The 56,680-nt window shown below is 68.9% G+C and carries 50 protein-coding genes, 1 tRNA gene and 1 pseudogene (1 of these 52 cut by a window edge); 31 read left to right on the forward strand and 21 right to left on the reverse strand.

Annotated features, from left to right (window positions below):
* Positions 1-101 precede the first annotated feature (101 nt).
* Together IEY21_RS11540 and IEY21_RS11545 are read left to right on the forward strand one after the other, a co-directional pair.
* Positions 102-1,103 (forward strand): transposase family protein, encoded by a 1,002-nt coding sequence (locus tag IEY21_RS11540; RefSeq protein ID WP_188904498.1) that lies wholly within the window; start codon positions 102-104, stop codon positions 1,101-1,103.
* 220 nt (positions 1,104-1,323) lie between these two features.
* Entirely contained in the window at positions 1,324-3,357 is a 2,034-nt protein-coding gene (locus tag IEY21_RS11545; RefSeq protein WP_188904499.1) for an AfsR/SARP family transcriptional regulator, read from the forward strand.
* A 250-nt stretch (positions 3,358-3,607) separates the two neighbouring features.
* On the opposite strand, the gene IEY21_RS11550 is transcribed toward IEY21_RS11545, so the two are convergent.
* Positions 3,608-5,296: an outer membrane protein assembly factor BamB family protein gene (locus IEY21_RS11550; protein ID WP_308424837.1), complete on the reverse strand. Its 1,689-nt coding sequence runs from the start codon at positions 5,294-5,296 to the stop codon at positions 3,608-3,610.
* A 160-nt stretch (positions 5,297-5,456) separates the two neighbouring features.
* Between IEY21_RS11550 and IEY21_RS11555 the strand changes: the two genes are divergently transcribed.
* From IEY21_RS11555 to IEY21_RS11570, 4 genes are all read left to right on the forward strand, one after another.
* On the forward strand, positions 5,457-5,951 hold the full coding sequence (locus IEY21_RS11555) for a hypothetical protein (RefSeq protein ID WP_229753056.1): 495 nt from the start codon (positions 5,457-5,459) through the stop codon (positions 5,949-5,951).
* A 151-nt stretch (positions 5,952-6,102) separates the two neighbouring features.
* On the forward strand, positions 6,103-7,017 hold the full coding sequence (locus IEY21_RS11560) for a PEGA domain-containing protein (protein WP_229753057.1): 915 nt from the start codon (positions 6,103-6,105) through the stop codon (positions 7,015-7,017).
* 67 nt (positions 7,018-7,084) lie between these two features.
* On the forward strand, positions 7,085-8,080 hold the full coding sequence (locus IEY21_RS11565; protein WP_188904502.1) for an MBL fold metallo-hydrolase: 996 nt from the start codon (positions 7,085-7,087) through the stop codon (positions 8,078-8,080).
* Between the two features lie 127 nt (positions 8,081-8,207).
* Positions 8,208-8,666 (forward strand): hypothetical protein, encoded by a 459-nt coding sequence (locus IEY21_RS11570; RefSeq protein WP_188904503.1) that lies wholly within the window; start codon positions 8,208-8,210, stop codon positions 8,664-8,666.
* Positions 8,667-8,753: 87 nt separating this feature from the next.
* Here IEY21_RS11570 and IEY21_RS11575 read toward each other — a convergent pair whose 3' ends face one another.
* Both IEY21_RS11575 and IEY21_RS11580 read right to left on the reverse strand, forming a co-directional pair.
* Entirely contained in the window at positions 8,754-9,398 is a 645-nt protein-coding gene (locus IEY21_RS11575) for an SRPBCC family protein (protein WP_188904504.1), read from the reverse strand.
* 145 nt (positions 9,399-9,543) lie between these two features.
* Positions 9,544-9,768 carry a hypothetical protein gene (locus IEY21_RS11580; protein WP_188904505.1) on the reverse strand — a complete coding sequence of 75 codons (225 nt, stop codon included), beginning with the start codon at positions 9,766-9,768 and terminating at the stop codon, positions 9,544-9,546.
* 204 nt (positions 9,769-9,972) lie between these two features.
* Between IEY21_RS11580 and IEY21_RS11585 the strand changes: the two genes are divergently transcribed.
* From IEY21_RS11585 to IEY21_RS11605, 5 genes are all read left to right on the forward strand, one after another.
* Positions 9,973-10,908 (forward strand): DMT family transporter, encoded by a 936-nt coding sequence (locus IEY21_RS11585; RefSeq protein WP_188904506.1) that lies wholly within the window; start codon positions 9,973-9,975, stop codon positions 10,906-10,908.
* Positions 10,905-12,407 (forward strand): ABC transporter permease subunit, encoded by a 1,503-nt coding sequence (locus tag IEY21_RS11590; protein ID WP_188904507.1) that lies wholly within the window; start codon positions 10,905-10,907, stop codon positions 12,405-12,407. The genes IEY21_RS11585 and IEY21_RS11590 overlap by 4 nt, the downstream gene beginning before the upstream one ends.
* A gap of 121 nt (positions 12,408-12,528) precedes the next feature.
* The gene (locus IEY21_RS11595) at positions 12,529-12,933 is read left to right on the forward strand and encodes an NUDIX domain-containing protein (RefSeq protein ID WP_188904508.1); all 405 of its coding nucleotides are present in this window, start codon (positions 12,529-12,531) and stop codon (positions 12,931-12,933) included.
* On the forward strand, positions 12,930-13,646 hold the full coding sequence (gene tmpR / locus IEY21_RS11600) for a bifunctional dihydropteridine reductase/dihydrofolate reductase TmpR (protein ID WP_188904509.1): 717 nt from the start codon (positions 12,930-12,932) through the stop codon (positions 13,644-13,646). The genes IEY21_RS11595 and tmpR overlap by 4 nt, the downstream gene beginning before the upstream one ends.
* Before the next feature lie 275 nt (positions 13,647-13,921).
* Positions 13,922-15,496 (forward strand): S8 family peptidase, encoded by a 1,575-nt coding sequence (locus tag IEY21_RS11605; RefSeq protein ID WP_188904510.1) that lies wholly within the window; start codon positions 13,922-13,924, stop codon positions 15,494-15,496.
* An 83-nt stretch (positions 15,497-15,579) separates the two neighbouring features.
* Here the strand turns inward: IEY21_RS11605 and IEY21_RS11610 are convergent, their stop codons facing one another.
* Genes IEY21_RS11610 through IEY21_RS11620 form a run of 3 tightly spaced genes read right to left on the reverse strand, consistent with a single transcriptional unit; the run spans position 15,580 to position 17,531 of the window.
* On the reverse strand, positions 15,580-16,095 hold the full coding sequence (locus IEY21_RS11610) for a GNAT family N-acetyltransferase (protein WP_229753058.1): 516 nt from the start codon (positions 16,093-16,095) through the stop codon (positions 15,580-15,582).
* Complete coding sequence (locus IEY21_RS11615; RefSeq protein ID WP_188904511.1) at positions 16,088-17,008, reverse strand: carbon-nitrogen hydrolase family protein; 921 nt, start codon at positions 17,006-17,008, stop codon at positions 16,088-16,090. The genes IEY21_RS11610 and IEY21_RS11615 overlap by 8 nt, the downstream gene beginning before the upstream one ends.
* Positions 17,009-17,051: 43 nt before the next feature.
* Positions 17,052-17,531, reverse strand: coding sequence for a hypothetical protein (locus IEY21_RS11620; protein WP_188904512.1), 480 nt, complete (start codon positions 17,529-17,531; stop codon positions 17,052-17,054).
* Between the two features lie 145 nt (positions 17,532-17,676).
* On the opposite strand from IEY21_RS11620, the gene IEY21_RS11625 reads away from it, so the two are divergent.
* From IEY21_RS11625 to IEY21_RS11650, 6 genes are all read left to right on the forward strand, one after another.
* The gene (locus tag IEY21_RS11625; protein WP_188904513.1) at positions 17,677-18,294 is read left to right on the forward strand and encodes a maleylpyruvate isomerase N-terminal domain-containing protein; all 618 of its coding nucleotides are present in this window, start codon (positions 17,677-17,679) and stop codon (positions 18,292-18,294) included.
* 93 nt (positions 18,295-18,387) lie between these two features.
* Complete coding sequence (locus tag IEY21_RS11630) at positions 18,388-19,467, forward strand: PilT/PilU family type 4a pilus ATPase (RefSeq protein WP_188904514.1); 1,080 nt, start codon at positions 18,388-18,390, stop codon at positions 19,465-19,467.
* Positions 19,468-19,518: 51 nt separating this feature from the next.
* Positions 19,519-20,268 carry an acetylglutamate kinase gene (gene argB / locus IEY21_RS11635; protein ID WP_188904515.1) on the forward strand — a complete coding sequence of 250 codons (750 nt, stop codon included), beginning with the start codon at positions 19,519-19,521 and terminating at the stop codon, positions 20,266-20,268.
* A gap of 206 nt (positions 20,269-20,474) precedes the next feature.
* Entirely contained in the window at positions 20,475-23,591 is a 3,117-nt protein-coding gene (locus IEY21_RS11640) for an ATP-binding protein (protein ID WP_188904516.1), read from the forward strand.
* A gap of 198 nt (positions 23,592-23,789) precedes the next feature.
* On the forward strand, positions 23,790-24,254 hold the full coding sequence (locus IEY21_RS11645; protein ID WP_188904517.1) for a cupin domain-containing protein: 465 nt from the start codon (positions 23,790-23,792) through the stop codon (positions 24,252-24,254).
* A 64-nt stretch (positions 24,255-24,318) separates the two neighbouring features.
* Positions 24,319-25,731, forward strand: coding sequence for an FAD-binding oxidoreductase (locus IEY21_RS11650; RefSeq protein ID WP_229753059.1), 1,413 nt, complete (start codon positions 24,319-24,321; stop codon positions 25,729-25,731).
* A 53-nt stretch (positions 25,732-25,784) separates the two neighbouring features.
* Here the strand turns inward: IEY21_RS11650 and IEY21_RS11655 are convergent.
* The 4 genes and pseudogenes from IEY21_RS11655 to purE all read right to left on the reverse strand — a co-directional run bounded on the left by IEY21_RS11655 (position 25,785) and on the right by purE (position 29,291).
* Positions 25,785-26,341 (reverse strand): annotated as a pseudogene (locus IEY21_RS11655) (GNAT family N-acetyltransferase).
* Between the two features lie 51 nt (positions 26,342-26,392).
* On the reverse strand, positions 26,393-27,568 hold the full coding sequence (locus IEY21_RS11660; RefSeq protein ID WP_188904518.1) for a VanW family protein: 1,176 nt from the start codon (positions 27,566-27,568) through the stop codon (positions 26,393-26,395).
* Between the two features lie 119 nt (positions 27,569-27,687).
* A complete protein-coding gene (gene purK / locus IEY21_RS11665; RefSeq protein ID WP_188904519.1) occupies positions 27,688-28,797 on the reverse strand; it encodes a 5-(carboxyamino)imidazole ribonucleotide synthase in 1,110 nt (369 codons plus the stop codon).
* Positions 28,794-29,291, reverse strand: coding sequence for a 5-(carboxyamino)imidazole ribonucleotide mutase (gene purE / locus IEY21_RS11670; RefSeq protein WP_268237797.1), 498 nt, complete (start codon positions 29,289-29,291; stop codon positions 28,794-28,796). The genes purK and purE overlap by 4 nt, the downstream gene beginning before the upstream one ends.
* A gap of 107 nt (positions 29,292-29,398) precedes the next feature.
* Here purE and IEY21_RS11675 point away from each other — a divergent pair, with 107 nt between their 5' ends.
* Together IEY21_RS11675 and IEY21_RS11680 are read left to right on the forward strand one after the other, a co-directional pair.
* On the forward strand, positions 29,399-30,583 hold the full coding sequence (locus IEY21_RS11675; RefSeq protein ID WP_188904520.1) for a glutamate ligase domain-containing protein: 1,185 nt from the start codon (positions 29,399-29,401) through the stop codon (positions 30,581-30,583).
* Positions 30,584-30,598: 15 nt separating this feature from the next.
* Positions 30,599-30,674 (forward strand) — tRNA-Lys (locus IEY21_RS11680).
* Positions 30,675-30,768: 94 nt separating this feature from the next.
* Here the strand turns inward: IEY21_RS11680 and IEY21_RS11685 are convergent.
* From IEY21_RS11685 to IEY21_RS11705, 5 genes are all read right to left on the reverse strand, one after another.
* The gene (locus IEY21_RS11685) at positions 30,769-31,878 is read right to left on the reverse strand and encodes a ScyD/ScyE family protein (protein WP_188904521.1); all 1,110 of its coding nucleotides are present in this window, start codon (positions 31,876-31,878) and stop codon (positions 30,769-30,771) included.
* A 386-nt stretch (positions 31,879-32,264) separates the two neighbouring features.
* Positions 32,265-33,833: a lysine--tRNA ligase gene (gene lysS / locus IEY21_RS11690; protein ID WP_188904522.1), complete on the reverse strand. Its 1,569-nt coding sequence runs from the start codon at positions 33,831-33,833 to the stop codon at positions 32,265-32,267.
* A 301-nt stretch (positions 33,834-34,134) separates the two neighbouring features.
* Positions 34,135-34,623 (reverse strand): GreA/GreB family elongation factor, encoded by a 489-nt coding sequence (locus tag IEY21_RS11695; RefSeq protein WP_188904523.1) that lies wholly within the window; start codon positions 34,621-34,623, stop codon positions 34,135-34,137.
* Between the two features lie 144 nt (positions 34,624-34,767).
* The gene (locus IEY21_RS11700) at positions 34,768-35,922 is read right to left on the reverse strand and encodes an MFS transporter (protein WP_229753061.1); all 1,155 of its coding nucleotides are present in this window, start codon (positions 35,920-35,922) and stop codon (positions 34,768-34,770) included.
* A gap of 153 nt (positions 35,923-36,075) precedes the next feature.
* On the reverse strand, positions 36,076-37,248 hold the full coding sequence (locus IEY21_RS11705) for a tetratricopeptide repeat protein (RefSeq protein WP_188904524.1): 1,173 nt from the start codon (positions 37,246-37,248) through the stop codon (positions 36,076-36,078).
* Between the two features lie 364 nt (positions 37,249-37,612).
* On the opposite strand from IEY21_RS11705, the gene coaE reads away from it, so the two are divergent.
* On the forward strand, positions 37,613-38,245 hold the full coding sequence (gene coaE, locus IEY21_RS11710; RefSeq protein WP_188904525.1) for a dephospho-CoA kinase: 633 nt from the start codon (positions 37,613-37,615) through the stop codon (positions 38,243-38,245).
* A gap of 35 nt (positions 38,246-38,280) precedes the next feature.
* Here coaE and pyrG read toward each other — a convergent pair whose 3' ends face one another.
* On the reverse strand, positions 38,281-39,936 hold the full coding sequence (gene pyrG, locus IEY21_RS11715; RefSeq protein WP_188904526.1) for a CTP synthase: 1,656 nt from the start codon (positions 39,934-39,936) through the stop codon (positions 38,281-38,283).
* A gap of 206 nt (positions 39,937-40,142) precedes the next feature.
* Between pyrG and IEY21_RS11720 the strand changes: the two genes are divergently transcribed.
* Positions 40,143-40,676, forward strand: a complete 534-nt coding sequence (locus tag IEY21_RS11720; protein ID WP_188904527.1) for a hypothetical protein — start codon at positions 40,143-40,145, stop codon at positions 40,674-40,676.
* Positions 40,677-40,685: 9 nt separating this feature from the next.
* Here the strand turns inward: IEY21_RS11720 and recD2 are convergent, their stop codons facing one another.
* A complete protein-coding gene (gene recD2, locus IEY21_RS11725; RefSeq protein ID WP_188904528.1) occupies positions 40,686-42,827 on the reverse strand; it encodes an SF1B family DNA helicase RecD2 in 2,142 nt (713 codons plus the stop codon).
* A gap of 75 nt (positions 42,828-42,902) precedes the next feature.
* Here recD2 and IEY21_RS11730 point away from each other — a divergent pair, with 75 nt between their 5' ends.
* The 4 genes from IEY21_RS11730 (at position 42,903) to IEY21_RS11745 (ending at position 47,712) form a co-directional block, all read left to right on the forward strand.
* Positions 42,903-43,382, forward strand: a complete 480-nt coding sequence (locus IEY21_RS11730) for a hypothetical protein (protein ID WP_188904529.1) — start codon at positions 42,903-42,905, stop codon at positions 43,380-43,382.
* Between the two features lie 64 nt (positions 43,383-43,446).
* Entirely contained in the window at positions 43,447-44,625 is a 1,179-nt protein-coding gene (locus IEY21_RS11735; RefSeq protein WP_188904530.1) for a metallophosphoesterase family protein, read from the forward strand.
* The gene (locus IEY21_RS11740) at positions 44,622-47,357 is read left to right on the forward strand and encodes an AAA family ATPase (RefSeq protein ID WP_188904531.1); all 2,736 of its coding nucleotides are present in this window, start codon (positions 44,622-44,624) and stop codon (positions 47,355-47,357) included. Before IEY21_RS11735 ends, IEY21_RS11740 begins: the two co-directional genes overlap by 4 nt.
* Before the next feature lie 193 nt (positions 47,358-47,550).
* A complete protein-coding gene (locus IEY21_RS11745) occupies positions 47,551-47,712 on the forward strand; it encodes a hypothetical protein (RefSeq protein WP_188904532.1) in 162 nt (53 codons plus the stop codon).
* Between the two features lie 16 nt (positions 47,713-47,728).
* Here the strand turns inward: IEY21_RS11745 and IEY21_RS11750 are convergent, their stop codons facing one another.
* Positions 47,729-48,766, reverse strand: a complete 1,038-nt coding sequence (locus IEY21_RS11750; protein ID WP_188904533.1) for a PIN/TRAM domain-containing protein — start codon at positions 48,764-48,766, stop codon at positions 47,729-47,731.
* A 178-nt stretch (positions 48,767-48,944) separates the two neighbouring features.
* Between IEY21_RS11750 and IEY21_RS11755 the strand changes: the two genes are divergently transcribed.
* Positions 48,945-49,370 (forward strand): GNAT family N-acetyltransferase, encoded by a 426-nt coding sequence (locus IEY21_RS11755; RefSeq protein WP_188904534.1) that lies wholly within the window; start codon positions 48,945-48,947, stop codon positions 49,368-49,370.
* 13 nt (positions 49,371-49,383) lie between these two features.
* Here IEY21_RS11755 and rnhA read toward each other — a convergent pair whose 3' ends face one another.
* Positions 49,384-49,938 carry a ribonuclease HI gene (gene rnhA, locus IEY21_RS11760; RefSeq protein ID WP_188904535.1) on the reverse strand — a complete coding sequence of 185 codons (555 nt, stop codon included), beginning with the start codon at positions 49,936-49,938 and terminating at the stop codon, positions 49,384-49,386.
* A gap of 38 nt (positions 49,939-49,976) precedes the next feature.
* Here rnhA and IEY21_RS11765 point away from each other — a divergent pair, with 38 nt between their 5' ends.
* From IEY21_RS11765 to IEY21_RS11775, 3 genes are all read left to right on the forward strand, one after another.
* Complete coding sequence (locus IEY21_RS11765; RefSeq protein WP_188904536.1) at positions 49,977-50,453, forward strand: DUF4870 domain-containing protein; 477 nt, start codon at positions 49,977-49,979, stop codon at positions 50,451-50,453.
* 61 nt (positions 50,454-50,514) lie between these two features.
* Positions 50,515-51,261, forward strand: coding sequence for a PIG-L deacetylase family protein (locus IEY21_RS11770; protein ID WP_188904537.1), 747 nt, complete (start codon positions 50,515-50,517; stop codon positions 51,259-51,261).
* A 73-nt stretch (positions 51,262-51,334) separates the two neighbouring features.
* The gene (locus tag IEY21_RS11775; protein WP_188904538.1) at positions 51,335-51,889 is read left to right on the forward strand and encodes an SRPBCC family protein; all 555 of its coding nucleotides are present in this window, start codon (positions 51,335-51,337) and stop codon (positions 51,887-51,889) included.
* Positions 51,890-51,974: 85 nt separating this feature from the next.
* On the opposite strand, the gene IEY21_RS11780 is transcribed toward IEY21_RS11775, so the two are convergent.
* Complete coding sequence (locus tag IEY21_RS11780) at positions 51,975-52,283, reverse strand: hypothetical protein (protein WP_188904539.1); 309 nt, start codon at positions 52,281-52,283, stop codon at positions 51,975-51,977.
* A gap of 89 nt (positions 52,284-52,372) precedes the next feature.
* Between IEY21_RS11780 and IEY21_RS11785 the strand changes: the two genes are divergently transcribed.
* Positions 52,373-53,191, forward strand: a complete 819-nt coding sequence (locus IEY21_RS11785; RefSeq protein WP_188904540.1) for a serine/threonine-protein kinase — start codon at positions 52,373-52,375, stop codon at positions 53,189-53,191.
* A gap of 7 nt (positions 53,192-53,198) precedes the next feature.
* On the opposite strand, the gene topA is transcribed toward IEY21_RS11785, so the two are convergent.
* Positions 53,199-56,084: a type I DNA topoisomerase gene (topA, locus tag IEY21_RS11790; protein ID WP_188904541.1), complete on the reverse strand. Its 2,886-nt coding sequence runs from the start codon at positions 56,082-56,084 to the stop codon at positions 53,199-53,201.
* A 181-nt stretch (positions 56,085-56,265) separates the two neighbouring features.
* On the opposite strand from topA, the gene IEY21_RS11795 reads away from it, so the two are divergent.
* A protein-coding gene (locus IEY21_RS11795; RefSeq protein ID WP_188904542.1) for a YdcF family protein crosses the window boundary here: on the forward strand, positions 56,266-56,680 show its 5' portion. 158 nt of this gene lie beyond the right edge of the window; only the first 415 of its 573 coding nucleotides appear in the window; the start codon lies at positions 56,266-56,268; its stop codon lies off the right edge, out of view.

Genomic DNA, 56,680 nt, shown 5'->3' on the forward strand with positions numbered 1-56,680 from the left:
GCCCCTCCTCAAACCACCCTTGAGGTCGGCTGGCAACTCGTTTTCCGTCCAATCTCATAAAATCTGTCAGGCCGCCAGGGTGAATGGGTCAGAGTGGGGGCATGCTTCAGGTCGTTCGCCTCATGCAGCGTCCCCGATCCTTCGAGTCGCTCTGCGGCCTGAACCCCGCCGAATTCACGCTCCTCGCTGAACAACTCGAGCCCCTGTGGACCCGGGCGCACCGCACGTCCCTCCTGCGGGAGGGACGGCAACGCCGCATCGGGGCGGGCCGACAGTTCAAACTCGACGTTCCTCACCGCCTGCTTCTGACGCTGATCTATCTGCGGCATGACCTCCCGATGCATCTGTTGGGCGTGCTGTTCGAGATGGACGCCGCGAATGTCTGCCGGAACATCCATGCCTTGCTGCCCCTCCTGGAGCAGGCGCTGCCTGCTCCCCTCCGGGCCCGGACGCTGGACAGCCGCAAGGTCACGCCCGACGACGCGGGACCGCGTCGTCGGCTCCGCACCTTGAAAGACGTGCTCGAAGCATTCCCGGAGATTGCCGACATCATCGTCGATGGGACTGAGCAGCCCCGAGGGCAACCCAAGAAGAAGAAGGGCAGTGGTCCCGGGAAGAAAGCCGTGGGGCGGCCCAAGGACCAGAAGAAGTTTTTCAGCGTCAAGAAGGGCACTCACACTCTGCAAACGCAAGTGGCGGTGACCCCGGATGGCCTGGCGGTGCACCTCAGTGCGCCCGCGGGCGGGCGCACTCATGACATGAAGGTCCTGGGGCAGTCGAGGTTGCTCGGTCGCCTGCCTCGAGGGAGCCGTATCTGGGGAGACCGAGGCGATACGGGCCTGGATAAACTCTGCCCGGCGCATGAAGTGATCGTTCCCCGGATGCGCCCCAAAGGCGGGGTGTTGAACCCGGAGGACCGGGAGCTCAACCATCAAATTTCTAAGGTGCGGATCACGGTGGAGAACGTGGTCTGCAAGCTCAAGAAATTTCGCGTCTGCCGCGAGTTTTACCGGAACGACCCAGGGCGGCACGGCCTGTTCTGGGGTTGCGTGGCTGGCCTGGTCAACCTCCGCACCGTGAACCGCTCACCACAGTTCGCCTGATGGCCGGGAACACCAATCGGGGGAGGCGCTGCCTCCCCCGATCAACTCGCATCCCAACTGCGCAATCAGTCTTGAAGCAGGAAGGGACTTCAGGACAGCCGGCAGTTGGGAATCCAGTCATGGCACGCCGTGTCTTTCAACCTGGAAAGAGTGCTGCATATCGGGAGATGCGCTCCACAAATGTGTGTCCCTCCGCTCAGCGACTGCGGCAGAATGAGCCGTGCTTCGTGAAAATGGTGTTTCAGCCAGTCCGGACGCAATCGATTATCCCTGCCGAGCACTGACCGGTCCCCCCATTACCGTCAAGGTGTTCGGCAAGTTACAGGTCACGGTGGCCGCAGAACCGGTCAAAATCTCTGGCCGCGCCGCTACCCTGTTAACCTATCTGGCCCTGGAAGGCGGCCCGCTTCACCGCACAACTGCGGCCCAGTTGCTGTGGCCCAGAGCTGGCGCGCAGGGTCTGCGCAACCTGCGCGTGGAGCTGACCGCGCTGCGCCGTCAGGGCATCGAACTCAGCCCCAACCGTTCTTCCTCTCTGAGTTTGCAGGCCGTGACCGAGCTGGATGATCTGCAGCAGCGCAAGGTCAAGGACCAGACACACCTCGTGGCAGCCTTAACGCACCCGCTTCAGAACTTCAATGATCTTGGCAACCCCGTGTTGGCCTCCTGGGTCCGGCATCAGCGACAGCGTCTCACCCAGACGGTCAAGCAGCTGTCGGGCAGCCGCGTCCTGCCCCAGGCACCGCTCCCCCTTGTTCTCCCCTCCGACCAACCCCTGACGCAGTGGCTTGCAGAACGTGTCCTGCCAGAGTTTCAGTCGTTTATCCGCGGGACACGTCACCCCCAACTCGCAGTCTACGTGGGGCGACCCGGCAGTGGCCGGCGCGAATCCCTGGAGATCGTCCTGGCCCGGCTGGGCCTGACTCCGGTTGAGATCACCGCGAGCGCCGGCCTGGACAGCTTGCGGGCGCTCCTGCTGGTCAACCTGAGGGCAGCTCTGAAAGTCGGGGTTCCGCAGGAGGTGCGCCCGTTGCCGCTCGAGCAGGAGCCTCAAACCAGTGATCTGGCCGAGCTGGTTCCACTGCTCATGCAAGCGGGTCCCCTGGCCGTCGTGGTGCGCAGCGCCGAACATCTCAGCAAGGAGGCGGGCCAGCTCATCGATCTGCTTCTGGGGCTGGCCCGGTCTCTGCTGGTGGTGGCCGTCACCACGCCAGCCGGGCAGACCCGCCTCGAACAGGTGCTGGGACATCACGATCAGCCCGGATGGTTCCACATCATCCACGTCCCGGCCCTGACTCCTGAGAGCCTGCCCGCTCAGGACATCGGAGCATCCTCCATCTCCGGCGAACTGGATGCAGAGGCGCGCTTTGAGATCATTCGCCAGACCGAGGGGTTTCTGGGGGCGGTCCGCTGTCAACCGCCCATCTCCGCCCCGGTGCGCGGGCGCCTGGGACAGCGTCTCCAGCGCATATTGCGGGCCGAGATCGCCGCAGCGCTTGGGCCCGACCTCGCGTATGTCCAGACCCTGGCGCTCCTGCCCGGGCCGTTTTCCGAGGCGACTGCGCTGGGTACGCTGGGCCAAGTAGGACTGGAGACCAGTCGGGCCGCCCAGTTGCTCAAGGACACCCTGCAAACGGGCATCCTGGAGCGTGTCGACAGCGTCCTGACCGTCCGGCTACCCGAAGTGCAGGTCCGGCTGCCCGACGCGGCACGCCTGCTGTGTTTCCGAAGCGAACTGCAACGTGCGGCGCTGGCTGGCTCGCTCGACGCTGGAGATCGGCACCGGTTGAAATACCCCTCCTGCACAGTACCAACCGTTGTTCAGGCCTCAGGAGCAAACTGTACCCTGACGCCGTCGGCTATCCTTCCCAATATTTTGCAGCCCCACGAAACCGTGCAGCTTCCCGGAGGGTATGTGCTGCTGGCCCGGGCCTGCGGCTGGACCCTCCTGCGGCTAGGCGCGGCAGACCACGCCGTTCCACGGCTTGAACTGCATTTCGCGGTTCCGGCCACCGCACAGCACTGGCAGTTGCGGCTGTATCTGCAAGACCTACCTCACCACGAGGAGCCGAGCATCCACATCCTGAACGGCGCCGGCTCCCTTTCCCGACAGGCGAGCACCATCCCGTGGCCGCAGGCCCTGACGCCCGGCGGGTGGGCTCTGGCCGAGGGTACCCTGCAGGGCCGACATCTGGTTCTGTCGGTGCAGGCCACCAATCTCATCCTGCATCTGGAACGCCCGGAGTTTGCTTGAGGCGAGGGTCCAGAGGCCAAGCGACCCGGCACCTCAACCTCTCGTATCAGACGCTCCTGAACTGCGGAGAACCGCAAAGAACGCGCCTCAAGGTGCAGCTTGCAACACAGCCGCCGCATGACCGACTTCGCGGCCCGCCCCGTCCATATGGTTCGGGCGGGGCGAGCGACTCGTGGACAGGCGTTCCCGCCCTGCGCCGCAACCCCACCAGCAGGCGAGCGGAATTCCAGTCAGGGGACAGGGCGCCGCCCTAGCGGTTCAGCACGCCGGGATACTCGGGCCTTCCCTGGAGCGGCACCAGCTGTTGCAGGCTGATAGGGAAGTTGACCGTCTGCCCGGCGCGCGTCAGCGCCACGGCGGGAGCGGACGTGAGGTCCAGCCGTGCCACGGTTCCCGGCAAGGCCGCCAGCGCCGCCAGCGGCACGAAGGGCACTCCGTTGAACACCCGGACGGTCACGGGCAGAGCCACCGTGCCCAGTTGCAGCGTGGCGGTCAGCGGCGTGACTCCGCCCAGCGTCAGTCCCAGCGCTCCACTCGCCTCTCCGAGCGGCAGGTAAACCTGACCGTTCTCGGCGCGGGCGATGCGGGCGGCAACGATGGCCTGCTGCTGGGAAGACAACGTGGAGGCGGGCGGCAGAGCGGCGGTGGGCGGTGCGGCAGTGGGCTGGGCCGGGGCCGGTGCGGGAGCCGCCGGCTGGACTGGGACGGTAGGAGCCGGACGCGGCACCTGCGCGGTGGGCGCGGGTTGCGCGGGAGATGAAGTGGGGGCAGGACGGCCGGGCGCGGGTTTCAGGGCCGTGAGTGGAGCCCCTGCAGCGGCCTTGCGGGCCTGCGCGGCCGCCGCCAGTTCCGGAGGGCTGGGCGCGCGGCCGGTGGCACTGGGCAGGGCATGAAAGGTGGTCCATGGCCCCACCGCCAGCGGACGCTGCCCGCGGACGGCGTTCAGGCTTCCTCCCTCGGTGGCGAAGTACAGGGTGCCCGCGTCGCTGACCGTTACACCCAGATCGATCTTCCTGCCGGTGCTCAGGGTCCACAGGGCCTGCCCGGCCTTGCCGATGGCGTGCACCGTGCCGCTGAGGTCGGGGACGATGACTGTGCCGTCGCTCAGCTCGGCGGCGGGGGCCGCGACCGGCGCGCCAGCGGTGTAGATCCACCCGTCCTCGCCGGTGGTGTTCACGGCATAGACCTTGCCGTCATAGCTGCCCACCACCACCAGGCCATTGCTGGTCACGATGGGACTGGCGTTGACGAACAGGCCGGTGGTCCGGGTCCAGCGCACCTGCCCCGCCGGGTCCAGCGCATACAGCTTGCGGTCGCTGGAGCCGAAATACACGTTGCCCGCCGCGTCCAGGGCCGGGCTGCTGAACACCAGCGAGCCGGCAGTAAAGGTCCACTTCTGCTCGCCGCTGGGCGTCAGGGCATACACGCGGCTGTTCTGTGCGCCGAAGTAAATGGTGCCGTCGGCGGCGACCGCCGGGCTGCTGAACACCGGCGCCCCCACCTTGAAGGTCCACAGCGTCTTTCCGCCCGCATCCAGCGCGTGAACGGTGCCGCCCGCCGTGGCGACGATCACGCTGCCGTCGGCACGCAGGGCGGGGGTGGCAAAGATGTCGCCGTCGAGTTTGGTTTTCCACAGCAGCTTGCCCGCCGGGTCCAGGGCATACAGGGTGTCGTCATACGTCGCGGCGAGCACCGTCCCCTGCGGAGTCACGACCGGGTAGGCGCGGCCCAGGTCACCGGCGGCAAAGTTCCACTTCTCGTTGCCTGCCGCATCGGTCCGGTGAATGCGCGCGTCCGCGCCGACGAACACCAGGTCGCCGTTCGGCGCGACGGACACCCCCGAGATCACCCGCAGGTCCTTGCGCCAGTCCACATTGGGGGCAACGAAGGTGGGAGCGGGGGCCGCGGCGGGCGGTGTGGACACCGGCTGGGCGTGCACAGATGGCCCCAGGCACAGCAGACTTGCGGACAGGAAAATCAGGCGTGAAAGAGGGGTTCTCATCTGAAGGTAAGCTCCTTTACATTGCCTTTACGCACAGGCGGGGAGGTGACAGGGAATGTGGACGCCTGCCAGGGTACGGCCTAAGATGCGTGGCGATATGAAGAAGATTCTCATGCTGACCGCGTTCGCGCTGGCGGGCCTTGCTGCCGCGCAGGACACCACTCCCGCCCCCACGACCCAGATGATGGATCCTGCCTCCATGAGCGCGGAGCAGAACTACGCCAAGGCGCAGGAGTTCGCGGTACAGGCCGACGTGGCCTACCCGGTGCCCTTCTATGACCGCACGCTGTGGAAAGCCGCGGTGGACCACTCGTACTACGCCGCCAGCATGGAAGCCGCCAACCGCGACTACAATGCGTACCTGGCGCAGCTGTACACCAAGACCCAGTGGTGGGTCAACGCCTACAACGCCTGGATCCGCCTGGGTGACCTGAACGACACCGAGAAGCAGTGGGCTTCCCTGAGCGCGGCCAAGCTGGCCTACCTGGCCCTGCAGCGCGGCGACACCACCAGCGCCCGCATGTATGTGGAAAAGGGCATGAGCTGGGCCGACAGCGCCAGCTTGCAGTCCATCATGAAGCGCCTGCCCTGAGCCCGCGGACTCCCAGGCAAAGAACAGCTGACCCCACGGTTTCCCGTGGGGTCAGCTGTTCTTTGCCCCGCGCCATACCGTCTGCTTCGCCTGCTGACCTTGGTGGTCCACGGCAGCGTTGCTCAGGCAACGTCTCCTCTACCCTGAGGCCATGAAAACCCTCCTCCCGGTCATGCTGCTCTCGGGTCTGCTCGTCGGCTGCGTGCCGGCTCCGCTGCGTTCACAGCCGGGCTCCCAGCTGGTCCTCGAGACCCAGCTGACTCCCCCGCCCCTGACCGTCGCCACCGGCGAGGGCGGCATGTACCGCTCGCCCGGCCCGGCGGCCCTGCGCGTGCGCAGCGACCGCGCGGCCTCGGTCACGGCGGTGGTGGTGCCGCAGGGCGGGAGGGCCCGCGTGGTGCCGGGGGGCACGGTGCAGGCCGGGGTGGTCACGAGCGTGCCGCTGCCCGCCAGTCAGGGCTTTACGCAGGTGTTCACGGTGGCCAGCGTCCGGCCACTGGACCTCACGGCGGCGGAGGGCGCACGGTCGCTGGACGCCGTGGCGCGGGTGGTCGAGACGGCGGCGGCAACCCTGCCGGCGGGCGGATACACCGTGACGACCACCGTGTACCGCGTGACCGGGCTGGGAACGCTGCAGGTGAGCGCGTCTGTCCCCGGCGCGGCGGTGCGCGTCAATGGCCGCCTCGCCGGCACCACGCCCCTGACCGTGCCGGACGTGCCCGAGGGGCCGGTCACCGTGGAGGTGTCCCGCGCCGGCTTCATGACGGTTTCCCAGCGGTTCAACGTGCAGGCGGACACGGTGGCCGGGATCTCGGCCGTCCTGCGCCCCATCACCGGCAGCTTAAAGGTGGACAGCGATGTGCCCGCCCGCGTGCTGATCGGCGGCCAGGACGCGGGCCTCACGCCGCTGGAGGTCCGGGTGCGGCCCGGCACGGTCAATGTGAATGTCGTTCCCCTCGCAGAGGGCCTCCGCACCGAGACGCTGCTCGTGCGCGTGCGGGTCAGTAAACAGACGGTCGTCGCCTGTCAGGTCACCGGGGGTGAGTTCCTGTGCAGTGTCGACTGAAGTCCGCACTCCACGTGTCCCTGCGTCCGGCGCACCGTCCGGCCCGAAGCGGGTGCTAGCCTCTGGCATGACCGCCTCCGACCCTGTGCTGACGCCCGTCGTGGGATCGCTGTACGCCCTGGAAGTGCCGATTCCTTATCCCATGAAGACGGTGACCGTGCTGCTCGACGCCCCGGCGAACGGCCCGGTCACCATGATCGACACCGCCCTGGACACCCCCGAGGCGCGGGCGGCCATCGAGACCGGCCTGGGTACGCTGGGGCTGCACTGGCCGGATGTGGAGCGCGTGATCATCACCCACCACCACCCGGACCACTACGGGCTGGCCGGGGTGGTCGAGGAACGCAGCGGCGCGGCGGTGCAGATGCTGGACGTGGAGATCGGGCGCGGCGAGCGGTACTGGCACCTGTGGGAGGAGTGGCTGCCCGGCCACCTCAAGCACATGCGCGACCACGGCCTGCCGCAGGCATCGCTCGATGACATGGGGGCCGACAACCGCCGGAGCCGCGACCGGGTCCAGCCGGCCAGCCGCGTCTCGCCGCTGCGCGAGGGCCAGCATGTGACCCTGGCCGGGCGCGAGTGGGAGGTGCTGTGGCTGCCCGGCCACGCCGACGGCCACCTGGGCCTGTGGAACGCCGAGGACAGCGTGCTGATCGCCGGAGACGCCATCCTGCCGCGCATCAGTCCCAACGTGGGTCTGTACGCCTACACCCGGCCCGATCCACTGGGCGACTACCTGCAGACGCTGGGCAAACTCGAGGCCCTGAATCCGGCGCGGGCCGTCGTGGGCCACCACGGTCCAGTCATGACCGGCGTGCAGGCCCGTGCCCGCGAGCTGCGCGCCCACCACCACGAACGGCTGGACTTCATCGCGGCCGAGGCCGGCCGGGAACCGCGCAGCGCCTACGACCTCTCGCTGGCGATGTTCAACCGCGAGCTGAATGTCAGCGGGCGGCGCTTCGCCCTGGCCGAGACGCTGGCACACGCCGAGCACCTGCGGCTGCTGGGCCAGCTGTACCGCACCTGGCAGGAAGACGATGGGGTGTGGCTCTACCACGCCTGAGGACCATACCTGAGCCGGCCCACACCCGCATTTTCCCCGCTGGCCACGCGCCCTGGACCACCCTCCCCCCCATCAAAGGGCGCACGCTTCCGGTTGCCCGGCGCGGGAGCGCTCTATACTCCGCCGCATGACGGTCCCCCAGTCAGAGCTGCAGCAGATCGTGTCTGCGCTGCAAAAGAGCGGTTTGACCGTCGAGTCGGTCGAGGACGGCGCGCTGATCCAGCACGGCGAGTCCAGGGTGGCCCTGTTCGCCGAGGCCGACCACCAGGGCGGCGTGATCGTGCGCCTGCATCTGGACCTGGACCTGTATGTCGAGGAGGACAGCCTGCCCGACATCCTGATGGGCATGAACCTGCTCAATCAGGGGCTGGACTACGGCACGCTGAACCTCGACCCGGTGGATACCGATGAGGAGGGCGAGGATTCCGGAGTGGCCTTCGCCGTGCTGGGGCGCAGCGTGCTGTGGCTGCCTGACCTGGGGGTGGCCGAACTCGACCGCCTGCGCGAACACCTGCGCCGCTTCGAGGCAGAAGTGACGGACGCCATGGAGCGCACCCTGCACGGCAGCAAGGGCCTGAGCGCCTGACCCCGGTGTAGGCCCGAACCCAGACCAACAGACAAAGCAGAGGCCGGAGCAATCTAGCTCCGGCCTCACGGCTGCGGGGAAGCAGGATCAGTTCTTCGCGCTGCCCTCGAAGGCGGCCTTGAACTTCTGCAGGTCCTCGGCGATCTGCTGGCTGGGCTCCTCGCCGAACAGTTTGGCGACGGCTGCGCCCAGCGGGCCCGCCGGGGGCCGGTAGCTCAGGGCGACGTGAACGCGGGTGCCGCCGTTGGGAAGTTCCTCGAACTGCACGCTGCCCGCGTTGTCCACCGTGGCGCCGGGCAACGAGTGCCAGCCGATGCGCTGGCCCGGTTTGTCGTTGACGATCTCGGCTTCCCACTCCACGTGGGTGCCCAGCGGGGCCTTGGCGACCCAGCGGCTGCGCTTCTCGTCCAGCTCGGTCACGCTTTCGAGGTGGCTCATGATGTGGGGCAGGTTTTCCAGCTTGCGCCAGTAGTCGTATACCGCCTGGGTGGGGCGGTCAATGACCACGCTGTGTTCCACGAAGATGGGCTTGGAGCTGGCAGCGCCGCCGCCCACCGCTGCCATCACCGGGTCATTACCGGTGGCCGCGCGGTAGGCGAGGTATCCGCCCACCGCAGCCATACCCAGGCCCAGGACGCCGCGCTTGCGCAGGCCCATCAGCAGCAGGGCGCCGCCCGCCGCGCCACCGATCATCCGGGTCTGGTCCATTCCGCCGTTCTCTGTTTTTGTCATGTTTGATCCTCCGTTGGTCGCAGTGTAGGTGCCGGGTGTGGGACCGGCGTGAAACGTGAACCAATCCAGAATATCGCCCTCCTTGCCCGGCCTGTCCTCGATTTACGTTTTCGAAACATGCCCGCCATAAGACAACGGGCCGCCCTCAGGTGTCGTCCGTCCGCTGATGCCCATGCTGTTCCTCGATCTCGCTCGTGGCGGCGCGGTCCGGAGCGGTGGCCGGACCGCCCTGCAGGTCGGGATCCAGATTGGTGTTTGCGCCGTGCGTGCTCGTCGCGTCGCCGTCATGGGTGCCCATCGTGCCCGGCGTACTGGCGGTGTCCGGGGTGCTGGCGGTGTCCGGCTGACGGCTGGGATTTCCTTCGCCCATGGGTACAGACCTCCTGATTCACTGGCTGATTTATCTGGAAAAATAGAACTTCCGTCATCGTCGCGCAGCCGGGGGCCGCGCAGGTGTGCGGGCCCTTGATGTGGGGCTTAGGGCGCCGGAGCCGGGAACAGGACCGTCACCGGGCACCGGACGGTGATCGTGCGCGCGGCCCACAGCGCGGCCATGCTCTAGGCTGGGCCGCATATGAGCGCCGCTGCCCGCCCTGAACGTCTGGACGCCCTGTCGCTGGGAGCCATTCTGGTCACCATCGTGTTCTGGGCATCGGCGTTCGCGGGCATCCGGGCCGGGCTGGAGGCGTTCTCGCCGGGACACCTCACGCTGTACCGTTTTCTGGTGGCGGCGGCGGCGCTGGGACTGTACGCGGTGGTCACCCGGATTCCGCTGCCCGGCCTGCCCGACCTCGCCCGCATCGCGGGCCTGAGCGTCATGGGCATCACGCTGTACCACGTGCTGCTCAACTACGGCGAGGTCGGCGTGCCGGCCGGAACAGCCAGCCTGATCATCGCGGCGGGGCCGGTCATCACGGCGCTGCTCGCCACCCGCTTCGGCGGCGAGCGCCTGAACGCGCTGGGCTGGCTGGGCACCCTGATCAGCCTGGGGGGCGTGGCCCTGATTGTGCTGGGCAGCGGCCAGAGCGTGGGCTTCACGCGCGGAGCGCTGCTGATTTTCGGGGCCGCCGTGTTCACCAGCATCTACTTCGTGTTCCAGAAACCGCTGCTGCGGCGCATGAACCCGCTGCACTTCACGGTGTGGTCGCTGCTGCTCGGCACCGTGCCAATGCTGGTGTTCCTGCCGGGCTTTGCCGCAGAGCTGCAGGCCGCGCCGCTGCACGCGCACCTCGCCGTCATCTACATCGGGCTGTTTCCGGCAGCGCTGGCGTACCTCACCTGGACGTTTGCGCTGTCGCGGGTGCCGGCGAGCACCACCACCTCGTTTCTGTATGTCAGCCCGGTATTTGCCATCCTGATCGCGTGGCTGTGGCTGCACGAGTTGCCCCGGCCAATCACCCTGCTCGGCGGCGCGGTGGCTGTCGCCGGGGTGGTGCTGGTCAATACCCTGGGCCGCCCCCGGCCTGCCCGCCCGGCGGTCCCCCAGGCCGGGGAGGGCGCGCAGGGATGAGCGCCCCCACCACCGACCCAGCGCCGAGTCCCACCGCGGCCCCGCCCATTGCGCTGCAGGAGGTGACCGTGCGTCTGGGCGGCGAGACGGTTCTGAGCGGTGTGACGCTGGATGTGCGCCGCGGCGAGTTCCTGGCCCTGATCGGCCCCAGCGGCGGCGGCAAGAGCACGCTGCTGCGGGTTATTGCCGGCCTGCTGCGGCCCCGGTCGGGCGCAGTGAGGGTGGAATCGGTCCCGGCGCTGGTGTTTCAGGATTACCGGCTGCTGCCGTGGCGCAGCGCCCTGCGCAACGTGGCGCTGCCTGCCGACCTGGGTACGGGAGGTGGGCTGCCCCCGCGTGAGGCGCTGCATCTGGTGGGCATGGACGCCTACGCCGACTATTTTCCGGCCGACCTCTCCGGAGGAATGCGGGCGCGGGTGGCGCTGGCGCGCGCCCTGGCCCAGAGCGGGGACGTGCTGCTGCTCGACGAGCCGTTCGCCGCTCTGGACGCCCTGGTGCGCGAACGCTTCAACGCCGAACTGCGCCACCTGCATGAAAAGACCGGGCGCACCACCGTGCTGGTCACCCACTCCATCCGCGAGGCGGTGTGGCTGGCCGACCGGGTGGCCGTGCTGCGCGACGGCCAGATTGTGGAGGTGCTCGACACCCGGGGCGAGGGCCGGGTCAGCGCGTATACCGACGGACTGGAGGCCCACCTGCGCGCTGTGCTGGGCACCGGCGACAGCACCCGCTTGCGGACGGCCACCCGTGCGCGTCCCAGCCTGTCGGGGCTGCTGCCGCTGGCGGCGCTCGCGCTGGGACTGCTGGGCTGGCACCTCGCCGCCACCCGCCTTGACCAGCCCTTCTTGCTGCCCACCCCCGCCGCCGTATGGCGCGAGCTGACCGGCACCTTTCCGGCCCTGGCCGCCGCGTTCTGGGTCACGGCCCGCACCGCGCTGCTCGGCACCCTGCTCGGCAGCGTGGCCGGCATGCTGATCGGGTATCCCCTTGCCAAATTCAGGGCGCTGGAACGCTTCCTGAGCCCCTTTATCATCGCCTCGCAGAGCACACCCATCGTCATCCTCGCGCCGCTGCTCGTGTCGTGGCTGGGCTTCGGCTTCTTTCCGGCGGTGGTCGTCTCCTCGCTGAGCGCCCTGTATCCCATCATGATCTCCACGCTGGTCGGCGTGCGCGAGGTGGACCGCACCTTTCACGAGCTGTTCAGCAGCCTGCGCGCCACGCCGCTGCAGCGCCTGACCCGGCTGGAACTGCCCGGCGCCCTGCCGGTGATGCTGGGCGGCCTGCGGTTGGCGGCGAGCCTGGCCCTGATCGGCGCGGTGGTGTGGGAATTCGTGGACGCCAACCAGAAAGGCCTGGGGCTGGCGGTACAGGTCGCCGGCACCTACCAGAACAAGGCCGCGCAGTTCTCGGCCATCGCCCTACTGATCGTGTTCGGCGTGCTGATCTATGCGGTGATCACCAGCCTGGAACGGGGCGTGATGCGGCGGCGCGGGCGCTGAGCGCCGGGGCCTTTTTCCTGGCCGTCCCCTCTGGGCATCCGCTGGCCCGTGGGGGCGCGGCGCGGCACAGGTAGGCCACCGTACACTCTGTCCTCTCCCCTTTGGCTTTACCCTGGGCCGCATGGACAGGCCGGTGGTGTGTGTGGGGGCGTTGGTGTGGGGACCGGACGGACGGGTGCTGCTTGCCCGCACGACCAAGTGGCGCGGCCTGTGGGGAGTGCCGGGCGGCAAGGTCGAGGGCGGCGAGACGCTGGAGCAAGCGGTGACGCGCGAACTGCGCGAGGAGACCGGACTGCGGCTGAGGGATACGCGCTACGCCCAGACCCAGGAAGCGGTGCTCTCGCCCGAGTTCCACAAGCCCACCCACATGCTGCTGATCGACTTTTTTGCCCGTACCGACGACCCCGGGGTCACCCCCAACGAGGAGATCGTGGAGTGGGCCTGGGTTCCGCTGGCCGAGGCGGCCACCTATCCGCTGAACACGTACACCCAGACCCTGGTGGCGCTGGCCAGGACGCTTTCGTGAAGGGCACCGCTCTGGTCACCGGCGCGGCCCACGGCATCGGGCGGGCGCTGGCGGTGGCGCTGGCCACCGAGGGGTACCACGTCGCCGTGCACTACCGGGGCAGCGCCGACGCGGCGCAGGAGACGGCGCGGCAATGCCGGGACCGGGGCACCCAGGCCACCACCCTGCAGGCCGACCTGACCGACCCGGCCCAGGCCCGTGAACTGGTGCGCCGGGCCCACGCGGCCTTTGACGGTTCGCCGCTGGCCGTGCTGGTCAACAACGTGGGCAACTACGTGCACAAACCGCTGCTGGAGACATCGGACGCCGAGTGGGCCGACATGCTGGGCAGCAACCTGACCTCCACCTTCGCCACCTGTCAGGAAGCTGCGCCGCTGATGCGGGAAACGGGCCGCGGGCGCATCGTCAATCTGGGGTATGCCGGAGCGCGCAACCTGCAGGCCCGGCCCGGCATCGTGCCGTATGTGATTGCCAAGACCGGCGTGCTGCAGCTCTCGCGCTCGCTCGCCTCCGTGCTCTCGGGCAGCGGGGTCAGTGTCAACGTGGTCAGCCCCGGCGTGATCGAGACCAGCGTGTCCCAGCCCCTGCACGAGATTCCCGCCGGACGCGCGGGCACCGTGACCGAGCTGGTGGACGCCGCGCTGTACTTCGTGCGGGCCAGCGATTACGTCACCGGACAGGAGCTGGAGGTCGCGGGAGGCTGGAACCTGTAGGCCAACCCACGAGTCGACCGGAATGCCTGTCACCTGACAGTACTGCCGGTCGTCGGCGCGCCTGGACCCACAAATCATCGGAACTGGCCCCGTGAGAGATACGTGAAGCGGTGTTCATTCGTTCACATCTTCTCGTGAAACACCTCACCTATAGTCACTCTGGTTCCCCCATTACAATTCGTCTTCGTACAGAAAGTCGGCTCCTGCCCGAAACATATGGGGCGTCTGTCGTCTGTCGTGGGAGCGAGGTCTTGGAATTCCAGGGAGGTTTTCACATGAATGGACGCACCACACTTGGCCTGCTGTTCCTCACCCTTTCCCTTGCGGCCTGCGGCAGCCAGAACACGGCCCCCAGCAGCGCGGCACCTTCTGCGGACTCCGGCAGCATGGGCCCAGAAGTGGCGTCCGGGCGCAGCCGCGCCCAGGCCCCACTTCTGGGCACCAGCAATCCTGAAGCCATCCCCGGACAGTACATCGTGGTTCTGAGCCAGGGAATGTCCAGCATGACGGCCCAGGCCCTGGACAGCCAGAGCGCGGGCGGCCTGATCCGTGGCCTGGGCCTCGACCCACAGGGTGTGAGCGTCGGGAACATCTATTCGCAGGCGGTGCGCGGGTTTTCGGCCCGGATGAGCGCCCAGAACCTGAGCAAGCTGCGGGCCAACCCGGACGTGAAATACATCGAGCAGGACGGCGTGATGCACGCCACCGCCACCCAGAGCGGCGCCACCTGGGGCCTGGACCGCATCGACCAGCGCAACCTCCCGCTGGACGGCGCCTATACCTATTCCACCACTGCCAGCGGCGTCAAGGCGTACATCATCGACACCGGTATCAACACCGCGCACACCAATTTTGGCGGCCGGGCAGTCTGGGGAACCAACACCACCGGCGACGGCAACAACAGTGACTGCCAGGGCCACGGCACGCATGTGGCCGGCACGGTGGGCAGCAATACCTGGGGCGTGGCCAAGGGCGTGCAGCTCGTGGCCGTCAAGGTGCTCGACTGCAGCGGCAGCGGCTCGAACTCCGGCGTGATCGCGGGCGTGAACTGGGCGCTGAACAACAAGTCCGGCCCCGCCGTGGCGAACATGAGCCTGGGCGGCGGCTTCAGCCAGGCGGTCAACGACGCGGTGAACAACGCGGCGGCCCAGAACCTGGTGATGGTGGTCGCCGGCGGCAACGAGAACCAGAATGCCTGCAACGTCAGCCCGGCCAGCGCCTCAAGCGCCATCACGGTGGGGGCCACCACCAACACCGACGCGCGGGCCAGCTACAGCAACTACGGGTCGTGCCTGGACCTGTTCGCGCCGGGCAGCAACATCACCAGCACCTGGATCGGCAGCACCAGCGCCACCAACACCATCAGCGGCACGAGCATGGCGACCCCGCACGTGGTCGGCGCGGTGGCCCTGATCCTGGCAGACAACCCAGGCGCAAGCACCGCCAGCGTCACCGGCACCCTGCTGGGCAACACCACCGCCGGCAAGGTCAGCGGCGCGGGCACCGGCAGCCCCAACAAGCTGCTGTACACCGGCACGGCCACCACCCCGCCGCCGCCCACGACCGGCACCACCACCTACACCGGCTCGGTCAGCAGCCGCAAGAGCGTGTACAGCACCGGCTTCAGCTACGCGGGCGGCACCATCAAGGGCGTCCTGAGCGGCCCCAGCGGCACCGACTTCGACCTGTACCTGCAAAAGCAGAGCGGCAGCAGCTGGACGGACGTGGCGTCCAGCACCGGGTCGGGCAGCAATGAGACCGTGACCTACACCGCGGGCAGCGGCACGTACCGCTGGGAGGTCTACTCGTACCAGGGCAGCGGCAGCTTCACCCTGACCGAGACGCGCTAAAGCCGCAGCGGCGTGGGCGGCGGGCGCAGGGTTCCCTGATCGGGCCCTGCGCCCGCCGCCTGTTGGCTGCCCCTGCCTGACCGCTACAGCGTCAGACTCAGGTGATGCTCGGCGTGAACCTGCCCGCCGTCATCCCGCAGCGCGTCGGGCTGGGTGCCCCAGACGGTGAAGCCGTGGCGTTCGTACAGGCGGCGGGCGGCGTGCTGGGTCTCGGTGACGGCGAGGTGCACAGAGGTAACGCCCGGCCACTCCCGGACCTGGGCCAGCCCCGCGCGCAGCAGGGCGTCGCCGCAGCCCTGACCGCGTGCCGCCGGGGCCACCGAAACGCCGAAGACATTGGCCCGGTGTGCCAGCCGGGGCCGGTCCTCGCGGGCCACCGTCAGCAGGCCGACCAGTGTGCCGTTCAGAAACGCACCGAAGGTCACCGACGTCTCGCCCGGCGCCATCCGTCCGGCGATGGACTCCATCGTCCGGACCGCAAATTCCTCGGCGGTGGTCAGAAACGCCAGCGGGTCGCCGCGCAGGGCCGCGAGCCGCACCTCGCGGTACGCGGGGGCATCCTCCGCCGTGAGTACACGAACGGTGGGCACCTCAGCCACGCACGGCCCCGCCCAGCGATACGACCCCGGCGGCGGTGGCGCGCGCCACGGCGGCCTCACGGTCACGCCAGTTCAGCACATGCCCGTCGGCCCGCACGCGGCGGATCAGGCCCAGGTCCAGGTCCTGGATCAGCCAGCCCGAAGCGTTCCAGCCGTTCTCGGCCACCACCCCGTCCGGGGGCAGGTCACCGTCGGCGGGAGCATACATCGCGGCGCGGCCCACGGCGTCTTCCAGGGCGTAGGACCACGGCGCGTCCGCGATCAGTGGAGCGTGAACGGCGTAACACTGGTTTTCCAGGGCGCGGGCCATGCTGCCCACCCGCACGCGGGTAAAGCCCGCCCGGCTGCCGGTAAACGACGGCACGCACAGCAGCTCGGCCCCCGCCTCGGCCAGCTGCCGCGCCAGTCCAGGAAACTCGCTGTCGTAACAGATGACCACCCCGAAGCGCACCGCCGCCCCGCTTCTCAGCGGCAGTTCGAACACCCGCGTGCCCTGGCCCGGGGCAATGTCCCATTCCTCGGCCTCGAAACGGGTCATCAGCAGCTTGTCCTGCCAGTCGTGGGACCCGTCCGGCGCAAAGACGTGGGCGCGGTTGACAAACCCCGCGCCCGCCCGCACCGGCAGGCTGCCCGACACGATGCAGACCTCATGCCGCCGCGCCAGCCGCGCGTGCAGGGCCAGAAACTCTGGCAACAGGGCGTCCAGTGCGGGCCGCATGCCCAGCACATCGTGCCGGAGGTCCGGCGGCAGCAGGCCCACGAGTTCCAGCGCGGCGTACTCGGGAAAGACCAGCAGCTCGGCGCCCGCCTCCGCCGCTCCGGCCACCCAGCTGCCGACCTTGGCCGCGTAGCTGTTCCAATCCGGCAGCAACTCCACCTCATAGGCCGCCGCCGCCACCTTCACCATCGTCATGCGCCCAGTGTATGGGAGGGGCCGCCGTCAGGCCGCTCCAGGCTCAGTGAACGCTGTCCCACTCCTTGATAAAGTCCCGCAGCAACTCGTCGAGCATGTCGGCGGCCTGCAGCGCGCCGGTGCCCGCGTCCATGCCCCCGAAGTACGAGTCGCGCCACAGGGTCACCTCCTGGTACGGCGCAGCGGCGGCCAGCCAGCCCTCCAGCGCCGCGTCGTAGACCGTGCCGGAGGGGGTGGTCGCGAAGGTGTAATACAGGTTCAGCTGCGTCTTGCCGCCCACGCTGCCCTCAAGCTTGCAGCCCTCCTCCACGGCAATCCCCGCCGCATCCAGGATGTCGAGCATGCGGCCCAGCAGTTTGTCGGTGATGGCGTCGTTCTCCTTGCCCTGCTCCTCGAAGGCCCCGGACACGCAGACCGTCTTGAAGCTCCTGAGGTTGGGGGCCAGATGCTCGGCCCCGGCGCGGCCCAGCCCGCTGCTGAGCAGCAACAGGCCGGCGAGGGGCAGCAGGGACAGACGGGACATGACGACTCCTTTGCAGAAAGGGGCGGCGGGTCGGCTGAAGTGTAAAGCTGTACTGAATTTACTCCTTTTCGGGTCCGTCCGGTGTCTTTATGAAGCGGCGCACAGGCCCCTTTGGGGTTCACCGGGGGGCCGCGTAGACTGGGGCATGACCAAGCAAAGCAAGGTGTTCGTTCCGGCGCTGATCACGGTGGCGGGGGTCGGCCTGGCTGCCGGAGCCGCGTATCTGGCACGCAACCGCAAGGAAGAGGTCAAGGACTACGTGGTGGCCCGCGTGCTCGAAGCCCCCGCCGGCCGCAGCAGCTACACGGACCTGGGCCAGAGCCTGGAGCGGGCCGGCAACGTGCTCGCCGGACGCGCCGCGCGGGCCGCCGACACCCCCGCCAACCGCGAGGTGCTCGCCCACATCATCGGCATCGAGCGCTGGGGCCAGAACCGGCTGCGGGTGGCGCTGGGCCAGCGGGTCTACGAGGCCGACCGTTCCGCGGCCTACCGGCCCGCGCTGGACGCCCCGCTGGATCAGCTGCGCTCGCTGCTGTCCCAGACCCGTTCAGGCACGGTCGATCTCGCGCGGCAGCTGCACGCCGCTCCGCCGGAGGACGGCGTGACCGTGGAACACAACAGCCTGGGACCGTTGAGCGCCAAAGCGTGGCTGCGCTACCTGACCCAGCACGCCGACCTGGAAAGCCGCCGGCTGCGCGGCGAGAAGGCCGAGGGCGAGCAGGCGGGCAAGGGTCAGGCCGCGTTGCCGCAACGCACCCCCTGAGCGGGCGGGGGGCACTTGAGGTGCTGCCCACCTACCTGAGGGCCAGGACAACGCAGAAAACTGTAAGAGTGCGGCCACTAGCCTGAGCGGTAGATGAGCGTCCTGAACAGCGTACTGTCGGCCATTGTCCGCGATGGAGCCAGTGACATCCACCTGCGGGCCGGCAGCCCACCTGCGGGCCGGGTCAACGGCCTGATCAAACGCTACGGCGAGGGCCGCCTGACCCCCGACCACGTGGCGACCTTTGCCCAGGAAATGATGCCGCCCGCCATGTGGACCGAGTTCAACAGCCGGCGCGAGGCCGACTTCGCGTACGGCATCGCGGGACTGGCACGCTTCCGGGTGAACGCCTATTTCCAGCGCGGCACCGTGGGCCTGATCATGCGGGTCATCGAGGACAAGCCGATTCCCACCTTCGAGCAGCTGGGCCTGCCGCAGGAAACCTTTGAGGAACTCACCCAGCATGAACGCGGGCTGGTGCTCGTCACCGGCCCCACCGGATCGGGCAAGACCACCACGCTCGCGAGCATGCTCGACCACATCAACGCGACGCAGCCGGTGAACATCGTCACCCTGGAAGACCCCATCGAGGTGCTGCACCGCGACCGCACCGCCATGATCAACCAGCGCGAGCTGGGCATGGACACCCTGAGTTTCTCGGCGGGCCTGCGCGCGAGCATGCGCCAGGACCCCGACGTGATCCTGATCGGCGAGATGCGCGACAAGGAAACGGTGGAGGCCGCGCTCTCGGCCGCGCAGACCGGCCACCTGGTTTTTTCCACGCTGCACACCCAGGACGCGGTGCGGACCGTCAACCGCATCATCGACTTCTTTGCGCCGCACGAACGCAATCAGGTGCGCCAGGGCCTGTCCGAGAGCATCGTGGGCATCGTCAGCCAGCGCCTATTGCCGCGGGCAGGCGGGGGCCGGGTGCTGGGCATGGAAATCCTGCTCGGCACGCCCACCGTGCGCGAGTGCATCAAGGACGAGACGCGCACCGAGGAAATCAAGCAGGCGCTGCTGGAAGGCGGCGCGCGCGGCATGCAGACCTTTGACCAGCACCTGGCCCAGCTGGTCACCATGGGCCTGATGACCTCCGAGGACGCCATGGCCTCGGCCACCAGCGCCCACGAGCTCAAGATCCTGCTGATGCGCCAGCAGTTCGCGTCGTGACCTGAACCCCCGGAGACCGTGACCCGGGCTCGGGGACCTAGACTCTGGCACATGATCATCAAGTACGGCGGCAACGCCATGAAAAGCCAGGAACTGCGCCGCGCGGTGGCCGCCGAGATCGCGGCGCTGCGGGCCGAACACGCGGTGGTGGTGGTTCACGGCGGCGGCCCGGCCATCGAGCGGGAGCTGGCCGCGCGCGACATCGTCAGCGAGTTCCGGGGCGGCCTGCGCGTGACGCCGCCGGAGATGATGGACGTGGTGGAGGGGGCGCTGTGCGTGCTCAACAAGCGTCTGAGCCAGGATGTGGGACACGCGCTGGGCCTGATGGGGCGCGACAGTGGGCTGCTGCGCGCCGAGGTCCTGGACCCCGAACTGGGCCGGGTGGGCCGCGTGACCGGGGTCAACGCCGACCTGCTGAGAACCCTGCTCGGCGCGGGGCTCACGCCGGTGGTGGGCTGCGTGGCTGTCGGGCCAGACGGCGGGGCGCTGAACGTCAACGCCGACACCGCCGCCGGAGCGGTGGCGGGCGCGCTGGCCGAGGGCATCGTGTTCCTGACCGATGTGGACGGCGTGTACCGCGCGTACCCCGATCCCCACAGCCTCGCGCCGCACCTGACCCGCGCCGAGGTAGAAGAGGGAGTGGCGGCGGGCTGGATCGCCGGAGGCATGATTCCCAAGGTGCGCGCCGCGCTCGACGCCCTGACGCGCGGCGCTCCCTTCGCCACCATCGCCAGCGGCATGACGGCAGGGGTGCTCGCCGCGGCCGCGCGAGGGGAGGCGGGCACGCGCATCACGCCGTAACACGCCGCTGACGCCGGACATTTCCGCCTCCCCTCGCCCCCGGGGCCCACGCCTCCCCGTGTGAGAAACCTCTCGTTCTGGGCCACAGGGCTTACACTGCGGGAGCCAGACTCCGGGCAGAGGGGGCGAGCAGATCCGTGCCGGAACTTGAGGTTCAGCTTCTGGGTGGATTTCGGCTGATCTACCACGGGCAGCCTCTGACGGCCGTGCACGCTCCGCGCCAGCAGGCGCTGCTCGCGTGGCTGCTGTTGCATCCGGACGCCCCCCAGCCGCGCCGGCAGATCGCCTTCGCCCTGTGGCCGGATTCCGAAGAGGCGCAGGCCCTGACCAACCTGCGGCGCGAACTGCACCACCTGCGCCGAGGTCTGCCCGAGTGCGGGCGCTATCTGGAGATCACGGCGCAGACCCTGCGCTGGAAACATGACGCGCCCTACAGCGTGGACGTTCAGGATTTTGGGCAGGCTCTGGGCCGCGCGAATGGCCGCCGCACACCGCTCGATCTGCAGCGGGCTGCCGACCTGTACCGGGGCGAACTGCTGTGCGCGGTGGACGACGGGTGGCTTGAGCCCCACCGCCGGGCCCTGCACGGACAGGCCGTGGAGGTGCTTGAGGAACTGGCCGGGCAACTGGAGCACACTGGCGAACGGACCCGGGCGCTGCACGTGCTGGAACGTCTGCTGGCCCTGGAACCGCTGCGTGAGGATGTGTATGCGGGAATGATGCGCCTGCACCTCGCCGAGGGCAATGGAGCGGCGGCCCGGCAAACCTATGACCGCTGCGCCGCCGTCCTGAAGGCCGAACTGGGCGTGGAGCCCGGCCCGGTGGTGCAGGCCGTTTGTACAGCAGCGCAGGACAGTGCGTTGGGCACGCCGCCCACCCTGCCCGGCGAGGGGCCGCTGATCGGCCGGCGTGAGGAGTGGCGGCGCATGCTGCGGGTGTGGCAGCGGGCCAGCGCCGGGGCCGCGCAGGTCCTGCTGATCGCGGGCGAGGCGGGCATCGGCAAGACGCGGCTGGCCGAGGCGTTGCTCGCACTGGCGGGGACGCAGGGAGCCCGGGTGGCCCGCACCCGGTCGTACGCCGCCGAGGGCCGGCTCGCCTACGCGCCCATCGGGGACTGGCTGCGGAGTCCGGCGCTGCAAGCGGGCCTGGGCCGCCTGGGCGAGCCGTGGCACAGCGAACTGGGCCGGCTGCTGCCCGAACTGGCTCCTTCGCCGGCCCAGCCCGCACCCGAGTTGCCCAGCCAGGGCTGGCAGCGTCAGCGGCTGTTCGAGGCGCTGGCCCGGGCCTTTCTGGCGGACGGGCCCACCCTGCTGCTGCTCGACGACCTGCAGTGGTGCGACCGTGACACGCTGGAATGGCTGCACTACCTGCTGCGTTTCGCTCCCACCGCGCCGCTGCTGCTGCTGTGTACCCTGCGCCGCGAGGAAATAGAGGCCAATCCTGCGGTGCAGGCCTTCTTGCAAGACCACCAGCAGCGCGGGCTTCTGGAGGTCACTGAACTCGGGCCGCTGAGTTCCGAGGAGACGGGGGCGCTGGCCGCCTCGCTGCATCCCGGCACGCTGTCCCTGCAGGCCCAGGCGCAGCTGTACGAGGCCACCGAAGGCCAGCCCCTGTTCATCGTCGAGGCGGTGCGCGCGGGCCTGTCCTTCCATGCCGGCGACGGCTCGCTGGTGCTGCCCGCGTCTGCCCGGGTGCAGGCCACCATCGCCGCGCGCCTGGGTCAGCTGTCCAGCGGCGCGCGCAGCGTGGCCCAGCTGGCCGCCACCATCGGGCGGGCCTTTGAGGTCGAGGTGCTGCGCGAGGCCAGTGACCTGGAAGAAGAACCGCTGGTGGCGGCCCTGGATGAACTGTGGCAGCGCGCGGTGGTGCGCGAACAGCCCGGTCCCAGCGGCACCTACGACTTCACCCATGACCGGCTGCGCGAGGGCGCCTACACCGAACTCAGTCCGGCCCGCCGGCGGCTGCTGCACCGCCGCGTGGCCCAGGCGCTGGAGCTGCGGCACGCGCCGGATCTGGGTCATATCTCGGCCCAGCTGGCCGCACACCATGAACAGGCCGGGCAGTTTGAGAGGGCGGTGGGCTTCTCCCTGCGGGCGGCGCAGCGGGCCAACAGCGTCTCGGCCAGCCAGCAGGCCATTGCCCAGGCGACGCGGGCGCTGCAGCTGATCCGGCACCTGCCGGCGGGCGCGGACCGTGACCGGCAGGAGCTGGAAGCCCACACCACCCTGGCTGCCGCCTACACCGCCCTGAAAGGCTTCGCCTGTCCTGAGCTGGAAACGGCCCTGAACCACGCCCTGGGGCTGGGAGAAAAGATGGGGGACGAGCCTGCCATCATCGCCAGCCTGTGGGGCCTGTACGCGCTGCACATCGTCCGGGGCAACGTGGGCCTGTCGCGCCGGCTGGCCGGGCGGGCACTGGAGCTGGCCGGAGACCACGCCGGGCTCCTTACCGACTGCCATCAGGCGCTGGGCGGTCTGGATCAGATCGAGGGCCGGCTGGACAGCGCCGCCGAGCATTTCGGTATTGCCAACCGCCTGTACCACCACAATGGCCAGCGCCGGGTTCTGTTCGGAGCGGACGTGGGGGCCTTCAGCCTGTCCTGGGGCGCGCATGGCCTGTGGCTTCAGGGGCGCATCGAGGAGGCGCGGGAGCATGTGGCCCGGGCCGCTGCGATTACTGCTGAACAGGACCACCCCTTTACCGTGATGCAGACCGCCGCCTACCGCGCCGTTTCCGAGCAGCTGGAACACGATCTGGACGCAGCCTGGGCCAGCGCCGAGGCGGCCGTGACCGGATGCCGGCACTACAACATCGCCTACTACCACGAGTGGGGCGTGATCGTGGGGGGCTGGGTGATGGCCCGGCGCGGCGATCCGCACGCGGGACTGGTGCGCATTCAGCGGGGGCTGGAGGCCCTGCGGCGTCAGGACGCCGCGCTAAGGCTGCCGTACTACCTCGCGCTGCTTGCCGAAACGCAGCTGCAACTCGGGCAGCCGGAGGCGGCGCGGGCCACGCTGGACAGTGCCCAGGCCATGGCCAGCCAGAACGGGGACGTGTGGTATCTGCCCGAACTCTACCGGCTGCGCGGTCTGACCGACCCCCAGGGAGCTCAGGCGTGGTTTCACCGCGCACGCTCCATCGCCCAGAAACACGGCAGCCTCTCGCTGGAACTGCGCGCGGTGACCAGCCTGGCCGAGCACCTGCACCGCGAAGGCCACGATCAGGAAGCGGCCGCAGCGCTGGAACCGGTACAGGCCCTGTTTCCCGAACGGCTGGTCACGCCCGACCTGAGCGCGGCGCGGGCGCTGCTGGGTCTGCTGTGACGACGAACCCCCCGCACACCTGAACGCCGCCCGGCGTTCCCGAACGCCGGGGCGAACGCCTGAGGAACGGTCCGGAGTGCAGGCTGGGGTCACGGAAGCCCCGAAGAGCAAGAGCAGAGCACACCAGATCGGCATGCTCTCCCGGGCGGGGTTCTTTCAGGTTCTGCCCCCCTCCTTCCGTTCCAGGAGATGATGATCATGCCTATTCCCCGTGTGTCTCCGCTCGTTCTGTTTCCCCTCGCTGCGCTGCTCTCGGTGGGCCTCGCCTCCAATGCGGCGGTCAACGCCGACGCACTGCAGTGGGCAGACGCTCCTGCCTTCTTGCCTCCGGGCGCACAACTCGCGGTGCTGGACGGTGATCCCAGCAAGGCCGTGCGAATCACGCTGCGCCTGAAGATGCCCGCCGGCTACCAGATTCCGGCGCACTGGCACCCCACCCAGGAGGACGTGACCGTACTGTCCGGCAGCATGTATGTGGGCATGGGCGACGCGCTGAGCAAGACCGGCGGCACCCTGCTGAAACCCGGCGGTTTCGTGGCCCTGGGCGCCAAGATGAACCACTACGCCTGGACCGACGAAGCCACGGTGCTGCAGATCCATATGGACGGCCCCTTCGAGATCACCTATGTCGACCCGGCCCTTGATCCGAGAAACAAGAAGTAATGCCCCCACCGCCACCGCTCTCCTGACAGGGAGCGTGGCGGAACCAAGCAAAAGGATGTGTGACATGATCACCATGCCGAACCGTCCCGCCCTGTCCAACCTTCCCGTCCAGGACGCCGTGAATACCCTGCGGACCTCCCTGCGCGGCGAGGTGATTCAGCCCGAGGATGACCGCTACGACGATCTTCGCGCGCTTTACAACGGCATGATCGACAAACATCCGGCGCTGATCGTGCGCTGCACGGACGTGGCCGACGTGCAGGCAGCGCTGGCCTTTGCCACCGAACACGGGTTGCGCCTCGCCATTCGCGGCGGCGGCCACAACGGCGGCGGCCTGGGCAGCGTGGACGGCGGACTGGTCATTGATCTCTCTGCCATGCACAGCGTGCGGGTGGATCCCGGGGCACGCACGGTGCGGGTCGAGGGCGGCGCGACCTGGGGACAGGTGGACCACGCCACCCACGCCTTCGGGCTGGCCGTGCCGTCGGGCATCATTTCCACCACCGGGGTGGGCGGCCTGACGCTGGGCGGGGGGCTGGGCCACCTGACGCGCAAGTACGGCCTGACCATCGACAGCCTGCTGGAAGCCGACGTGGTGCTCGCCGACGGGCAGCTCGTGACCGCCAGCGAGCAGGAACACAGCGACCTGTTCTGGGCCATCCGGGGCGGCGGCGGCAATTTCGGAATCGTGACCTCATTCCTGTTCCGGGCGCACCCGGTCGATACCATCGTCGGTGGCCCGACCCTGTGGACGCTGGAACAGGCCCCGCAGGTGATGCGCTGGTACCGCGAGTTCATCGTGAACGCCCCCGAGGACCTCAACGGCTTCTTTGCCTTCCTGACCGTGCCGCCCGCTCCCCCGTTTCCCGAACACCTGCACCTGCAGAAGATGTGCGGCGTGGTGTGGTGTTACACCGGTCCACAGGACCGGGCCGAGGAGGTCTTCGCGCCCATTCGCGAGTTCGGGCCGCCCGCGTTGCACGGTGTCCATGACATGCCCTACCCGGCCCTCCAGAGCGCCTTCGACGGTCTGTATCCCCCCGGACACCAGTGGTACTGGCGCGCAGACTTCGTGAAGGAACTGACCGACGAGGCCATCGCCGCGCACGTTGAGCACGCCCGGACCCTGCCGACCATGCATTCCACCATGCACCTGTATCCCGTCAATGGAGCCGCGCACCGCGTGGGCCAGCAGGACACCGCGTGGAGCTACCGCGACGCCACCTGGGGCGAGGTGATTGTCGGCGTTGATCCCGATCCGGCCAACGCGGGCACCATCCGGGACTGGTGCGTGAACTACTGGGAAGCGGTCCATCCCTACTCGATGGGCGGCGCCTACGTCAACATGATGATGGACGAGGGCCAGGACCGGGTGCGGGCCGCCTACCGCGACAACCACGACCGGCTCCGGCAGGTCAAGGGCCGCTACGACCCCCGCAACGTCTTCAGCGTCAACCAGAACATCCGGGCAGACTGAAGCTTCCCCCATTGCCCCCCTTCCAGCTGGAGGGGGGGGTTTTTTCCGGCCTGTCAACGCGTCATGCTGAACACCAGGGTATCGCGCAGTTGCGCAGGATCATCGGCGGCCACTGCGTCGTTGCGCAGCGTGGCGTCTAAGGTGTACCCCAGCGCACGGGGAATGCGGGCGCTGCGCGCGTTGGCCGCGTCACAGCGGATCTCGATGCGCCGGAAGCCAAGCCCATTCAACCCGAATCCGGTCAGCGCCCCGGCCACCTCCTGCGCGTGGCCGTGTCCGGTGTGCGCGCTGGCGATCCAGTACCCGATCTCGGCCTTTGGCACCCGCCAGTCCAGGGCGTGATAACCGCTGCTGCCGATGAGTTCACGGCCATCTGCGGTCCAGACGAGCAGGCGCAGTTCCTCGCGGGTGGCGAAGCGCTCGGCAGCGGCCCGGAGATTCTCGGCGGTGCCGGGCAGGTCCAGGGGCTTCTGGGCCCAGACCATCCAGCGGCGCAGCTCGGGCAATGAGGCGTGGATGGCCGCATGGACGGCCGCCGCGTCCCCGGCCGGGGCGCACGCAGCAGCAGCCGGGGCGTGCGGAGTTCGGTGGGCAGCGCTGGAACCGTCACGGTGGGCAGGATACCGGCCCCCGGCGCCCCCTGATCCGGCCTCAACCGCCCTCAGTTCAGACGGGGATCGGCCGGGTTCACGCCGTACACCGCTCCCCAGGGCTGATACACACTTTTCAGAACATCCCGGCTGACTACCTGTCCCTTCACCCGGACCGTGCGGGTGATCACGCTGGTCATGCCCTGCATCGGGGTGTCGAGCAGCCGGCGGTCTCCGGGAGCCACGCGGGCGTCGGGCGTGTAGCTCGGGGCGGCGGGGGGCCGGAAGTCGCTGACCACCGGATCACTCACCGTGACCTCCCGCCCGGTGTTGGCCCCGAACACGTCGAAGCGCAAGGTTTGCTCGGCACGGTTCCAGCTCGCCTGAACAAACAGGTGCGCGGGGGTGTCGTTCCTGACCTTGAGGTTCTTGTACGGTGCGTACACGGTGGCCTCGAACCCCACCGGGTCGTAGTACTTCACACGGTGGCTGTGCTCGCTGCGGTCGGTGATGGGCAGGCCAGCGTTGTACATGGCCCGGAAGATGGTGGTGCTGACCTGACAGATGCCGCCGCCGTCCTCCTTTTCCAGCGTGCCGCCCGCAATGATGAAGCCCGGCACAAAGCCGGTGCTGGCATCAATCCGCCCGATTTCCTGGTTGAAATCGAATTCGTGGTCCGGCGCAATAAAGAAGTTGTCCAGCTTGGCGGCACCCACCAGAATGTTTTTTTCCCGGAAGTCCGGGCTGCCCGCGTAACTGCTCTGGCCGGAGGCAACGTGCCACAGCACTCCCCGCTGGGCCAGCAGTTCCACGCTGCGCTCGGGAACCACCCGTTGAAAGGCCACCCGCGCCGACGGCTCGCCCTCAAGAATGGCCTTTTGCAGATTGGCCCGTGTGCCGTCACGGTCAAAGACCCAACCGATCTGATCGGTGGCGGTCCACTGTTCCCCCACCTTGCGGAACACGGCGGGCAACGGCTGGCGGGCGTTGACCTCCCGCTCGATGCGGTCCAGCGTGGGCGTCAGGGTGGTGCTGAGCTTGTTGTATTCCCTGCTGCGGGCGATGCCCTCGGCGGGCAGGAGCCAGCTCTTGGCAAAGGTGTGGGTGGTCTGCTCTCCCGCGTGAATCTTGTGCTGCTGGTCCACCAGAATCAGCTTGAAGGGCTCGGAGACGGCTCCGCCGGAGGACTGGGCGTGGGCCGTGGTCATCAGCCCCACGGCCAGCGCACTCAGAAGGATGGGATTCATGCCTTCAGGTTAGGCAATTCAGGGCAGACCCCCGTGAGCACCGGCGTCCACAGCGTTTACAGGCTGTTGCTGCGCCATTCACACACTGGGGGTCTGGGACTTTCAGGGAATTGGAACCTTCAGGGAATCAGGGCCTCGAGCTGCGCCAGCCGCTGACGCAGGGTCTGCTCGTCCGGAGCCACCAGATTGACGTGTCCCAACTTGCGTCCGGCCCGCCAGTCCTTGTGGTACAGGTGCAGGTGCGTGCCCGGCAGAGCGTCGATGCCTGCCCAGTCGGGTTCCAGCGGGGTGCCGTCCGCCGCCGCCACCCCCACCACGTTCACCATCGCGCAGGGGTGCAGGGGCCGCCAGTCGGCCAGTGGCAGTCCGAGCACCGCGCGCACCTGGGCCTCGAACTGACTGACTCCACCACCGTCCTGGGTCAGGTGGCCGCTGTTGTGTACGCGCGGGGCGACCTCGTTCACCAGCAGGCGGCCGTCCGGCAACTGGAAATATTCCAGCGTCATCAGTCCTTCCAGACCCCAGGCCTGCGCCACCTGCCCGGCCAGTTCCCGGGCCTGCCCCTCGCCCGCCGCGTTCCCGGTATACAGGCTGGTCCGCAGAATGCCGTTCCGGTGAACATTTTCAATCAGGGGGCCGGAGGCCAGCCGTCCGTCCGCGGTGCGGGCCACCGCCAGACTGACCTCGCGCTCGAAGGGCACCAGCCCCTCCAGCACGCACGGCACCCGGCCCAGCCCGATCCAGGCCGCCGACAACGCCGCCGCATCCGACACGCGGGCCTGTCCCTTGCCGTCGTAGCCCAGTTCGGAGGTCTTGAGAATGCCCTGGCCTCCCACTGCCGCCAGCGCCGCCTCCAGATCGGTCCCGGCCTCGATCACGGCAAAGGGCGCGGTCCCGGCCTCCGCCGCCCGCAGCGCCTCCTTCTCGCGGGCACGGTGCTTGCTGCGTGAGAGCAATTCCCCGCCGGGACGCACCGGCACGCGGCCTTCCAGGGCGGCCAGAGCGGCCAGGGGCACGTTCTCGAACTCCAGGGTCACGGCGTCACACCCGGCCAGGGCCTGCAGCGCGGCCGCGTCGGTGTAGGGCGCGTGCCGGTGGGCCGCACACAGCCGCGCCGGGGCCTGGGCGTCGGGCTCCAGCACGGTCACGCGCACGCCCAGCGGCAGGGCGGCCAGCGCGAGCATCTGCGCGAGCTGGCCGCCGCCCAGAATGCCCAGGTGGGGGGTCATTCCGCGCCCGCCTGGGGGTGGCCCTCGAAGTACGGGTCGTCCAGCACAGCCCGGGTCTGCTGCTCCCGGAAAGCCTGCAGCCGGCCGCGCACCCCGGCGTCGGTGGTGGCGAGCAGGGCGGCGGCGAACAGGGCGGCATTCTTCGCCCCGGCCTGTCCGATGGCAAAGGTCGCGACCGGCACGCCGCCGGGCATCTGCACGATGCTCAGCAGGCTGTCCTGGCCGCTCAGGGCGCGCGACTGCACCGGCACCCCCAGCACCGGGACCCACGTGAAGGCCGCGAGCATGCCGGGCAGGTGGGCCGCCCCGCCCGCCGCGGCGATGATGCACGAGAAGTTCAGCCGCTCGGCGCGCGCCGCGTAGTTGGCAAGCAGTTCCGGCGTGCGGTGCGCCGAGAGCACCCGCACCTCGTAGGCGATCTCCAGGCGGGCGAGCAGTTCCAGGGCACCCTCCAGCGTGGGAAAGTCGCTGCGGCTGCCCATCACCACGCCCACGCGGGGCAGCGGAACCGGGGTGGAAGAAGGCGGGGAGGTCACGGCCCACATGCTACCTGCCCGCCGCTGCCCGGACCCTGCGGGCCGCCGCACGCTAGCCTGAACATGTGACGGCCCCCCCACTTTCCCCCCCCGATTACCCGTGGCTGTTCTCCCGCACCCGTGCGGGCCGGGCCCGTGGGCCGGGAGGAGCGCGGGCCCTGCTGGACGCGCTGGGGGCACCGGATACCGCGCTGCCATGCATCCGGGTGGTCGGCACCAACGGCAAGGGCAGCACCTGCGCCATGCTGGAAGCGGGACTGATCGCCGCCGGGCTGCGCGCGGGCCGCTTTACCAGCCCGCATCTGCACGCCTACGAGGAACGCATCCGGGTAGGCGGCCGCACTCTGGACCCGGCACGCACCCACGCCTTTATCGAATGGGCCAAGCAGCATGCTTCCGACGCCGCCTTCTTCGATCTGACGCTCGCGCTGGCCTGCCAGGTCTTTGCGCAGGACGGCGTGCAGGTCGCGGTGATGGAGGCGGGCGTGGGCGGCGCGAGCGACGCGACCCAGGCCCTGAGCAACGTCGTCGCCGTGGCCCTGACCAATGCCGAGCTGGACCATACCGGGGTCCTGGGCACCACGGTCGCCGAGATCGCCCGCGACAAGGCGGGAGCGGCGCGGCCCGGCCTTCCGCTGCTGACCACCGCCAGCGGCGCGGCCCTGACGGTCGTGCGCGAGGTGGCGGCCAGGGTGGGGGCACCGCTGCTGGCCCCCCAGACGCACCCGGCGCTGTTTGCCCTCCCCCATCCCCCCCGGCTGGCCGGACCCCACCAGCACGTCAACGCGGCCCTGGCCGCCGCCACGCTGCGGACCCTGGGCCACGCGGAGGGAGTGTCGGCGGCCCTGGAGGCCACCCACCCGGCCCGCCTGGAGCGGCTGGAGTGCGGCGGAAAAACCGTCCTGATTGACGGCGCCCACAATCCCCACGCCACCCGCGCCGTGGCCCAGGCCGTTCCCCACGCCGACGTGCTGCTGTTCGGCAACCTGGCCCGCAAGGACACAGACGCCACGCTGACGCCGCTGCTGCCGGTGGCCCCCGTGCGGGTCTTCACCGCGCCGGGTGACCTGGCCACGCCCCCTCAGGAACTCGCCGACCGGTACGGCGGCCACGCCTGCCCCGACCCCGCCGCCGCCCTGGCCCAGGCGCTGGCCCTGACGCCGGCGGGCGGTACCCTCCTGGTCACGGGAAGCCTGTATCTGGCCGGGTCGGTGCGCGGGCAGCTTGACAGCTCCGCATCCGCCGGTTAGACTTCTCTCCGCTCTGGATCGTTAGCTCAATTGGCAGAGCAGCTGACTCTTAATCAGCGGGTTGTAGGTTCGATTCCTACACGATCCACCACCGAGAAAGCCCCGTCCCATGCGGGGCTTTCTTCTATGCTTCCCGGGAGGCGCGGGCCTGTAACCGCGGCCTGCGCCGCTGCGGACTGCCGGGACTAATCGCTGGCCGCCACGGGCGACTTGCTGGTCAGGCCGTCCCACCTCAGCACCTTCCCGGTGCCCGGAGCCGCCGCGCCGCCCACCGATATGAAGGCGTCGCCCTTCTGGTTAAAGGCCACCGAGGTCGGGGTGTCCAGGCCCGTCAGCAGGGTTTCCTTGACGCCGCCCGCCTTGAGGCGCACCACCGAACCGGTATTGGGCGTGAAGCCCTGTCCGCCGAACAGGCCCAGCTGAACGGCGTACAGGTTGCCGTCCGGGCCTGTTGTCAGGTCGGTCGTCATGGTCAGTCCGGTGGCCCAGTCGGTCTGGGTTCCGTCGCTGGCGACCCGGACCACCTTGCTCGATCCCGGTGTGAACGGGAAGCCGGGCAGCAGGGACACGTAGGCGGCTCCGTCATTGAGGAAGGCAATGCCGGTGGGAACCGCCTGCGAGGTGGGGGGAATGCCCGGCCCCGGATTGTCATTGGGCAGGTTGTCGAAGACGGTGACCAGGGTGATCTCCCCGGTGGCAGGGTTCACCCGCAGCAGGTCGTTGGCCCCGGCATCGGTCATCCACAGCTGGCCGTCGGGTCCGGCGGCGAGGCCGTAGGCATGGGAATCCTTTTCCTGTCCGTCAGGATTCTGGGCGGCCTCGAAGGTCCAGGCGTTGGCGATCTGCGTCACGCCGGAGTCATCCAGACGCAGCAGCACCGACGTCTGCGGCAACTGGGCAATGCTGGCTCCGTCACCCCAGTGGCCGGTGCTGATGTAGAGCTTGCCCCCCAGCTCGGCCAGCCGGCTGGCCCCCTCAGGGCCCTCCGCACCGGCCACAGAGGTCAGGGTGGCCACGGTGGTGGCCGCGCCCTGTGCGTTCACGCGGATGATTCTCGCCGTGTTGCCATACATGTTGACTGTCGGATCGGTGCTGCCGGGCCCGGCAGGCGTGGTGAAGCTGTTGGGCCCGCCGGTGCCGGAGTCGGCGATCCAGACCGCTCCATCGCTGCCCACGTACACGCCCTGCGGACCGTTGAGGCCCTGGGCCACCACGCTGCCCTGATGATTGATGGGAGGCGGCGCCGGAGTGCAGCCTGCCAGCAAGGTCAGGGTCAGGGCAGTTATGCCCCCCATCAGCGAAGTCTGATGTCGTCTCAAACTCATGTCGTCCTCCTGTGTCTGTGCCCGTCTGGAGCCAGCAAAAGGGAACTGAACGGTCTGTCTCACCCAAGGCGCCTGGAAACAAGGCAACACTGTCCCATCCACCGGCCGGGATCACCGGTGGGCCGTGCAGACAGCGGCCGTGACCGGCCCCGCAGGGGGAGAGAGAACTTCGACTCGGCTATGGCATCACCTCCTCAGCAACAGGGCGAAGAGCGCGCGGGTTTCCTGAGCGTACACCTCCCCCCTGACCTTGACAAGCGGGCCGACCGGTTTGAAGGCCAGCAGCTTGAGCCACATATCAGGAACGTAAGGACCGGGCCGGGACATCTCTGTCCGGCCCGGCCCTGGAAGAACGCTCAGGGCTGCTGGGGGTCGGGTGCCGGTGTCTCCTGTAGGGCCTCCGCGCCGCTGCCCTCGGGCCGCAGCAGCGGAAAGAGCAGCACGTCGCGGATGCTGTCACTGTCGGTCAGCAGCATGGCGAGGCGGTCCATGCCCATGCCCATGCCGGCAGCGGGCGGCATGCCGTACTCCAGCGCCAGCAGAAAATCCTCGTCCTGCTCGTGGGCCTCGTCGTCGCCGGCGTCGCGGCGCGCGGTCTGGCTCTCGAAGCGGGCGCGCTGCTCCAGGGCGTCGTTCAGCTCGGAATAGATCGGGGCCAGCTCGAAGCCCGCCACGAACAGGTCGGCGCGCTCGGCCAGACCGGCGCGGCTGCGGTGCGCCTTGACGAGGGGGCTGATTGCCAGCGGCACGTCGGTCACGAAGGTGGGGTCCACCAGGGTGTGTTCCACGTACTCGCCGAACAGCTTGTCCAGCAGCTTGTAGTCGGGCACCTTGCGCAGCTCCGGATGACGCTCATCGGTCCACGCACGCAGGCGGGCAAGGTCGGTGGGGTCAAAGTCCAGGCCCGCGGCCTGCTGCAGCGCCGTCACGAAATCCAGCCGCCTGAACGGCAGGGCGAAGTTGATCTCGCGGCCCTGGTACGTCAAGCGGTCGGAGCCGCTGACCTGACGCACCAGTCCCGAGAGCATCTCCTCGACCAGCCGCATCATGTCGTTGTAGTCGCCGTAGGCAAAGTACGCCTCCAGCATGGTGAATTCGGGGTTGTGGGTGCGGTCGATGCCCTCGTTGCGGTAGTTGCGCCCAATTTCGTAGACCCGCTCGAAGCCGCCGACGAGCAGCCGCTTGAGGTACAGCTCCAGGCTGATGCGCAGACTGAAATCGTGCGACAGGGCGTTGTGGTGGGTCTTGAAGGGCTTGGCCTCGGTGCCGCCCGCCACGGTCTGCAGCGTGGGGCCTTCCACTTCCATGAAATCGCGTTCGTCGAGGAAGGTGCGGATGTAGCGGATAGCCTGCGAGCGGACGCGGAAGGCCGCGCGGCGCTCGGGGTTGATCATCAGGTCCAGGTAGCGGCGGCGGGCACGCAGTTCCTCGTCCTGCAGGCCGTGAAACTTGCTGGGCAGGGGGTGCAGGCTCTTGACCAGCGGCTGCCACGACGTGACCCGCAGGGTGAGCTGACCGGTGCGGGTCACGAAGGGAAAGCCGCGCACACCGATGATGTCGCCCAGATCAATCTTCTTGGTCGGATCGAAGTGCTCGGTGTCCTGCTTGGAAAAATGCAGCTGCAGCGAACCCTCGCCGTCACTGAGGTCCGCGAAGGCCGCCTTGCCCATGTGCCGCAGCAGCGTGACGCGCCCGGCCAGCGCATAGACCTCCTCCGGCCATTCCTGGCCCGGCTCCAGCTTGCCCTCGGCGTCGGCGGGGTGGGCGGCGAGCACGGCGCGGGTGGCGTGGGTGCGCGGGTAGGAGTACGGCGAGGCCTCGAAACCCGCGGCGACCTGGGCGTCCAGGTTGTTCAGGCGGCTGACGGTCTGCTCGTGGAGTCCTTCGGGGCGAGGCGGGGTGGAAGTGGGGGAAGCGTCGGACATTCCTGGCAGTATAGGCGGCGGGCTGTGTGGTCACGGCTGTCCACGCACCATGCCGTGCCCCCCTGAAGGCGGCGGCGGGGCCCAGCGGCGCGTGAAGATGGGCCGTAAAGCGCAAAATTCCAGTGACTGATGGGGCGCAGATGGCCGCAGAATCGCCCACACCAGCACAGAAACGACGCCCCACCGACCGGGCCTGAGCGACAGACCGCCGTCGCCGTGACCGGCTCCCGCACCAGGAAAACACAGGAGACGGCAGACGGCGCACAAGGGCCGTCTGCCGTCTCCTGTGAACTTCCGGGGCTCAGTACTCGATGCTCTTGATCTTGTACTTCATCTGCTTGCCGTTGTCCAGATTGACCACAAAGGCCTCTCCCTTCTTGCGGCCCATCAGCTCCTTGCCCACCGGGCTGTCCTCGCTGACCCGCGGCAGGCTGCCCCCCGTGACGGTGGCCTCGGGCGCGCTGACGACGAGCACCTTCATGTCCTTCTTGGTGGCCTCATTGCCCAGCACCACAATGGCGCCCAATTCCACGCGGCCCTCGTTCTCATGGTCCTCGATGATGGTGGCCAGGGCCAGGGTGTCTTCCAGCTCGTCAATGCGCGCCTCGATGTTCATCTTCTCGCGCTTGGCATCTTCCAGGCCGGTGTCCTCGGTATCGGCACTCGTCTCCATCTGCTCCTGCAGAATACGGGTGGCCTCGGCTAGGCGGGCCTGTTCCATGTTCAGCGCCTTTTGCAGCCGCTCGTAGCCCTCGCGGGTCAGTTTCACCGTCTTGGTCGCTTGTGTCACCGTTATGCCTCCGTTGCGCCGCTGGCCGTGACCGGCGGGGAGTGGGTTCAAAATCACTGTGAGAAGTCAGCGCGCATTCTGGCACAGGCCCCCGGCGCTGGCAATCAATTTTGCCTGTGTCCGGGGGCCTGTGTCACTTCCCGCTCAGGTCGGCTGACCTGCGGCCGGCAGAACCGCCATCTGAGTGACACGCCGGGTGGCCCAGACGACCACACACAGCAGCCCCGCGAGCAGCGCCAGCGTGACGGGCACCGCGTCGGGACCGTGGCGCGCCGAGAGCACCCCCAGTCCCCACGGAGCCGCGATGCCGCCCACGCTGCCCGAGGTGAGCAAAAAGGGCACCAGCCGCGCGGGCAGGTGGCGGGTGGTCCACACCAGGGTGGTCCCGAACACCGGCCCCAACGCCAGCCCGGCCAGCACGTAGGCCACCGGGGCCAGCGCCGCCTGGGTGGCCGCGAGCGCGAATACGACGGTCAGGGCAGCGCAGCCCAGGACCAGTCGGTGCGGGCGCACCCGCGCCCCGAACAATCCGGTCAGGATGCGCCCCACGGTCAGGCCGCCCCAGTACCCGCTGACGACCAGCGCGAAGGCGGCGACGCCCAGGCTTTGCAGGTGGCGGCCCGCCCACGCCCCAAAGCCCACCTCCAGGCTGACATAGAGGGCGATCAGCAGCAGGAACAGCGCGACCTGCACGCCCAGGCGGCCTGGAGCGTCCGGCAGCGGCGTCTCGCGCATGGCCGGAAATCCCCACAGCCGCGCGACGAGTAGGGTCAGGCCGCACAGCGCGGCCACGCTGAGAAACGGCACGGCGAGGTTGCCGCCAGAGCCGGCCACCAGCAGCGGTGAGAGGATGCTGCCCACGCCGAACACTGCGTTCACCAGATTGATGGCCCGCGTGCCGATGCTCGCGTACGCCGCGTTCAGGGCTCCGCTCACCCCGCCCAGCCCAAAGCCGCCCAGCAGCGCGCCGCCCACCGCCAGCGCCCAGACCGGGGCCACGGCCACCGTGCTGACCCCCGCCGCCAGCGTCAGCACACTGCCGACCACCACCCGGCGCAGGCTCAGGCGCGTCAGCAGCACGCCCACCAGCGGAGGGGCCAGCGCCGAGCCCAGGAAATGTGCGCTGGCGATCAGGCCCACTCCCGCCGTGCTGATGCCGTAACGTGCCTGGAACAGGCCAAAGGCCGGTCCATACATCGCCTGAATCACGCCCAGCGTCAGGAAGGCCAGCGTGCCCGCCGCCAGCACCTGCAGCGACAGGGAGGAAGGCGGCGGCGGAGCGCTCACAGGACCGGCCACGGCGTCATCGAAACGGCAATCACGGGGCCGAAGGTAGCATGTGCTCCCCCTGCGCCCCCAGCCTGTCCGGCGTGGGACGCGCGGCCCGTCACGCGGCCCATCAGAAATCCGCGCCTCCAGCAGGGGCGCGGACTTATGGGCACGGGCGGGCAACTACTGAACGCGGGCCAGCCCTTCCTGCGCCGCTTTGTAGTTCGGGCTGAGCTTCAGGGCGCGCTGGTAGTTCTCGCGGGCCTTGAGGCGGTCCGGGGCGACAGCGCCCGCTCCGCGCTCGTAACTCAGGCCCAGGTAATACAGGTATTCGGGTGTCTGGCTGCCCAGGGCGGCGGCGCGCGTCAGGGTGTCGCGGGCGGTCTTCAGGTCACCGCTGTCCAGGCTCAGGCGGCCCAGGTAGTAGTAGAACTCGGGATTTCTCAGCGGGTCCAGGGTCACGGCCTGGGTCAGCTGCGCCCGGGCGGTCACGGCGTCCCTGGCCAGATAGCTGACCACGCCGTACTGTCCCACCGCATAGGCGTTGGTGGGGGCCAGACGCGCGGCCTGGGCTGCCTCGGATTTCGCGGCCACCACGTCGCCGTTCAGCGCGAGCAGCTTGGCGTAGTACGCGCGGTTGTAGGGATCGCGCGGGTCGGCGATGACGGCCTGCTGCAGGTAATCCAGCGCCATTTTCAGGTCGCCGGTGGCGTAGTACATGTCCCCCAGGTTGAACAGCAAGATGGCATTGTCTGGATTCAGGGTATTCGCCTGACGGAAGGCCGCGATGGCCTTGGCCGCGTTGCCCTGCAGCTTGTACACGTAGCCGCGGTCGTTGAACACCCGGCTCAGGGCCACGTCCCTGACCTTGCCGGTCTGCGCCTGCGCGAAAGTCTCGGCGCTGTCCAGCACGCGCAGGGCCTCGGGCAGATTGCCCACGAAGGCCTGCGGGTCCCCCGAGCCGATGTACTGCTGCACATACGCCTGAGACAGATACATGGCGGCGTTGAAGTTGCGCGCGTCGAGCTGCAGCGCTTTCTTGAGGCTCTCGATGGCGGGACCGAACAGGCGCAGCTTGACCTGCGAGCGGCCCAGGCCCAGCAGCGCTTCCACATTCTTGGGGTCCAGCTCCGAGGCGGCGCGGAAAGCCACGTAGGCCTCGTCGAACTTGCCCTGCTCGTAGTTGAAGACGCCCTGTGCCACGTAGTTGGCCGCCGGGATCACCCGGGGGGCGGGGGCCGCCGGGGTGGTCTGGGCCGGCGGTGCGGGCGGGGGCGGCGTGGCGGGGGCCGCCTGGTCCTGTGCCAGGGCGCGCCCCAGCGTGGCGGCCAGGTACAGCAGGCCGGGGATACTCATGCGTCGATTCACTCGGAAACCTCCGTGGGTTGACCACACTGTGTTCACCACATACTGAGAACTGCTGAAGATGGAGACAAACACAGTCAAAAATCTGTTGTTGCTGGGACCGGGCTCTGGACTCAGGTGGAGGTGGCTCCGCAGATTCTATCCGGCAGAGCCGGCCTGATGGGCAACCCACGCCCTGCCCAGGCGGGCACAGCGCCATGATACGTGAGCGCCATGGGTCCGGGTGAAGCGGCAGTGAGAGGCTTCCGGGGAAATACAGGGCGCCCGCCGCCAGCCTGAGGCCCACAGATGACGGCCGACTGACGCAGCCTTCCCTGCCCGGATCTGCCCGGACCAGACTGCTACAGTCGCGGGCATGCCCTCCCCCACCGTGGACCCGGCCTCCGCCCCACCGCCACACAGACTGGGCCTGACCGGCAGCATCGGTGCGGGCAAAAGTACCGTGGCGGAGCTGCTGCGCGCCCGCGGCCTGAGTGTGCTGGACGCCGACGAACAGGCCCGCCACGCCACCCAGGAACCGCAGACGCTCGCCCGCATCGGGGCCGCCTTTCCCGGCACGGTGGTGGGCGGAGTGCTGGACCGCGCCGCCCTGGCCGCCGTGGCTTTTGCCGATCCGGCGCGGCTGGCCGAACTGAACGCCATCGTCCATCCGCGCGTGCGCGCCAGGATGCAGGCGCTGGAGGCGGAAGCGGCGCGGCGCGGCGCAGCCTGGGTGGTCCAGGACATCCCCCTGCTGTTCGAGGGCGGGCTGGAATCGGGCATGGACGCCGTGCTGGTCGTGGACGCCCCATTGGAAGTCCGCCTGGAGCGCGTGATGGCCCGCAGCGGTCTGTCCCGTGAGGAAGTGCTCGCCCGGGACGCCCGCCAGATGCCCGCCGCCGAGAAACGACAGAAGGCCACCGTTGTCATTGAGAACGGTGGCCCCCGGGAAGCCCTGGACGCCCAGCTGGACGCGGCGCTGCGCACGCTGGGCATCACGGCGCGGTAAGGGCGAGGGCGGCCCCCACCCAGCCCTGTCCGGCCTCAGCCCGCCTGGGTTCCGCCTTCCCGGGTCCCGGCGTGCTGCCCCTTCAGGGCCGCTTCCACGAAGCCCACGAAGGGCGGACTGGGACGCATGGGGCGGCTCTTGAACTCGGGGTGGGCCTGCAACGCCACGAAGAAGGGATGACCGGGAATCTCGATGGTCTCGACCAATCCCGCGCCCCGGCCCTCCACGCCGGGCGTGACGCCGCTGATGGTCAGGCCTGCGTCCTGCAGCTGAGTCACGTAGGCGGGGTTGACCTCGAAGCGGTGGCGGTGGCGTTCGCGCACGGTGCCGCCCTCGGGCACCCCGTACAGCTCGGCGATCTTCGTGCCGGCCCGCAGGTTCATGGGCCAGTCTCCCAGACGCATGGTTCCGCCCATGCCGGCCACTTCCAGCTGCTCGGGCATCAGGTCAATAACCTTGTGCGGAGCGTAGCCGTCAAACTCAGCGCTGTTCGCTCCCGCGAGGCCCGCCACATGACGGGCGTACTCGATCACGGCAATCTGCATACCCAGGCAGATGCCCAGGTACGGCACGCCGCGCGTGCGGGCGTACTCGGCGGCCCGCACCTTGCCCTCGATGCCGCGGATGCCGAAGCCGCCGGGCACCAGAATGCCGTCGGCGTCGCCCAGCTGCGTTTCCAGATCGCCCTCGGCGAGTTCCTCGGCGTTGATCCACTTGATGTTCACGCGGGCGTCGTTGGCGATTCCGGCGTGCGTCAGGGACTCGAGCAGGCTGAGGTACGCGTCGGGCATGGCGGTGTACTTGCCCGCCAGCGCAATCGTGACCTCGCGGGTCGGCTGCTTGATGGTCCGGACCGCGTTGGTCCACACGCCCAGACTGGGATGCACCCGCTCCAGTTTCAGCAGGTCCTCGACCGCCTTGCCCAGGCCCTGTTCCTCCAGCGTCAGCGGCACCTCGTACACGTGCGAAACGTCGTAGCTGGAGAACACGCGGTTCTCGCGCACCGAGGTGAACAGCGCAATCTTGCGGGTGATGTCCGGCGGCAGTTTTTCCTTGCTGCGGACCATCACGATGTCCGGGCTGATGCCCACCGAACGCAGGGTGGCAACCGAGTGCTGGGTCGGCTTGGTCTTGAACTCGTTGGAAGTTCCCAGATACGGCACCAGCGTCAGGTGCAGGTACAGCACGTTCTCGTCGCCCTCGTCGAAGCGGAACTGCCGGATGGCTTCCAGAAAGGGCAGCGACTCGATGTCTCCCACCGTGCCGCCCACCTCGATCAGAACGATCTCGGCTCCTGCCGTCTCGCCCGCCGCCTTGACGCGGCGCTTGATCTCATCGGTCACGTGCGGAATGACCTGCACGGTCTGCGACAGGTAATCCCCGGCGCGCTCCTTGCGGATGACCTCCTGGTAGACCTGCCCGGTAGTGATGTTGCTGCCCGGCGGAATGTCCAGGTCCAGAAAGCGTTCGTAGTTGCCGATGTCCAGGTCCGTTTCCGCGCCCGAGGCGGTCACGAAGACCTCGCCATGCTCGTAGGGGCGCATGGTGCCCGCGTCGATGTTGATGTAGGGATCGATCTTGACCGCCGTAACCCGGTAGCCCCGCGCCCGCAGCAGCGCTCCCAGGCTGGCACTCGCCACGCCCTTACCCAGAGAGCTGACCACGCCGCCCGTCACAAAGATGTACTTCATCTGTCCACACTCCGAAGCGCCTGACCCCCAGACCCGGCCTTAGGGGGGCCAAAAAGAAAAAACCGGGGCGCTCGGCCTCCGGGATTTCAGGATAGCACGCGGCGGCGAGCAGCAGTCTCCGCCGTCAAGTTGCCCACAGGGTCGGGACCGCTCCGGGCAGGAACACACCGCTGCCCGGAGTTTTGCAGCTCCTGATAGGGTGGGGAATGCGTGGAAAACGGATTGGAGCTCTGATTGGTGCCCTGGGCGGCCTGCTGTTCGTGCTCATCAATACGGGCGCCTTTCCTGTCCAGTTCGCCGTGCCGGTGCGCGGCCTGGGGACGCTGGCGTTCGTGTTCGTGCTGTGGCGTACGGTACTGAGGCCGCCGCCGCAGACCATCGCTGAGACGCCCCCCTCACCCACCGCGCGGCGTGTGTACTGGAACTGCGTTCTGGCCGGAGCGCTGTCCATTCCCATCGGGGCCAACCTGTTGAACCGGGTGCTGCCGCTGCCGCAACTGACTGTGCTGTGGGTGATCTTTGTGGTGGGCGCACGTTTTCTTCCCTTTACCCGCGCCTTCGCGGCGCCTGTCTTCAAACCGCTGGCCTGGGTCTTGATGGGCCTGGCAGCGACAGGCGCCGCTCTGACCCTGACGGTCTGGCCCGCCGCCCCAGGCAGCATCGCCGTACTGGCAGGTTTTGCGCTGCTGGGTTTCAGTGCCAGCGGAACTGTGAAGCGATCCGGCCTCCTGCTGGACTAACCCTGTGGGCTAGCGTCCCCGCACCCGTTCCAGCAACGCGGTGTTGCGCGGTTCACGCTGTCGGCCCGCCGCCCGGTCCCAGGCGGAGGCGGACCCCACCGCGAAGAAGCGCTCGCGGGCACGGGTCAGGGCGGTATAGGCCAGATTGCGCGACAGCATGGGCATGTGGGCCTCGTGCAGCACGGTCAGGACGGTGTGCCACTCGCTGCCCTGGGCGCGGTGGACGGTCAGGGCATACCCCAGCTGCACGTTGAACAGCTCCGCGCCGGCCAGCTCCACGACGTTGCCGTCGAAATCCACATTCAGGCGGCCCCCCTCGGCCTTGAGCACGGTGCCCAGCGTGCCGTTGAAGACCTCGTTGGTGTAATCGTTCTTCGTCTGGACCACGATGTCCCCGGCACGCGCCTCGCCGTCGGCAATTCGCACGCCGCCCTCACCGGGATTGAACAGGCCTTGCAGGTGGTGGTTGAGGTGTTCCATGCCCAGCGGCCCCCGGCGCATGGGCGTCAGCACCTGCACCTGCGCCGGCCCCCCCAGGTCCCGCACGAGCAGGGCCACGCGCCGCGCGCCGCCGTCGGATTCGGCCTCGGTGAGGTTCAGCCGGGGATCGCCCCACTGCGGAGCCGCGCCGTGCAGCAGGTCGTGCGCCGCGCGGATGATCGGGTTCTGGGCCGCCTGACGGTACACGGTCTGCAGCCGCACGGTGGGCGCGGTCTGGGTCAGGGCGTGCAGCGGCAGCCCCGCGTCCACCGGGGGCAACTGGTCGGTGTCGCCCACGAGCAGCACCCGCGCGCCGGGAGCCACCGCCGCGAGCAGCGAGAGCATCAGCGCGTCGCCGCACATGCTCACCTCGTCCACGATCAGCAGGTCATACGGGGCAGGTTCCAGGTGGTTGTGCCGGAAGCCGGCCGGACCATAGCCCAGCAGGCGGTGGATGGTGCTCGCTCCCCGCCCGGTCACCTCGCCCAGCCGCCGCGCCGCCTTGCCGGTGGGAGCGCACAGCCCAACCTCCAGCCCCAGGCGCTCGGCGAGGTCGGCCACCGCGCGGGTCGCGGTGCTCTTGCCGGTGCCGGGACCGCCGGTCAGCACGACTAGGCGGTGGTCGGCGAGCAGGTCCAGCACCCCCGCCTGCTCTTCCGAGAGGTCCTGTGCCGCGCCGGGGGGCACCGCCCACTCGTCCCCCCCCGGCGGCGTGGCGATCAGGGTGCGGATCAGGGAGGCCAGCTTCTTCTCGGCGCGCAGCACATGGGGCAGATAGATGCGGCTCTCGGCCCGCTCCTCCGCATCGGCCGCCGTGAACAGCGGCGTCTCGTCATCCGACAGGCGGCCCAGTTCCACCGCCGTCTCCACGGCCAGCCTCGCCTGCCCGGCCGAGACGCGGGTGTAGTGCGCCACCCCCCGCTCGGCACGGTGGCGCGGCAGAAAGGAGTGGCCGCCCTGCTGCGCGGCCTGCTGCAGCGCATACACCGCGGCGGCAGTCAGGCGGCGTGGATCGTCCCCGGCACCGCCCCGCGCCGTCCACAGCTTGTCGGCGGTCAGAAAGCCGATGCCCTCGACCTCGGTCAGCGCGAACAGGTCGGCCGTCAGCCGTTCCAGCGCCGCCTCGCCAAAGTGTTTGACCGCCCGCTGTGCCTGGGAAATGCTGAGGCCCAGGCCCTGCAAGCCGGCGAGCAGGCGCCGCTCCAGGCCCTGCTGGCTCCAGCTGGATACCATCTTGTGCAGCGTGCTCTGGGTCACGCCCGGTACCTGCAGCAGGCGGTCGGGCTCGTTTTCCAGCACGTCGAAGGTGGACGGACCGAACATGCCCGCGATGCGCCCGGCCAGCACCTTGCCCACGCCGCCCACGCGGGCTTCCAGGTACGCGGCCACGCCCGCCTCGGTCAGGTCGGCGGGGGCCGCCTGCAGCACCATGTTCAGCACGCGGTACTGGTACCCGTACTCGCGGTGCTCTTCCATCAGCACCTCGGCGCTGAAGGTGTCCCCGACGTCCAGTGGGGGCATCACGCCGATCACGGTGGCGTCGGGGTCCTCGCCCTCGGCGTTGGTGATGCGGGCGGTCATGACGGTAAAGCCGCTCTCGGCGCGGTAACGCACGCGGTTGACCCCACCCGACACGTGGAAAGACTCGGTGGGGGGCGCAAAGGAGGTCATCTGGCCCGCAGTCTAGCGCCACGGCCCACACCGGAAAGTCGTGTTAGCCTCAACGTCACCGGGGAGGAGCGATCCATGAGTGAACTGCAGTCCAGCGAAGCCTTCAGCCGTCTTCAGTTCTTCCGGGGCGAGGTGCAGTTCGAGGCGGCGCAGCTCAATACCCGCATCAGCGCCTTTCTCACCGCGCAGTCGTTTCTGCTGATCACCTACGGCTCGGCCATGAACAACAGCAATCCCGAATGGGGCCCGGTGTTCCGGCTGGCCGCGCCGCTGGGGTTTGCCGTCCTGGGCATTGCGCTGGGCGTCAACATCCGCCCCAGCATCCGGGCATCGGTGAAGGTCATCCAGAGCTGGCATGAAAAGCAGCAGGAGATTATCGAAGCGCATGAAACGCTCTCGGTGTACAACGTCAATGCCAGCCACGGCATCACCGAGGACTCGATCTCTACCCACAAGAGTCGGCGCTACGCCCTGAACACGCTGAACATCATGATGATCGCCTGGATCGTCCTGGGCGGCGTTGCGGTGGCCATGTACCTGCTGGGCCAGAACTGAAGTCGGCCCCGCGGGGCTCCCACCCGGTTAGCCCAGAGCCCGCCTGCATGCTAAATTTTCCGCTATGCGCGTACTTCACACCGCTGATTTTCATGCGGGCCGCAACCTGCGGGGCTTTGACCGGACCCCCGAGGTCCACGACGCCCTGATCGAGATCGCTGGCCTGGCCCGCAGCGAACGCGCCGACGCCGTGCTGGTGTCCGGCGACCTGTTCGACACGGGCAACCCGTCGGCAGACGCCGAGGCCGCCGTGTTCGACTTTTTTCTGCGCCTGCGCGACGCCGGGATTCCGGGCATTGTGATCGCCGGCAACCACGACAGCGCCGCGCGGCTGGATTCGGTCACCGGGCTCCTGGGCTGGGTGGGCATTCAGGTGGTGGCCCAGCCCTCCTCCAACCCGGCGAACATGGTCCGGACCATCGAGACGCGCGGCGGCGAGACCCTGACGGTGGGCGCGCTGCCCCACCTGTCCGAACGGCGGCTGGTCAAGGCGGCGGACCTGATGGGCGGCGACACCGGCGTGTGGCGCCAGAAGTACCGCGAGGGCATGGGCTTTTTCCTGCGCCGGCTGGGCGAGGGCTTCCGGCCCGGCAGCGTGAACATGCTGATGGCCCACGCCACCCTGGACGGCGCGGTGCCCAGCGGCTCCGAGCGCACACTGCAGTTTGACCTGACCAACGCCTACACGCTCTCGGGGCTGCAACTGCCGCCCGGCGCGCAGTACGTGGCGCTGGGACACATCCACAAACCGCAGACGGTGTCTGACACGCCGCTGGCGTGCTATCCGGGCAGCGTCATCCAGCTGGATTTTGGCGAGAGCGGCGAGAAAAAACAGGTCAATCTGGTGGAGGTGGAGGCGGGTCGGCCCGCCCGCGTGCATGCCCTGCCCCTGACCAGCGGGCGGGAACTCAAGACCCTGCGCGTCGATCTGGACAACGTGGAGGCCCGGATCAAGGCCCTGAACGGTTTTGATGGCTTGCTGAAGGTGGTGGTGCGCGCTCCGGCCGGGACCGCCCTGCCGGGCCTGAAAGACCGCGTGCTCAAGCTGGCCCCCAACACCCTGGCCGTGGACCTGGACGCCCTGCAGGAGGACCTGAGTCTGCCCGAACTGCGCCGCGAGGGCCTGAGCCTGAGCCAGCTGTACGAGCAGTACTGGAACGAGCGCCGCGGCGAGCTGCCCGCCGACCTGCGGGCCGCCTTTCAGGAAGCGGACGAGGCAGCGCGCGCGGAGGAGGTGGCGTGAGGCCGCTGCGCCTGGAAGTTCAGGGCTTTACCGCCTTCCGGCAGTTCACCGAGCTGGATTTTTCCGATCTGGAGCTGTTCGCCCTGGTCGGGCCGACCGGCAGCGGCAAATCCAGCCTGCTCGACGCCATGACCTTTGCGCTGTACGGACAGACCGACCGCCTGGGGGCCTCCGGACTGGACGCGCTGATCTCGCAGGGCGAGCGCGGCCTGAGCGTGGGGCTGACCTTCGAGGTCGGCGACGTGACGTACCGCGCCTCGCGGACCAAGGGCCGCCGGCAGGCCGAAAACGAGGTGCGTTTCGAGCGCCGGGACGCCGACGGCCGCTGGACCAACCTCAGCGACGGCGGCATCAAGGGCGTCAACGAGCGCATCCGCGGCGTGCTGGGCCTGGATTTCGACAACTTCAAGCACAGCGTGATGCTGCCGCAGGGCAAGTTCGCCGCGCTGCTTCAGGGCAAGGGCAAGGACCGGCAGAAACTGCTCGGCGAGCTGACCGGCCTGGACCACGTGGCGGCCATGCAGCGGGTGGCCGCCGACCGCGCCAAGGACCTCAAGCGGCAGGCCGACAGCCATCATGGAGTGCTGCACAGCGAATATACCGGCGTGAGCGCCGAGGCTGCCGCCGCCCTGCGTGCCGAGCGCGAGCATACCGACGCCGAGGCCGAGACCCTGCGCGACCGGCTGGAAACCCTGCAGGGGTCGCTGACCCACCTGCGCGAGCTGGAGAAGGTCTGGAAGGCGCACGCCGAGACTGGCCGCCGTCTGGACGCGCTGGACGCCCGCGCCGCCGGGGTGCGTGCGGGCGAGGCGCAGGCTGCGCGGGCGCGCCGGGTGGCCGGGGTGCTGCCGCTGCTCGACGCGGCGGAACGTGCCCGCATCGCCGCCGAGCGCGAACAGCGCGCCCTGGCCGGCGCGCTGCAGGCGGCCCAGGCCGCCGACCGCGCTGCCGACGCGGCCCAGACCACGCTGGACACCGCCCAGGCCGCCGAGGCCACCATTCCGGAGCTGGAGGCCCACGCTGAGCGGCTGCGCGAGGCCGAGGCCGACGCCGCCCGCCTCAAGCGCTCCGGAGGCACGCCCCAGATCACCCACCCGCATCCCCTGCCGTGGGACGAGGACGCCTTCCTGGTGGCGCGTGAGGCTGCCCACAAGGCCGACAAGAACCGCCAGGAGCGCGTTCAGATCGAGACCGAACGCACGGCCCTGGCGGCGGCGCTGGCCCGCTTCGTCGCCGAGGAAACGGCCCAGGCCCAGGAAACGGCGGAGCAGGTGCGGGTGGAGCGCGAGGGCAAGACGGCCAAGACCGAGCTGGAAGCCGCACAGAAAGTGCTGGAAGAGGCGCGGCAGGCCGCCGGACTGGCCTCGTACCGCGGACACCTGCATCTGGGGGAGGCCTGCCCGCTGTGCCTGCAGGCCGTACGTGTACTGCCCGACGCACCGGTGGCTGACCTGGGGGCCGCGCAGGACCGCGTCCAGGTTCTGGCCGCTGCGCTGGACGAGCGGCGCACACGCTTCGGTGATCTGCGCGCGGCCCTCAAGGCCCGTCAGAAGTGGCTGGACGAGAAGCGGGTCGAAAACCGCGACTGGCAGGCCGCCCTGGCCCAGCGCGAGGCCGATCTGCGCGCCGCCGAGGCGCTGGTCACCGGCGACCCCCAGACCGAGGCCGCCCGCCTGCTCGCCGGGCTGGCCGCGCGGGTCCGGGCGGCGGGTCCCGATCCGGCCGGCAAGCGCCGGAGCGTGCTGGGTGAGGTCGCCGATGTCCGCAGGCGCGTTCAGGAGGCGGCCAGCGCCCTGGCCCGCGCGGGCGGGGACCGGGCCGCCGCCCACGCCACCCTGAGCGCGGCGCGCCGGGCCACCGCCGACCGGGATGCCGAGGCGCACGAGACCCAGGCAGCCCTGGAGACAGCGCTGGCGGCCCTGGACCTGAACGCCGCGCAGGCCCGCGCCGCCGCGCTGCCCGAGGCCGACATCGCGGCGCTGGAAGAGGCCGCGCGCAGCTGGAGTGCCCAGCACGCACAGCTGCAAGAAGCCCTGGCCGAGTTGGGCCGGCAACTGGGAGCGGCTCCCTTCGATCCGGCGCAGCTCGCGCAGGCGGCACGCGACCTGACCGCCACCGACGCCGCGCTCGCGGCGGCCCGGGAGCGCGCGGGCCGCCTCGCCGAGCAGGAGCGGGCCACGCGCGAACGGCTGGTCCGCAAGGCCGAGCTGGAGGCGCAGGCCGCGGCGGCGTCGCGCACCTTCGATACCTGGCAGACCCTCAACACCTCGCTGAAGGCCAACGAGTTCCAGCAGTTCCTGCTCGCCGAGGTCGAAGCGCAGCTGCTCACCCGCGCGGGCCTGCTGCTGCACGAGATCAGCGACGGGCGCTACCGGCTGGCCCTGGCCGACGGCGATTACGTGGTGCAGGACCTGTGGAACGCGGGGGAAGTGCGCGGGGTCCGGACCCTGTCGGGCGGCGAGACCTTTCTGGCCTCGCTGTCGCTGGCGATTGCCCTGAGCGACTATCTCGCGGGCAACAAGATCCTGGGCGCGCTGTTTCTGGATGAGGGCTTCGGCACGCTCGACCCCCAGGCCCTGGAGGCGGTGGCGGGCGCGCTGGAAAGCCTGCGCACCCAAGGCCGCATGGTCGGAATCGTCACGCACGTCGAGAGCCTGTCCGAGCGGCTGCCCAGCCGCCTGCTCGTGACCAAGAGCGTGGCGGGCAGCAGCGTGCACCGGCTGGACCTGTAACCGCACAGAAAGCCAGTGGTCTTGAGCCGTCATTGAGGGCGAGGGGTTGTGTAAGCGGGCTGGCCGATTCACTGCTCCGGGCCGCGCACCCTGGAACGCATGACCCCGGAACGCATGCCCACAGACCGGGTGCCGTACCAGACGACTGCTTCCACGCACGGTGGCCGCGCCTGGCGGTGTCGTCGGCCTGAGCATGAACGGCGACGCCCACGACCTACCCCCTGCGCTGGACATCGTCCTTCCCGGTCTGAACCGCGAGCGGGCGCAGCGTCTGGTGGACCGCGCCCGGACCATCTGCGCGGACACGCGGGCGCTGGGCACAACCACCATCGAGTACCGCCTGCACGACGCATAGGCGGCAGTCGCCCTGCCTACGCGGGAAGTTCTTTCTTCTCTTCCCGGTCCAGTCTGGCGAAGATCATGCGGCCCACGTTGGTCTGTACGTTGTTCACCACGAGCACGCGGGCCGGTTTGCCCCGCAGCTTCAGACCGTCCTCAACGATCACCATGGTGCCGTCTTCCATGTATCCCACTCCCTGGCCCGACTGCTGGCCGCTCTTGGTAATGGTCACGGTGAGCTGGTCCCCGGCCTGAACCTGCGGGCGCAGCGCCACGGCGATCTCGTGGACGTTGAGAATCTCGATGTCGTGCAGGCGGGCGATCTTGCCCAGATTGCCGTCGTTCGTCACGATCTTGCCGCCGATCTCGCGGGCCAGCCGGATCAACTTGTCGTCCACGGTGTTCAGGGCGGGATCATCCCAGTCCTCGATGCGGATGGAGCGCAGCTCACGCAGCTCTTCCAGCAAGGCCAGCCCGCGCTTTCCGCGCGTGCGCTTCTTGGTGTCCGGGCTGTCCGAGAGGGTCTGCAACTCGCGCAGGATGAAGGCGGGCACGACCAGTTCTCCCTCCAGAAATCCCGCGCGCACCAGTTCCAGAATGCGGCCGTCGATAATCACGTTGCTGTCCAGCAGCTTGCTGCCGCTGCGCCGGCGCACCTGTGGAAAGGCCAGCAGCCCAAACGCCTCTGCGTGGCCCACCGCAAAATGCACGAAGAAGGCGCCCAGCACCGCCGTGACCAGCAGGCTGAGCCACCACGTGTAGAAGGGCAGGTCCTGAAACAGGCTGTTGAGCAGCACGCTCAGAAGCAGGGCCACGATCAGCCCGAAGGTGGCGGCGGCGACCGCCCGCGGCGACAGGCTGGCATACCACTGCGAGAAGCGGGCCACGCCGCCGGTCAACAGTTTCTCGGCACGCGGCGCGAACAGCAACGCGCTCAGGGCGCCCGCCAGCATCAGGCTGAGGGTATTGACCCGCCCGAGTTCATCGGCCTGCGCCGACGCCAGCGCGCCCCCGGCCAGCCACCCGACCAGCAATCCCAGCAAAATCACGAACAGACGAACGGCCAGCACAACCCTCAGTGTACCCGCTTCATTCAGGAACAGAGAGAGGACTGTGGGAATTCAGACTGGAGTGGGGGCCGTGCCCGGCACCCGGCAGGCCCCCACTCGGCGCGGCGAGGCCGGAAAGGATGTCGGGCCTCGGCGTATGCCGCTATCCCCGTGGGCGGTCCCACTGAATACTGAGCAGGTGCTGATTCATACAGAACCGACTCCAGCCACCGAGGAACTGCTGACCCGCGCCATGTTCCCCGATCCGGTACGGATTGCCCGTGCGCTGGCAACCTACCGCACCGCAGAAGACCGCAGGATCTTTGCCTGGAAAACCGGCGGAGAGGTCGTGAGCGCGGCGGGCCTACACGTCGGTCACGGCGAGGCAGAGGTGCTGCACGTCGGCACGCGCCCTGATATGGAGGGTCAGGGCTACGGGCGCGCCCTGCTGCACGCCGTGCTGATCCGGTTGCAACTGAACCGGATGACGGCAGAAACCGACGACGACGCAGTGGACTTCTACCGCCGCAGCGGTTTTGGAGTTGTGGAGACGCAGGACCGGGGGGGACGCCGCAGGTACCTGTGCACGCTCACGCCGGGAAAGGCAGACCAGCCCTGTTGCTGACCGCCCATATCCCTCACTTCACCCGCAGCTTCTTGCGCTCCTGCACGGCCAGTTCGTCCACCCGCTCGTTCTCGCCGTGTCCGGCGTGGCCCTTGACCCATACGAAGGTCAGGGCGTGGGTGCGGGCCTGATCAATCAGCGCTTCCCACAGGTCCTGATTCTTGACCGGCTCGCCGCCCGAGGTCTTCCAGCCGTTGCGCTGCCACTTGAGAATCCAGCCGTCGGTAAACGCCTTGCGCAGGTACTGGCTGTCGGTGATCACGCGCACCTGACACGGCCGCTTGAGGGTCCGCAGACCCTCGAGTAGGCCGCGCAGTTCCATGCGGTTGTTGGTGGTGCCTTCCTCGTTGCCGCTCAGGACCAGTTCGCGCTCGCCGTAGCGCAGGATGGAGGCCCAGCCGCCGTGTCCCGCCGCCGTGTCACACGCGCCGTCACTGAACAGTTCGATGACCTCGCCGGTGATGGGCTGATCCGGCTGGATGCCCGCCTTTAGGGGCAGCAGGTCACGCGCCCGGTCCTGGGCCTTGCGGGCCGCCGTACGGGGAAAGGAAGAACGGGGTCGCGTCACCACGGAACTGTAGGCAGGCGGGGCGCGTAGTGTCAACCATGAGTGTTCCCGGCCCCACCCGTCTGCCGCCCACCCTTCCCGAGGCGGACCGCAGCGGCGCCCTGCTGATTCACCTGTCGCCACTGGCCGGTTTTCTGCTGCCCACCCTGGGCAATGTGCTCGGCCCCCTGATCGCGTGGCTGGCCCTGCGCGACCGCAGCCGCGCCCTGGACGACCAGGGCAAGGAGGCGCTGAATTTCCAGCTCAGCATGTGGCTGTATGGGGTGATCATCGGCGTGCTCGTCTTTGTTCTGTTCAGCCTGGGCATCGTGGGGGGTGCGGTGGGCGCGGCGGCAGGCAGTGTGGACGCGGGCGCCTTCGTGTTCCTGGGCTCGCTGGCCGCCTTCGTCGTGTTCTTCGTGCCCCTGCTGCTGCTGCTGAGCATCGTGCCCTTTATCTTCATGATCGTCGCCGTGGTGCGGGTCAGCGCCGGCCAGCTGTACCGTTACCCGCTGAGCATCCGCTTCGTACGCTGAAAGCTCCGCGCCCCTGGGTCCGGCCTCCCCTTTTTCTGCCGGCTCCCCTATGCTGTGCGCCATGCGAATCATGGCTGTTTTTGCCCACCCGGATGACGAGATCGGTTGCGCCGGCACGCTCGCCAAGCACGCGGCGCGCGGCGACGAGGTCATGCTGGTATGGACCACGCTGGGCGAACTCGCCAGCCAATTCGGGGACGCCTCCCACGAGGAGGTCACGCGGGTGCGCCGCGAGCACGGAGCGTGGGTGGCCGGGAAGATCGGTGCGCAGCACCACTTCTTCGACATGGGCGACAGCCGCATGACCGGTGGCCGCGAGGAGGCGCTGCAACTCGCGCGACTGTACGCCACCTTCCGGCCCAACGCCGTGATCACCTGGAGCGACGACCACCCCCATCCCGACCACCGCATGACCGCCAAGATCGCCTTCGACGCCATCACGCTCGCGCGCATTCCCAAGATCGTGAACGAGGACCGGCCCATGCCCCCGGCCCCGGACCTCAGCGGTGACGAGGCCATAGAAAGCGGCGAGGACGTCGGGCGGCTCGAGGCGTGGCGCGAACCGGTGCGCTTTTACCAGTACCACGCCCCGGCGAGCCCGTATCCCGAGGTCTTCGTGAACATCGAAGACACCCTGGACACCGCCGCCGCCGTGATGTCCTACTACCACGACTTCTACAAGTGGGCCTGGACCCAGGACCAGTTCCGCGAGGGCCGCGCCGCCGCCGGACGGTTGGGGGGCGTGAAGTATGCCGAGCGCTTCAACCTGCGCTCCTCGCACCCGCGGGCGCGCGATTACCTGGACTGAACCCCCGGCACACCCGTCTGTGGGAACAGCGGGCGGCGTATCCCGCCCGCGCCGCGCTACAGTGGCTGCCAATATGTCCGAGTCCATCAGCATCAAGCAGACCATCGTGGTCAGGTCCCGTCCGGACGTGTTGTACCGGCTGGCCCTGGAGCCCCGGCGGCGCGTCAAGTGGGACCCCAATCTCGTCAAGGCCGAATACGAGGGCGGCGAGGGCCGCCTGAGCAACACGGCCCTGGTCCGGTTCAAGTTTGCCCGCAAGCTGCTGGGGCTGAGCTTCACGGCCCGCTACGGCCAGCTGCAGCCCCCCCAGCGCGGCGGCTGGGAAAGTGTGCGCCACGTCGGCCCGCTGGAGAAGCTCACGCAGGGCTGGCAGTTCAAGCCGATGCCCGGCGGCACGGAGGTCACCCTCACCGTCAACGGCCGGGTCCGGTACAAGTGGGTCCGGATGCCGGTCGAGCGCATGCTGAACAACCTCGTGGTGACCACGCTGATCGAGTTGCAGCGCACCGTGGATGCCCAGGGCGCCCAGCTGATGGCCGACATGGGCCGCGAGATGCAGCAAAAGCAGAAGGAACAGGCCAAGGCCGAGAAGGAAGCGGCCCGGGCCAGCAAACGCCGCAAGAAATAGATTTCAGGACCATTCGGGGTGGGGAGCGCGGACCCGGTTGGCGGCCCCATCCCCCCTTCCCGGTCGCCACCAGTGGCTCAGGCGGCTACCCAGCGTCGGGGGTGAGCAGCAGCACGCTGCCCTCTCGGGTGCCAAACGCCGTCCAGGCCTCGTCGGTCCGCACACGGTGGCCCTCGCCGGAGCGCAGGCGCACAAAGTTGTTCAGCGGCAGGTCCACGATCACCTCGCCGCCCAGGCAGATCAACCAGCCGGTCACGGCCGGCCCGGTCAGGGTGCCGGCCAGGGCCACGATCTGCACGTGTCCGCCGGGCAGGCGCACCCACTCGCCGGGCGTGGCCTGCGCCAGCCGGGGCAGGTGCAGGGATTGGGGAGCTTCGGATCGGGTGACCGGCATAGGAACGGTTCCCGTCATATCACGGACGACCGCGCACGGTCACGCGGCGTAAAGAAACGCACCGTGCAGGCCGCTACACTCCTGGGGCCATGCCTGCCCCCACGACCATTCCGGCTCTGCTGACCACCCTGGGCACCGTCTTTCAGGTGTTCGATGAGCGCACGCAGGACTCGGGCAATGTCTCTTACGGCCTTCAGACCCCGGGCGGCGAGCGGCTGTTCGTGAAGACCGCGGGGCGTTCCCAGCCCAGTCCGGGCAGCACCCCGTACGCTGAGCGCGTGGCGACCCTGCGCCGCACCGCCGTGTTGCAACAGGAACTCGCGCACCCGGCCCTCATTCCGGTGCTTCGGGTGTTTGAGGGCGCGGACGGAATCGCCGTGATCCAGCCGTGGTTCGGCGGTGAACTGCTGCGCGCCCCGGCGCAGCGGCGGAACCATCCCGCCGAGGCGCACGCCCGCTTCCGGCAGCGGCCCCTGCCCGAAATTCTGCACGCACTGGACAGCGTCATTGACCTGCACACGGAGCTGGCCCGGCAGAACTGGGTGGCCGGCGACTTCTACGACGGCTGCCTGATGTATGACTTCCGCGCGCGGCAGATCCGGTTCATGGATCTGGAGTGCTACCGGCGCGGCCCGTACCGCAACACCGTGGGTCGGCTGCCCGGCTCGACACGCTTCATGGCCCCCGAGGAGTTCCGGCTCGGGGCCGTCATCGACCACCGGACCACCGTGTTCAACCTGGGCCGCCTGCTGGCGGTCTTCACCGACTGGCACCCCCACCCGCCCCGGCTGGCGCAGCTGATCGGGAGCGCGACCCACCCCGACCCCGAAAGCCACCCGGATTCCCCGGTGGCCTTTCAGGCGATGTGGCGGGACGCCGTTCGGGAAGTTCCCGAGGAGCAGGGCTGACTGGGGCTTACTCCCCGCGCGCCGCCTGATTGAGCTTCTTGCTCGCCTGCAGGGCCATTCCCTTGGCCTTCTTGATGTCCAGCCCCAGTTCGGGGGCCACGTCATCCACCTTGCGTCCCTGCTCACGGGTGGCCGTGACCAGCTGCCGCTCCTGCGCCGACAGCACGCCCAGGTGGGACTTGAGCTGTTCCCAGGTAAAGGTGGGCTTGGCCGGGGCCGCCGCCTTGCCCGGGGCCTTCTTCGCGGTGGCCTTCGGGGCAGCCGTCTTCTTCGCAGGCGCCTTTCTGGCCGGAGTGGCCGCCTTCTTCGCGCCCGCTCTAGCAGGCGTGGCCTTCTTGCCCGCCTTGCCCTTGGGCTCCTTGCCGCGTTCTTCCAGAATCTCCAGGGCACGCTCGGCGTTCAGGGTGCCCTCGGACTCTCCCTTGCGCAGGGTGGCGTTGCGCGCGCCGTCGGTGAGATACGGGCCGAAACGTCCGGACTTCAGGACGATGTCGGGTCGGCCCTCGTATTTATAGGTGCTCAGCGGCGGCGCGGGCGTGCGGCCGCGTCCAAAGCGCGGCTGCATGAACAGCGCCTCGGCCTGGGCCAGCGTGACGGTGAACAGCTCCTCATGGCCCGTCAGACTGCGGCTGTCCCCGCCGCGCTTGAGGTACGGACCGTACTTGCCGTTCATGGCCCAGACCTCCTCGCCCTCGGAGGTGCCCACCAGCCGGGGCAGGCTCAGCAGTTTCAGGGCGCGGGGCAGGCTCAGGGTGGCAAGGTCATCGGTCGGAAACAGACTGGCCGTGCGGATCGGCGGATTCTCCGCGCCCAGCGTGACGTAGGGGCCATAGCGTCCGGCGCGGGCCACCACCGGGTGACCGGTGGCCTCATCGGTCCCCAGGGTGCGGTCCCCGCTGGGACGGCTCATGATCTCCTCGGCCTTTTCCGCCGTCAGCTCATCGGGCGCGAGGTCCTCGGGCAGGTTGGCCTTGTCCTCGCCGCGCTGCATGTACGGTCCGTAACGGCCCACGCGCACCTCGATGCCGCTGCCCTCCAGCCGGGGCACGGCGATGGTGGCGATGCCGCGCGCGTCAATCTCGCCCATCTGGCGGTCAATGAGTGGCCGCAGGGCCATGCCCTCGCCGTTTTCTCCCAGGTAAAAGCGGCGCAGGTACGGCACGCGCTGGGCCCGGCCCCCCGCGATGTCGTCCAGATCCTCTTCCATGCGGGCGGTGAAGTCGTAGTCCACCAGATTGCCGAAGTGGTGTTCCAGCAGCGCCGAAGTGGCAAAGGCCGTCCAGCTGGGCACCAGGGCTTGACCCTTCTTGGTCGCGTAGCCGCGGTCCTGAATGGTGCCCAGGATGCTCGCGTAGGTGCTGGGGCGGCCAATGCCCGCACCTTCCAGCGACTGCACGAGGGACGCCTCGGTGTAGCGGGCGGGCGGCTGGGTCTCGTGGCCCTCGGGCTTGACGCCCTCGGCAATAACGCGCTGGCCTTCTTTCAGGGGCGGCAGCGGCGTTTCCCGGTCTTCCAGTGCGGCGCTCGGGTCATCGCTGCCCTCCACGTAGGCGCGCAGGAAGCCGGGAAAGTCGATGGTGCGGCCCGAGGCACTCAGGCCCACCTCTTCCCCAGCGGTCGCCCGACCGTTCAGGCGCACGCGCAGGCTGCGGCCGCGCGCATCGGCCATCTGGCACGCCACGGTGCGCTTCCAGATCAGGTCATACAGACGCCACTCGTCGCCGCCGAGTTCGGCGCGCAGGCTGTCCGGCGTGCGGAAGCTGCTGCCCGCCGGACGAATGGCCTCGTGCGCTTCCTGGGCGTTCTTGGCCTTCTTGGCATACACGCGCGGCTGCGGCGAGAGATAGGGCTGCCCGTACATGCCCTGCACCTGGGTGCGCGCGGCGTTCACGGCCTCGGCCGAGAGATTGGTGCTGTCGGTGCGCATGTAGGTGATGTATCCGCCCTCGTACAGCCGCTGGGCGGCGCGCATCGTCCGCGTGGCCGCGAAGCCCAGCTTGCGGCTGCCCTCCTGCTGCAGGGTCGAGGTGATGAACGGGGGGTAGGGCCGCTGCGTGAAGGGCTTTTCCTCGGCGCTCGTCACGGTCAGCGCCTGCCCGGTCAGGCCGTCGGCCAGGGCGCGGGCCTCGGCTTCGGTCAACACGCGCACGTTCGCGCCGTCCCTGAGCTTGCCCGTCAGCGGATCGAAATCGCGGCCCGCCGCCAGCTTCTGCCCCGCCACATCGGTCAGGCGGGCCGGGAAGGTGGCGTTCTCGGCAGTCTGGGCCGTGACGAGCAGATCCCACCACGTTCCGCTGACAAAACGCATGCGCTCGCGCTCGCGCTCCACGAGCATGCGGGTGGCCACGCTCTGCACCCGGCCCGCGCTGAGCCTGGGGGCCACCTTCTTCCACAGCACCGGGCTGACCTCGTAGCCGTACAGCCGATCCAGCGCGCGCCGGGTCTCCTGCGCCTCTACCAAGTTGGTGTCGATCTGGCGCGGGGAGGCGATGGCCGCCTGGATCGCTTCTTTGGTGATCTCGTGGAAGACCATGCGCTTGACCGGCACCTTGGGCCTGAGTTCCTGATACAGGTGCCACGCGATGCTCTCGCCCTCGCGGTCATCGTCGGTCGCCAGAATGATCTCGTCGGCGTCCGCCGCCATCTTGCGCAGCTTGGCGACGTGCTGGCGTTTTTCCGGCGAGACCACGTACAGCGGCTCGAAATCCTGCTCCACGTTCAGGCCCAGACGCGCCCACGCCTGACCCTTGTACTTCTCGGGGATGTCCGAGGCACTCTTGGGCAGGTCCCGAATGTGCCCGATGGACGACTCCACGGCGTACCCTTTTCCCAGGTACTTCTCGATGGTGCGGGCCTTGGCGGGCGATTCGACGATCACGAGGGTCTTAGACATAATGGTTGGGGAACATCAAAGGGTACTCCTGCATACCGCCATACGAGGCGCGGAAAGTTAGGCCCGAGGGTAGCACGCCCCTCCGCCGGGCTTCGGGAGGAAATATCCAGTCGGGGACCGGACGCAGGCCGTGGGCAAGAGGCCTGCCTTGCCGTTTTCTTCATGCTACGCTGGCCCGCATATGCGCCCCCGGGGAGCCACGCTGTCTGTTCTGCCACTGGCGGTCATGGCGCTGCTGGCGGTGGGCTTTCTGGCGCTGCCCAGCTTCAAGGTGCCCAACGCGGCGCGGCCGCACCCGACCCTGGTGGTGCTGGGAGCGGCGCAGTACGCGGGCAGACCCAGCCCGGCCTTTCAGCGGCGGCTGGACCACGCCCTGTCGCTGTTCGAGGCGGGCGGTGTGGGCCGCATCGTGGTCACGGGCGGGCGGCGGCCCGGCGATCCCTTCAGCGAGGGCGAGGTCGGGGCCGCCTACCTGAGGCACCGCGGCGTGCCGGCGTCGGCGCTGCTCGCCGAATCCCGCAGCCGCACCACCGTGGAGAACCTGCGTTACGCACGCACCTATCTGTCGCCCCACACGCCCGTCACGCTGGTCACCG

Source organism: Deinococcus aerophilus (assembly GCF_014647075.1).
GTDB classification, from domain to species: domain Bacteria; phylum Deinococcota; class Deinococci; order Deinococcales; family Deinococcaceae; genus Deinococcus; species Deinococcus aerophilus.

Excerpts from the sequence above, each read along its gene's own strand:
- IEY21_RS11765 (WP_188904536.1), top strand. The coding sequence starts at position 49,977 with ATGAGTGTTCCCGGCCCCACCCGTCTGCCGCCCACCCTTCCCGAGGCG.
- IEY21_RS11580 (WP_188904505.1), bottom strand. The coding sequence starts at position 9,768 with ATGGGCGAAGGAAATCCCAGCCGTCAGCCGGACACCGCCAGCACCCCG.
- IEY21_RS11745 (WP_188904532.1), top strand. The coding sequence starts at position 47,551 with ATGAACGGCGACGCCCACGACCTACCCCCTGCGCTGGACATCGTCCTT.
- IEY21_RS11565 (WP_188904502.1), top strand. The coding sequence starts at position 7,085 with ATGACCGCCTCCGACCCTGTGCTGACGCCCGTCGTGGGATCGCTGTAC.
- IEY21_RS11605 (WP_188904510.1), top strand. The coding sequence starts at position 13,922 with ATGAATGGACGCACCACACTTGGCCTGCTGTTCCTCACCCTTTCCCTT.
- IEY21_RS11560 (WP_229753057.1), top strand. The coding sequence starts at position 6,103 with ATGAAAACCCTCCTCCCGGTCATGCTGCTCTCGGGTCTGCTCGTCGGC.
- IEY21_RS11555 (WP_229753056.1), top strand. The coding sequence starts at position 5,457 with ATGAAGAAGATTCTCATGCTGACCGCGTTCGCGCTGGCGGGCCTTGCT.
- lysS (WP_188904522.1), bottom strand. The coding sequence starts at position 33,833 with ATGTCCGACGCTTCCCCCACTTCCACCCCGCCTCGCCCCGAAGGACTC.
- IEY21_RS11575 (WP_188904504.1), bottom strand. The coding sequence starts at position 9,398 with ATGACAAAAACAGAGAACGGCGGAATGGACCAGACCCGGATGATCGGT.
- IEY21_RS11785 (WP_188904540.1), top strand. The coding sequence starts at position 52,373 with ATGCCTGCCCCCACGACCATTCCGGCTCTGCTGACCACCCTGGGCACC.
- IEY21_RS11570 (WP_188904503.1), top strand. The coding sequence starts at position 8,208 with ATGACGGTCCCCCAGTCAGAGCTGCAGCAGATCGTGTCTGCGCTGCAA.
- IEY21_RS11660 (WP_188904518.1), bottom strand. The coding sequence starts at position 27,568 with ATGAATCCCATCCTTCTGAGTGCGCTGGCCGTGGGGCTGATGACCACG.
- recD2 (WP_188904528.1), bottom strand. The coding sequence starts at position 42,827 with ATGACCTCCTTTGCGCCCCCCACCGAGTCTTTCCACGTGTCGGGTGGG.
- IEY21_RS11585 (WP_188904506.1), top strand. The coding sequence starts at position 9,973 with ATGAGCGCCGCTGCCCGCCCTGAACGTCTGGACGCCCTGTCGCTGGGA.
- IEY21_RS11780 (WP_188904539.1), bottom strand. The coding sequence starts at position 52,283 with ATGCCGGTCACCCGATCCGAAGCTCCCCAATCCCTGCACCTGCCCCGG.
- IEY21_RS11615 (WP_188904511.1), bottom strand. The coding sequence starts at position 17,008 with ATGACGATGGTGAAGGTGGCGGCGGCGGCCTATGAGGTGGAGTTGCTG.
- IEY21_RS11650 (WP_229753059.1), top strand. The coding sequence starts at position 24,319 with ATGATCACCATGCCGAACCGTCCCGCCCTGTCCAACCTTCCCGTCCAG.
- IEY21_RS11720 (WP_188904527.1), top strand. The coding sequence starts at position 40,143 with ATGCGTGGAAAACGGATTGGAGCTCTGATTGGTGCCCTGGGCGGCCTG.
- IEY21_RS11630 (WP_188904514.1), top strand. The coding sequence starts at position 18,388 with ATGAGCGTCCTGAACAGCGTACTGTCGGCCATTGTCCGCGATGGAGCC.
- coaE (WP_188904525.1), top strand. The coding sequence starts at position 37,613 with ATGCCCTCCCCCACCGTGGACCCGGCCTCCGCCCCACCGCCACACAGA.
- purK (WP_188904519.1), bottom strand. The coding sequence starts at position 28,797 with ATGACCCCCCACCTGGGCATTCTGGGCGGCGGCCAGCTCGCGCAGATG.
- pyrG (WP_188904526.1), bottom strand. The coding sequence starts at position 39,936 with ATGAAGTACATCTTTGTGACGGGCGGCGTGGTCAGCTCTCTGGGTAAG.
- IEY21_RS11775 (WP_188904538.1), top strand. The coding sequence starts at position 51,335 with ATGTCCGAGTCCATCAGCATCAAGCAGACCATCGTGGTCAGGTCCCGT.
- topA (WP_188904541.1), bottom strand. The coding sequence starts at position 56,084 with ATGTCTAAGACCCTCGTGATCGTCGAATCGCCCGCCAAGGCCCGCACC.
- IEY21_RS11705 (WP_188904524.1), bottom strand. The coding sequence starts at position 37,248 with ATGAGTATCCCCGGCCTGCTGTACCTGGCCGCCACGCTGGGGCGCGCC.
- IEY21_RS11540 (WP_188904498.1), top strand. The coding sequence starts at position 102 with ATGCTTCAGGTCGTTCGCCTCATGCAGCGTCCCCGATCCTTCGAGTCG.
- IEY21_RS11645 (WP_188904517.1), top strand. The coding sequence starts at position 23,790 with ATGCCTATTCCCCGTGTGTCTCCGCTCGTTCTGTTTCCCCTCGCTGCG.
- IEY21_RS11590 (WP_188904507.1), top strand. The coding sequence starts at position 10,905 with ATGAGCGCCCCCACCACCGACCCAGCGCCGAGTCCCACCGCGGCCCCG.
- IEY21_RS11730 (WP_188904529.1), top strand. The coding sequence starts at position 42,903 with ATGAGTGAACTGCAGTCCAGCGAAGCCTTCAGCCGTCTTCAGTTCTTC.
- argB (WP_188904515.1), top strand. The coding sequence starts at position 19,519 with ATGATCATCAAGTACGGCGGCAACGCCATGAAAAGCCAGGAACTGCGC.
- IEY21_RS11685 (WP_188904521.1), bottom strand. The coding sequence starts at position 31,878 with ATGGGGGGCATAACTGCCCTGACCCTGACCTTGCTGGCAGGCTGCACT.
- IEY21_RS11625 (WP_188904513.1), top strand. The coding sequence starts at position 17,677 with ATGACCAAGCAAAGCAAGGTGTTCGTTCCGGCGCTGATCACGGTGGCG.
- IEY21_RS11735 (WP_188904530.1), top strand. The coding sequence starts at position 43,447 with ATGCGCGTACTTCACACCGCTGATTTTCATGCGGGCCGCAACCTGCGG.
- IEY21_RS11595 (WP_188904508.1), top strand. The coding sequence starts at position 12,529 with ATGGACAGGCCGGTGGTGTGTGTGGGGGCGTTGGTGTGGGGACCGGAC.
- IEY21_RS11770 (WP_188904537.1), top strand. The coding sequence starts at position 50,515 with ATGCGAATCATGGCTGTTTTTGCCCACCCGGATGACGAGATCGGTTGC.
- IEY21_RS11620 (WP_188904512.1), bottom strand. The coding sequence starts at position 17,531 with ATGTCCCGTCTGTCCCTGCTGCCCCTCGCCGGCCTGTTGCTGCTCAGC.